Source organism: Anaerovibrio sp. RM50 (assembly GCF_000622005.1).
GTDB lineage: Bacteria > Bacillota > Negativicutes > Selenomonadales > Selenomonadaceae > Anaerovibrio.
In genome coordinates, this window is sequence record NZ_JHWV01000006.1 from 115,344 (window position 1) to 170,859 (window position 55,516).

General features: G+C 44.1%; 73 protein-coding genes and 3 tRNA genes (2 of these 76 only partly in view). 8 read left to right on the top strand and 68 right to left on the bottom strand.

The features are described 5' to 3' along the window. The 52 genes from T525_RS0104100 to T525_RS0104370 form a co-directional block, all read right to left on the bottom strand. Positions 1-336: the beginning of a LysM peptidoglycan-binding domain-containing protein gene (locus tag T525_RS0104100; protein WP_027406160.1), read on the bottom strand. 465 nt of this gene lie to the left of the window's left edge; the window shows 336 of its 801 coding nt (coding positions 1-336); it begins with the start codon at positions 334-336; its stop codon lies off the left edge, out of view. Positions 337-346: 10 nt separating this feature from the next. Further along, complete coding sequence (locus T525_RS16520; protein ID WP_051533391.1) at positions 347-3,856, bottom strand: phage tail tape measure protein; 3,510 nt, start codon at positions 3,854-3,856, stop codon at positions 347-349. Positions 3,857-4,013: 157 nt separating this feature from the next. After that, a complete protein-coding gene (locus T525_RS0104110; RefSeq protein WP_072031618.1) occupies positions 4,014-4,553 on the bottom strand; it encodes a hypothetical protein in 540 nt (179 codons plus the stop codon). A 22-nt stretch (positions 4,554-4,575) separates the two neighbouring features. Continuing rightward, positions 4,576-5,037, bottom strand: a complete 462-nt coding sequence (locus tag T525_RS0104115; protein WP_027406162.1) for a hypothetical protein — start codon at positions 5,035-5,037, stop codon at positions 4,576-4,578. A gap of 14 nt (positions 5,038-5,051) precedes the next feature. Beyond that, entirely contained in the window at positions 5,052-6,476 is a 1,425-nt protein-coding gene (locus T525_RS0104120; RefSeq protein ID WP_027406163.1) for a phage tail sheath subtilisin-like domain-containing protein, read from the bottom strand. Next, positions 6,477-6,695, bottom strand: a complete 219-nt coding sequence (locus tag T525_RS0104125) for a hypothetical protein (protein WP_027406164.1) — start codon at positions 6,693-6,695, stop codon at positions 6,477-6,479. Beyond that, positions 6,688-7,587, bottom strand: coding sequence for a hypothetical protein (locus T525_RS0104130; RefSeq protein ID WP_027406165.1), 900 nt, complete (start codon positions 7,585-7,587; stop codon positions 6,688-6,690). Before T525_RS0104130 ends, T525_RS0104125 begins: the two co-directional genes overlap by 8 nt. Then, positions 7,565-7,855: a DUF5026 domain-containing protein gene (locus T525_RS0104135; protein WP_027406166.1), complete on the bottom strand. Its 291-nt coding sequence runs from the start codon at positions 7,853-7,855 to the stop codon at positions 7,565-7,567. The genes T525_RS0104130 and T525_RS0104135 overlap by 23 nt, the downstream gene beginning before the upstream one ends. 8 nt (positions 7,856-7,863) lie before the next feature. Further along, complete coding sequence (locus T525_RS14150; protein ID WP_198022620.1) at positions 7,864-8,310, bottom strand: hypothetical protein; 447 nt, start codon at positions 8,308-8,310, stop codon at positions 7,864-7,866. Further along, positions 8,279-8,614 (bottom strand): hypothetical protein, encoded by a 336-nt coding sequence (locus T525_RS0104145; protein WP_156945556.1) that lies wholly within the window; start codon positions 8,612-8,614, stop codon positions 8,279-8,281. The genes T525_RS14150 and T525_RS0104145 overlap by 32 nt, the downstream gene beginning before the upstream one ends. After that, a complete protein-coding gene (locus tag T525_RS14155) occupies positions 8,601-9,047 on the bottom strand; it encodes a hypothetical protein (protein WP_051533393.1) in 447 nt (148 codons plus the stop codon). The genes T525_RS0104145 and T525_RS14155 overlap by 14 nt, the downstream gene beginning before the upstream one ends. Before the next feature lie 5 nt (positions 9,048-9,052). Then, positions 9,053-9,337, bottom strand: coding sequence for a hypothetical protein (locus T525_RS0104155; protein WP_027406168.1), 285 nt, complete (start codon positions 9,335-9,337; stop codon positions 9,053-9,055). Positions 9,338-9,350: 13 nt separating this feature from the next. Further along, positions 9,351-10,379 carry a hypothetical protein gene (locus tag T525_RS0104160; protein WP_051533394.1) on the bottom strand — a complete coding sequence of 343 codons (1,029 nt, stop codon included), beginning with the start codon at positions 10,377-10,379 and terminating at the stop codon, positions 9,351-9,353. 15 nt (positions 10,380-10,394) lie between these two features. Further along, positions 10,395-10,781 (bottom strand): capsid cement protein, encoded by a 387-nt coding sequence (locus T525_RS15490; RefSeq protein WP_051533395.1) that lies wholly within the window; start codon positions 10,779-10,781, stop codon positions 10,395-10,397. A 21-nt stretch (positions 10,782-10,802) separates the two neighbouring features. After that, positions 10,803-11,966 (bottom strand): hypothetical protein, encoded by a 1,164-nt coding sequence (locus T525_RS0104170; protein WP_027406170.1) that lies wholly within the window; start codon positions 11,964-11,966, stop codon positions 10,803-10,805. Between the two features lie 68 nt (positions 11,967-12,034). After that, positions 12,035-12,490, bottom strand: coding sequence for an XkdF-like putative serine protease domain-containing protein (locus T525_RS0104175; RefSeq protein ID WP_027406171.1), 456 nt, complete (start codon positions 12,488-12,490; stop codon positions 12,035-12,037). Next, positions 12,474-12,695 carry a hypothetical protein gene (locus T525_RS0104180; RefSeq protein WP_027406172.1) on the bottom strand — a complete coding sequence of 74 codons (222 nt, stop codon included), beginning with the start codon at positions 12,693-12,695 and terminating at the stop codon, positions 12,474-12,476. The genes T525_RS0104175 and T525_RS0104180 overlap by 17 nt, the downstream gene beginning before the upstream one ends. Further along, entirely contained in the window at positions 12,688-14,124 is a 1,437-nt protein-coding gene (locus T525_RS15495; protein WP_051533396.1) for a phage minor head protein, read from the bottom strand. Before T525_RS15495 ends, T525_RS0104180 begins: the two co-directional genes overlap by 8 nt. Before the next feature lie 14 nt (positions 14,125-14,138). Next, positions 14,139-15,452, bottom strand: a complete 1,314-nt coding sequence (locus T525_RS16220) for a hypothetical protein (RefSeq protein ID WP_051533397.1) — start codon at positions 15,450-15,452, stop codon at positions 14,139-14,141. 12 nt (positions 15,453-15,464) lie between these two features. Continuing rightward, positions 15,465-16,862, bottom strand: a complete 1,398-nt coding sequence (gene terL, locus T525_RS16225) for a phage terminase large subunit (protein WP_027406173.1) — start codon at positions 16,860-16,862, stop codon at positions 15,465-15,467. A gap of 2 nt (positions 16,863-16,864) precedes the next feature. Continuing rightward, positions 16,865-17,344, bottom strand: coding sequence for a helix-turn-helix domain-containing protein (locus T525_RS0104200; protein WP_027406174.1), 480 nt, complete (start codon positions 17,342-17,344; stop codon positions 16,865-16,867). Between the two features lie 5 nt (positions 17,345-17,349). After that, positions 17,350-18,270, bottom strand: a complete 921-nt coding sequence (locus T525_RS0104205; RefSeq protein ID WP_027406175.1) for a ParB N-terminal domain-containing protein — start codon at positions 18,268-18,270, stop codon at positions 17,350-17,352. Continuing rightward, positions 18,225-19,664 carry a hypothetical protein gene (locus tag T525_RS0104210; RefSeq protein WP_027406176.1) on the bottom strand — a complete coding sequence of 480 codons (1,440 nt, stop codon included), beginning with the start codon at positions 19,662-19,664 and terminating at the stop codon, positions 18,225-18,227. Before T525_RS0104210 ends, T525_RS0104205 begins: the two co-directional genes overlap by 46 nt. Positions 19,665-19,725: 61 nt before the next feature. Further along, positions 19,726-19,801, bottom strand: a tRNA-Lys gene (locus tag T525_RS0104215). A gap of 10 nt (positions 19,802-19,811) precedes the next feature. Continuing rightward, positions 19,812-20,174 (bottom strand): hypothetical protein, encoded by a 363-nt coding sequence (locus T525_RS15500; protein WP_156945558.1) that lies wholly within the window; start codon positions 20,172-20,174, stop codon positions 19,812-19,814. A gap of 710 nt (positions 20,175-20,884) precedes the next feature. Beyond that, entirely contained in the window at positions 20,885-21,211 is a 327-nt protein-coding gene (locus T525_RS0104225) for a hypothetical protein (protein WP_156945560.1), read from the bottom strand. Between the two features lie 21 nt (positions 21,212-21,232). Further along, positions 21,233-21,736, bottom strand: coding sequence for a hypothetical protein (locus tag T525_RS0104230; RefSeq protein ID WP_027406178.1), 504 nt, complete (start codon positions 21,734-21,736; stop codon positions 21,233-21,235). Positions 21,737-21,863: 127 nt separating this feature from the next. Further along, the gene (locus T525_RS0104235; protein ID WP_027406179.1) at positions 21,864-22,076 is read right to left on the bottom strand and encodes a Lar family restriction alleviation protein; all 213 of its coding nucleotides are present in this window, start codon (positions 22,074-22,076) and stop codon (positions 21,864-21,866) included. After that, positions 22,073-22,324 (bottom strand): hypothetical protein, encoded by a 252-nt coding sequence (locus T525_RS0104240; protein WP_027406180.1) that lies wholly within the window; start codon positions 22,322-22,324, stop codon positions 22,073-22,075. The genes T525_RS0104235 and T525_RS0104240 overlap by 4 nt, the downstream gene beginning before the upstream one ends. Further along, positions 22,325-22,474, bottom strand: a complete 150-nt coding sequence (locus T525_RS16230; RefSeq protein WP_156945562.1) for a hypothetical protein — start codon at positions 22,472-22,474, stop codon at positions 22,325-22,327. A 12-nt stretch (positions 22,475-22,486) separates the two neighbouring features. Beyond that, positions 22,487-22,963, bottom strand: a complete 477-nt coding sequence (locus T525_RS0104250) for a hypothetical protein (RefSeq protein ID WP_027406181.1) — start codon at positions 22,961-22,963, stop codon at positions 22,487-22,489. An 11-nt stretch (positions 22,964-22,974) separates the two neighbouring features. Then, on the bottom strand, positions 22,975-23,364 hold the full coding sequence (locus T525_RS0104255) for a hypothetical protein (RefSeq protein ID WP_027406182.1): 390 nt from the start codon (positions 23,362-23,364) through the stop codon (positions 22,975-22,977). 8 nt (positions 23,365-23,372) lie between these two features. After that, positions 23,373-23,561, bottom strand: a complete 189-nt coding sequence (locus T525_RS0104260; protein WP_027406183.1) for a hypothetical protein — start codon at positions 23,559-23,561, stop codon at positions 23,373-23,375. Continuing rightward, on the bottom strand, positions 23,558-23,752 hold the full coding sequence (locus tag T525_RS0104265) for a hypothetical protein (RefSeq protein ID WP_027406184.1): 195 nt from the start codon (positions 23,750-23,752) through the stop codon (positions 23,558-23,560). The genes T525_RS0104260 and T525_RS0104265 overlap by 4 nt, the downstream gene beginning before the upstream one ends. Next, a complete protein-coding gene (locus T525_RS0104270; RefSeq protein WP_027406185.1) occupies positions 23,749-23,949 on the bottom strand; it encodes a hypothetical protein in 201 nt (66 codons plus the stop codon). The genes T525_RS0104265 and T525_RS0104270 overlap by 4 nt, the downstream gene beginning before the upstream one ends. A gap of 33 nt (positions 23,950-23,982) precedes the next feature. Next, entirely contained in the window at positions 23,983-24,120 is a 138-nt protein-coding gene (locus T525_RS16235; RefSeq protein ID WP_156945563.1) for a hypothetical protein, read from the bottom strand. A 3-nt stretch (positions 24,121-24,123) separates the two neighbouring features. Beyond that, positions 24,124-24,339, bottom strand: coding sequence for a hypothetical protein (locus tag T525_RS14180; RefSeq protein ID WP_037325071.1), 216 nt, complete (start codon positions 24,337-24,339; stop codon positions 24,124-24,126). A gap of 128 nt (positions 24,340-24,467) precedes the next feature. After that, complete coding sequence (locus T525_RS0104290) at positions 24,468-24,881, bottom strand: single-stranded DNA-binding protein (protein ID WP_037325072.1); 414 nt, start codon at positions 24,879-24,881, stop codon at positions 24,468-24,470. 19 nt (positions 24,882-24,900) lie between these two features. Beyond that, complete coding sequence (locus tag T525_RS16525; protein WP_027406187.1) at positions 24,901-25,158, bottom strand: hypothetical protein; 258 nt, start codon at positions 25,156-25,158, stop codon at positions 24,901-24,903. A gap of 12 nt (positions 25,159-25,170) precedes the next feature. After that, a complete protein-coding gene (locus tag T525_RS0104300) occupies positions 25,171-25,617 on the bottom strand; it encodes a DUF1064 domain-containing protein (RefSeq protein WP_027406188.1) in 447 nt (148 codons plus the stop codon). Continuing rightward, entirely contained in the window at positions 25,610-26,224 is a 615-nt protein-coding gene (locus T525_RS0104305) for a hypothetical protein (protein WP_027406189.1), read from the bottom strand. Before T525_RS0104305 ends, T525_RS0104300 begins: the two co-directional genes overlap by 8 nt. Continuing rightward, positions 26,208-26,774, bottom strand: coding sequence for a hypothetical protein (locus tag T525_RS0104310; RefSeq protein ID WP_027406190.1), 567 nt, complete (start codon positions 26,772-26,774; stop codon positions 26,208-26,210). Before T525_RS0104310 ends, T525_RS0104305 begins: the two co-directional genes overlap by 17 nt. After that, entirely contained in the window at positions 26,767-27,519 is a 753-nt protein-coding gene (locus tag T525_RS16020; protein ID WP_084276881.1) for a DnaD domain protein, read from the bottom strand. The genes T525_RS0104310 and T525_RS16020 overlap by 8 nt, the downstream gene beginning before the upstream one ends. A gap of 39 nt (positions 27,520-27,558) precedes the next feature. Further along, on the bottom strand, positions 27,559-28,227 hold the full coding sequence (locus T525_RS0104320; protein ID WP_027406191.1) for a putative HNHc nuclease: 669 nt from the start codon (positions 28,225-28,227) through the stop codon (positions 27,559-27,561). Continuing rightward, positions 28,215-28,925 (bottom strand): MBL fold metallo-hydrolase, encoded by a 711-nt coding sequence (locus T525_RS0104325; RefSeq protein WP_027406192.1) that lies wholly within the window; start codon positions 28,923-28,925, stop codon positions 28,215-28,217. Before T525_RS0104325 ends, T525_RS0104320 begins: the two co-directional genes overlap by 13 nt. Further along, on the bottom strand, positions 28,922-29,884 hold the full coding sequence (locus T525_RS14190) for a recombinase RecT (protein WP_051533399.1): 963 nt from the start codon (positions 29,882-29,884) through the stop codon (positions 28,922-28,924). Before T525_RS14190 ends, T525_RS0104325 begins: the two co-directional genes overlap by 4 nt. Next, on the bottom strand, positions 29,874-31,808 hold the full coding sequence (locus T525_RS0104335; protein WP_027406193.1) for an AAA family ATPase: 1,935 nt from the start codon (positions 31,806-31,808) through the stop codon (positions 29,874-29,876). Before T525_RS0104335 ends, T525_RS14190 begins: the two co-directional genes overlap by 11 nt. Positions 31,809-31,936: 128 nt before the next feature. After that, complete coding sequence (locus tag T525_RS0104345; RefSeq protein ID WP_027406194.1) at positions 31,937-32,116, bottom strand: hypothetical protein; 180 nt, start codon at positions 32,114-32,116, stop codon at positions 31,937-31,939. A gap of 136 nt (positions 32,117-32,252) precedes the next feature. Continuing rightward, positions 32,253-32,606, bottom strand: coding sequence for a hypothetical protein (locus T525_RS0104355; protein WP_027406195.1), 354 nt, complete (start codon positions 32,604-32,606; stop codon positions 32,253-32,255). Beyond that, positions 32,603-33,079, bottom strand: coding sequence for a hypothetical protein (locus T525_RS0104360; RefSeq protein ID WP_027406196.1), 477 nt, complete (start codon positions 33,077-33,079; stop codon positions 32,603-32,605). The genes T525_RS0104355 and T525_RS0104360 overlap by 4 nt, the downstream gene beginning before the upstream one ends. Positions 33,080-33,150: 71 nt before the next feature. Further along, a complete protein-coding gene (locus tag T525_RS0104365) occupies positions 33,151-33,384 on the bottom strand; it encodes a helix-turn-helix transcriptional regulator (protein WP_156945569.1) in 234 nt (77 codons plus the stop codon). 2 nt (positions 33,385-33,386) lie between these two features. After that, positions 33,387-33,737, bottom strand: a complete 351-nt coding sequence (locus tag T525_RS0104370; RefSeq protein WP_027406198.1) for a hypothetical protein — start codon at positions 33,735-33,737, stop codon at positions 33,387-33,389. Positions 33,738-33,892: 155 nt separating this feature from the next. On the opposite strand from T525_RS0104370, the gene T525_RS15505 reads away from it, so the two are divergent. From T525_RS15505 to T525_RS14200, 4 genes are all read left to right on the top strand, one after another. Further along, a complete protein-coding gene (locus tag T525_RS15505) occupies positions 33,893-34,318 on the top strand; it encodes a helix-turn-helix domain-containing protein (RefSeq protein ID WP_051533400.1) in 426 nt (141 codons plus the stop codon). Positions 34,319-34,323: 5 nt separating this feature from the next. Next, positions 34,324-34,482, top strand: a complete 159-nt coding sequence (locus T525_RS16245) for a hypothetical protein (RefSeq protein ID WP_156945571.1) — start codon at positions 34,324-34,326, stop codon at positions 34,480-34,482. A gap of 170 nt (positions 34,483-34,652) precedes the next feature. Beyond that, the gene (locus tag T525_RS0104385; RefSeq protein WP_027406199.1) at positions 34,653-35,291 is read left to right on the top strand and encodes a hypothetical protein; all 639 of its coding nucleotides are present in this window, start codon (positions 34,653-34,655) and stop codon (positions 35,289-35,291) included. Between the two features lie 629 nt (positions 35,292-35,920). After that, a complete protein-coding gene (locus tag T525_RS14200) occupies positions 35,921-37,162 on the top strand; it encodes a site-specific integrase (protein WP_051533401.1) in 1,242 nt (413 codons plus the stop codon). 18 nt (positions 37,163-37,180) lie between these two features. On the opposite strand, the gene T525_RS0104395 is transcribed toward T525_RS14200, so the two are convergent. Next, positions 37,181-38,464 carry an amidohydrolase gene (locus T525_RS0104395; RefSeq protein WP_027406200.1) on the bottom strand — a complete coding sequence of 428 codons (1,284 nt, stop codon included), beginning with the start codon at positions 38,462-38,464 and terminating at the stop codon, positions 37,181-37,183. A gap of 48 nt (positions 38,465-38,512) precedes the next feature. Next, positions 38,513-39,133, bottom strand: a complete 621-nt coding sequence (locus tag T525_RS0104400) for a M15 family metallopeptidase (protein ID WP_027406201.1) — start codon at positions 39,131-39,133, stop codon at positions 38,513-38,515. 193 nt (positions 39,134-39,326) lie between these two features. On the opposite strand from T525_RS0104400, the gene T525_RS0104405 reads away from it, so the two are divergent. Beyond that, positions 39,327-40,898, top strand: coding sequence for a peptide ABC transporter substrate-binding protein (locus T525_RS0104405; protein WP_027406202.1), 1,572 nt, complete (start codon positions 39,327-39,329; stop codon positions 40,896-40,898). Positions 40,899-40,910: 12 nt separating this feature from the next. Beyond that, positions 40,911-42,041 carry an amidohydrolase gene (locus T525_RS0104410; RefSeq protein ID WP_027406203.1) on the top strand — a complete coding sequence of 377 codons (1,131 nt, stop codon included), beginning with the start codon at positions 40,911-40,913 and terminating at the stop codon, positions 42,039-42,041. A 92-nt stretch (positions 42,042-42,133) separates the two neighbouring features. Here T525_RS0104410 and T525_RS0104415 read toward each other — a convergent pair whose 3' ends face one another. The 11 genes from T525_RS0104415 to T525_RS0104465 all read right to left on the bottom strand — a co-directional run bounded on the left by T525_RS0104415 (position 42,134) and on the right by T525_RS0104465 (position 51,360). Then, on the bottom strand, positions 42,134-43,099 hold the full coding sequence (locus tag T525_RS0104415; protein WP_027406204.1) for an ABC transporter ATP-binding protein: 966 nt from the start codon (positions 43,097-43,099) through the stop codon (positions 42,134-42,136). Further along, a complete protein-coding gene (locus T525_RS0104420; protein WP_051533402.1) occupies positions 43,092-44,081 on the bottom strand; it encodes an ABC transporter ATP-binding protein in 990 nt (329 codons plus the stop codon). The genes T525_RS0104415 and T525_RS0104420 overlap by 8 nt, the downstream gene beginning before the upstream one ends. A gap of 18 nt (positions 44,082-44,099) precedes the next feature. Then, the gene (locus T525_RS0104425) at positions 44,100-44,939 is read right to left on the bottom strand and encodes an ABC transporter permease (protein WP_369751937.1); all 840 of its coding nucleotides are present in this window, start codon (positions 44,937-44,939) and stop codon (positions 44,100-44,102) included. A 79-nt stretch (positions 44,940-45,018) separates the two neighbouring features. After that, a complete protein-coding gene (locus tag T525_RS0104430; RefSeq protein ID WP_027406207.1) occupies positions 45,019-45,948 on the bottom strand; it encodes an ABC transporter permease in 930 nt (309 codons plus the stop codon). A gap of 25 nt (positions 45,949-45,973) precedes the next feature. Further along, the gene (locus tag T525_RS14205; RefSeq protein WP_051533403.1) at positions 45,974-47,251 is read right to left on the bottom strand and encodes a serine hydrolase; all 1,278 of its coding nucleotides are present in this window, start codon (positions 47,249-47,251) and stop codon (positions 45,974-45,976) included. 12 nt (positions 47,252-47,263) lie between these two features. Then, positions 47,264-47,938 carry a L,D-transpeptidase family protein gene (locus T525_RS14210; protein WP_051533404.1) on the bottom strand — a complete coding sequence of 225 codons (675 nt, stop codon included), beginning with the start codon at positions 47,936-47,938 and terminating at the stop codon, positions 47,264-47,266. A gap of 83 nt (positions 47,939-48,021) precedes the next feature. Further along, on the bottom strand, positions 48,022-49,263 hold the full coding sequence (locus T525_RS0104445; RefSeq protein ID WP_027406208.1) for an adenosylhomocysteinase: 1,242 nt from the start codon (positions 49,261-49,263) through the stop codon (positions 48,022-48,024). Positions 49,264-49,353: 90 nt separating this feature from the next. Continuing rightward, positions 49,354-50,127 carry a 5'/3'-nucleotidase SurE gene (gene surE / locus T525_RS0104450; protein ID WP_027406209.1) on the bottom strand — a complete coding sequence of 258 codons (774 nt, stop codon included), beginning with the start codon at positions 50,125-50,127 and terminating at the stop codon, positions 49,354-49,356. A 63-nt stretch (positions 50,128-50,190) separates the two neighbouring features. Then, positions 50,191-50,266, bottom strand: a tRNA-Lys gene (locus T525_RS0104455). Between the two features lie 39 nt (positions 50,267-50,305). Further along, positions 50,306-50,381 (bottom strand) — tRNA-Lys (locus tag T525_RS0104460). A gap of 88 nt (positions 50,382-50,469) precedes the next feature. Continuing rightward, positions 50,470-51,360 carry an AraC family transcriptional regulator gene (locus T525_RS0104465; RefSeq protein ID WP_027406210.1) on the bottom strand — a complete coding sequence of 297 codons (891 nt, stop codon included), beginning with the start codon at positions 51,358-51,360 and terminating at the stop codon, positions 50,470-50,472. Between the two features lie 126 nt (positions 51,361-51,486). On the opposite strand from T525_RS0104465, the gene T525_RS0104470 reads away from it, so the two are divergent. After that, on the top strand, positions 51,487-51,684 hold the full coding sequence (locus T525_RS0104470) for a hypothetical protein (protein ID WP_027406211.1): 198 nt from the start codon (positions 51,487-51,489) through the stop codon (positions 51,682-51,684). Between the two features lie 178 nt (positions 51,685-51,862). On the opposite strand, the gene T525_RS0104475 is transcribed toward T525_RS0104470, so the two are convergent. Next, a complete protein-coding gene (locus tag T525_RS0104475; RefSeq protein WP_037325076.1) occupies positions 51,863-52,891 on the bottom strand; it encodes an iron ABC transporter permease in 1,029 nt (342 codons plus the stop codon). After that, positions 52,888-53,745, bottom strand: a complete 858-nt coding sequence (locus T525_RS0104480) for an ABC transporter ATP-binding protein (RefSeq protein WP_027406213.1) — start codon at positions 53,743-53,745, stop codon at positions 52,888-52,890. The genes T525_RS0104475 and T525_RS0104480 overlap by 4 nt, the downstream gene beginning before the upstream one ends. Before the next feature lie 154 nt (positions 53,746-53,899). Between T525_RS0104480 and T525_RS0104485 the strand changes: the two genes are divergently transcribed. Continuing rightward, the gene (locus T525_RS0104485) at positions 53,900-54,409 is read left to right on the top strand and encodes an AAA family ATPase (RefSeq protein WP_027406214.1); all 510 of its coding nucleotides are present in this window, start codon (positions 53,900-53,902) and stop codon (positions 54,407-54,409) included. A 64-nt stretch (positions 54,410-54,473) separates the two neighbouring features. Here T525_RS0104485 and T525_RS14215 read toward each other — a convergent pair whose 3' ends face one another. Next, positions 54,474-55,516, bottom strand: partial view of a TonB-dependent siderophore receptor gene (locus T525_RS14215; RefSeq protein ID WP_051533405.1) — the 3' portion only. It continues 838 nt past the right edge of the window; only the last 1,043 of its 1,881 coding nucleotides appear in the window; its start codon lies off the right edge, out of view — the gene reads right to left on this strand; it ends in the stop codon at positions 54,474-54,476.

Below are 55,516 nucleotides of genomic sequence, written 5' to 3' on the forward strand. Positions count from 1 at the left end.
TGCTTCGCTTGGCAGTACAGATGACCAACTTACACCAGCCAAATTCTGCCCTCGTGGTATCTGGACTTCACCCTTTTCGATGATGTTGTAGGTCTGGAAACGTCCATCTTTCTTGACAGAAACCTTGTCTGGCGTCAGCGCAAGCGTAATACTTTGGTCGTTTTCAAGATTCGATATAGTCACCTTGGCAACAGTGAATCTCTGCACCTGCGACAACTGTAGCTTCATCAGCGCACTGCGTAATGGTCCTTTTATCTTAAAAAACTGGTTATTCAAAAGAGCAGAAGATATACTCCTGCCCTTCATGATGTTTCCTGATATGAAATTAAATGCCATAAAAACCACCTCATGCTCTCAAAGGCTGGTTATTTCGGATAGCACCAACATGTTCTGCAATTTTGGCAGCTACCCTGTCTGCGATTATGCTCATATTTTCATTTATCTGAGACATAATGCTCGCTGTATCAGCGTTTCCATCAGAATTTATAACGAAGCTAGGGGCGATACCGCCTATATCAACTGAAATGCTCATAGAAGCCATGTTATCAGTTCCTAATGTATTTGTATTAGGTACTAACGTATCATCGCTTGTGAGCCATTTTGGAGCATCGTTTATTCCGAGCATCGTTGCCGTTCTCTCGAATAAGTCAAAAGCTCTGTCTCTAGCACCTGCTCCGAGTGGAATAACTACCTCTGGACCGTTCTCACCTATCAGGGTGTGCTGTGGCGAGAATACAAAACCACCACCAGCTCTCTGAGTTTCACTTCCGCTACCCTTGCCAGTGATGCTTGCACCGATATTTCTTGCCTTGTCCAAAAATTCACCAATACCGCCAAACTTTTCTTTCAGCGGATTAATGACATTTTCTTCAAACCATGCAACAACACCATTCCAAGCATTCTTGACAGCATTAACAGCATTTTCAAAAGCAGCCTTTATGGTTTCGTATACCGAGTTCGCACGGTCACACAATGGCGACCATATTGTACTTTCAAACCAGCCAGTCAGTTGTCCCCATAATGAGCATACAAAGTCCCATGCAGACTGGAAATATCCAGTCATAGTCTCATAAAGAGCAGCAACCTCATCACACAATGGAGTCCAGACACTTTCTTCAAACCAGCTTGACGTAGAACTGAACAAACTACAGATGTAATCCCACGCCATCTGGAAATACTCAGACAGTGTCTCGTATACATCGTTGACACGGTCACAAAGAGGAGTCCAGACACTTTCTTCAAACCAAGCAGCAACAGGGGTAAATATTTCAACCAAGCACTCCCATGCAGCGTTGAATGCGTCTACCCAAGGCTGAACAAATACATCGTAATAAAGACCAGCAGCCATTACGAACAAGCCAATAACCGTATTGATTACATCCCACACGGCAGTAGATACTTCATCAAATACACCGCAGACATAATCAATTTCGTTTCCTATGGCGTTTCCTATTTCATCAATAGTGCCAGTAACAGTTTCATAAACCGAGTTGAAGGTTTCAGCTATAGAATTATATACAGAATCAAAAGCCTCTCCTATGGTGTTTCCTATGCTGTCAATAGTTTCAACTATCGTTCCATAGATAGCGTCAAAATTCTCACCTATAGCACTTCCTATGAAGTCACCAAGCAGTGAGCCTAGCATACCGCCTATCATTGTACCGACAGGACCACCAACCATAGTTCCTACAATACCGCCAGCGATACCACCAACAGTAGAGCCTATTGCTCCTCCAACTGCTCCATTTTCACTTGCTCTATTGGCAACTTGCTGGTCGTACTCAGCTTGCTTGGCTTCTGCAAGGTTCTGTTCGACCTCGGTCATATCCATACCGTTAGCCTTATGGAAGTCATACTGTTCCTGAGCCTTCTTGACAGCATCAGACATCTGTGCTTCCTGTGCTGCGTTTGCTTCCTTGGTCGAATAAACATCGTAAGCACCAAATCCAGCAGCCATTACGCCAGCTAAAATACCACCGCCATATTTACTGCCAAATTTGCCCAATTTTGCAAGCGCTCCTTTGCTTCCACCTTTGGTTGCAGCAGTTTCTGCGCCTTTAGCAGCTCCTCCTGCTCCAGCTTTTCCACCTTTACCGCCTTTACCACCTTCACCGCTACCGCCGCTGCCAGCATCAACGCCAGGCGGATAATAATCTGGACCGCCTTCAACCATGTTCTTGGCATTGACAATAACAGTATTGGCGCTTATAGCCATATCCTTTGGAGATGGAATATTCGGTATATCACCACCACCGCCAGCCTCTTTCATCTTTCCATATACGTCAGTGACAGCGTCTATAGCGTCTTTACTAAGACCAGCTATCTTGTACAGTCCTGCAGCCAATGCTCCACCAGCAAGGATGGAACCAACGCCATCCAGTTTCAGGAACTCATCTTTGAGCTGTTTGATAACATCCAGCACAATCCTTCCAATATCAGAGATGTCCAAACCATCCTCAAGGTACTTAGTCAGCTTTTCAATATCCTTGGTAAGACCCTGAACAAAATCACGCAGGAAATTACCACTGCCAGTGCCAGTCATAAGCTTTAGCTGGAATGTTTCCCAAGCAGAACCGAGCAAGGTAATATCACCTGCAAGGTTGTCGAGCTTCGCTTTCGACTGCCTGTCAGCAGCTCCAGTTGCATTATCAATAGCACCAGCAAGCTTGTTGTAATCATCTGCTGTAGCATTGACTATAGACTGCAAACCAGCCATAGATTCAAGACCAACCATATCAGCAGCCGCCTGAGCTTTCTCAGCATCAGTCAGTCCAGCAAAGCCTTTGCGTAACTGATCAAGAACTTCCTTAAACGGTTTCATCGTGCCATCAGCATTCTTGACGTTGATACCGAGTCTTTCAATCCAAGCAGCTCCTTCTTTGGTCGGTGAAATCATCTTTGCGATGATGTTTCTCAACTGACTACCAGACTGTTCGCCTTTAAGACCAGCATTAGCCATCAAGCCCAAAGCAAGGTTTACGTCCTCGATACTATATTTCAGGGAACCTGCCAACGGTGCAACATACTTGAATGAATAACCAAGCAAGCCTACATTCGTATTTGCGTTGGATGCTGTCTGAGCCAAAACATCAGCAAACTTAGCAGAGTCACTTGCCTGTAGTCCGAATGCAGTCAAGGCATCGGTTACAATATCAGATACTCTGCCCAAGTCTTCACCAGACGCAGCAGCCAACTTGATAATACCTTCAACACCGTTTACCATATCCTCTGTTTTCCAGCCAGCCATAGCCATATACTCAAACGCTTTCGCTGACTCAGTTGCAGAGAATACGGTTGTTCCACCCATTTCCATAGCCTTGTCTGTGAGCTTTTGTAACTCAGCTCCAGTAGCTCCTGAAATTGCACCAACAGCACTCATCTGCTTTTCAAAGCTTTTGTATGTCTGAACGGTGTCGTAGATACCATATCCAATACCAGCTCCAGCAAGCATCTGTGCAGAAAAGCCAGTCATGGACTGGAGTGCAGCATTCGCCTTTCCAGCCATGTTCTGCCTTACATTTACCGTTGCGCTCCATACTCTTGAAGTGAGAGACTTCAGTTCTCCATGAATTTTTTTGATCGAGGCACTGGCTCTGTCCAATGCTTTAATCGTCACGTTGTAACCCTTGCCTGTGATACTTCTCAACGCACCACGGATTTTACTGCCTTCTGGAGTAACACGGTCTATAGCACGAATTACAACATTATATTCACTTGCAGCCATCTTCTTCAGTCTGGCAGTGGTCCTGTCAACAGTACGGTCAAAGTTCTTGAGGTTCTTTTCAGCACTTCTCAGCCCTTGGCTAGTCTTATCATGTGTCTGTATATCAATGTCAATAACATGTGCTTTAGCCATAATAACTACTCCTTCGGTTTCTCAGCGTCCAACTGAGCTAACATACTGGCTCTAATAAAAGCCCTAACCTGTGGCGTTTTAGATGCGTATTCATCAGGCGTAATATGCAGTCTTTGTAAAATGAAATGGAGCAGGGTGGTTTCTCCTCCTGCTCCAATCAGTTTTTTACTGCTTCTTCCAAATCACTAAGGCTGAAGCCTGAAATCTTATCAATCTGGTCGATTATCTCGTCCTTCTCTCCGCCCTTCAGAACAACATCAACAAGGTCAATCCCTGAAGCAACATTGAGCTTGTTCCATGCGTCCTTGTTGTCCCATAACGTCTTACGGTCTGCCTCAACAGTAGCAGTGTAAATCAACTGACTGCGGAAACGAACCTGATTAGTCGTCTCTGGAACCTGAACACCAAGACGCTTGTTACGGACGTACTTGGTGTTCTTACGTCTGCACTTTTCGTATTCTTCCTCGGATAAAGGTCTGATACGGAATTTCAGCAACACCTTTTTATTTCTGATGATGCGAATGAGATAAGTCTCATCCTCACTGTCTTTGAAGCTGGCTGCGTCCAAAATAGCACTGAGAATATCTCCCTCGTACTCCTTCAGGTCGTCAGTCTTGTCTTTGCCATTAGTCTCCTCTACAGGTTCGATGATGTTGTCATCAATCTCATTCAGCTTAGCATCTTTCTGAATTGCCATAGTAATAACCCCCTATAATTACTTAATCAGAATAACTCAACAGGCTCTGAAGCTCAGGCGGTCTGTTGACGGTCAAGCTCCACTGACGTTTGATGATGTCACCAACAGTCATATTCTGGAGGTCAACATTGCCAGACGGAACGCAATCTCTGAAAATCATACGCTCCTCAGTACCGTCTCTGCCCTTCAGTACGCCTTGGAAAGTCCACATAGTACCCTGACCACTGGTCATCATCTCGAACAGGTCAGTGATAAACTGGTTGTCCTCGATAACGCACTCAGTAAAGGTAAGAGATACCTGATAAGCCTGAAACGCCTCATGCTGCTGAGCATCCCCCAACGGCTGATAGGTTGCGTTGGTGATGTTGGTCTGCACCTGATACGTTTCTACGGTGGCAAGCATCTCGCCATCAGCGTTAAATAATACACCATCTTTTCCAGTGAATACTCTGCGTACATCGCTGGGTCCTCTCTTGTTAATCATAACAGTTTACCTCCTTAGCTGTTCTGGCTGAATCTGAACCGATAAGTCATGTAAATCTTCTCAAGGCTATCAATATCATCAATAGCAAGAGTGAACCATGCACTGTCACCTTCTGCTGGATGTGCGGCATCCTCATAGATGGTGGAGCCATCAAATATCTTCTTCTCGCCAATCATTTCATTGATAACATTCTGAGCAGCCGCCATGACGGTCTGTCTGCCATCGGTATCGTTGTTAACCTTGGCAACGAGCTTTTCACAGGTAGAGTCAACTCTATCCATAAGCTCGAATCTGGTCTTGGTTCTGCGAATCTTCTTCCAGCCTTCGTCCTGATTGTCGTCTGGAGTAACAAGCGTATTGATAGCACTGTCAATCCAAATCTGATCACTGTCGTTTACGGACAGAACGAGACAACCACGCTGTTCAGCCTTAATCATCTCGCCATTGGTCATAGGCTCAATCAGCTCAACAGCATTCTTGATAACATCGTGAGTGATGGTCGTGTTGGTTTCAAAAGCAGCAATCATACCGCCAATTCTGGCAGCAGCATTCCAGCCTTCAAACTTCTTACCTTCACTGTCAACCCAACCATGAACAAGGTATACAACCTTTTCATCATTGATGGAAGCAGCCTTGGCAATACGTCTGTCCATATCCTCATAGCTGGTTCCAGCGATACAGGTCATTCCAAGATGACCAGTCTCATAGCTCTGCTCAACGAAGGACTCAAGAACAGCCTGTACGCCACTGTCGTCAGTATCAGCAACAATACAGTTCCACTTAAATCTCTCAAGAACGTCACTGCCCTTGGAATAACTGTTGATAGTAACAGTAGGATTCTTACCACCAGTCATTGGAGCCTGAGTGATGTTTGCCAGTGGAGATGCAACATAACCAGACGTCTTATCAAGCAAAACAGCATTGAAGTTCTTACTGAGACGCATAGCTTCAACAAGGTTTTCTGGCTCATTGTTGCCAGCCTCAAAGCTGTACTGCTCGAAAATCTCAGTGCCATCATAGATAACACACTGTCTCTCATTGGTAACAAGATTAGTGCGAACACTTACAGTGAACGCCCTGTCACCTGCATAAGCACCGTCAATCTGAACGATGTTCTGACCGCTGGAGTTGGTCAGCTTAATAGTAGGAGCAACACCATCATCACCGCCAACACGGACAGCACGGATTGTGGTTGCACCGCCCTTGAAGCCTTCCTTCAGGACTTCTGTGCCTTCCCCTGTACCGTAGTAATCTGGGATGTTGTTAATCATAGTAACATCCATCTCAAACTGCTTGTTGAGCGGTCCCCAGTTGGACTGGAACAGTGCTGCAAGGACGCCATTGGTTGCGCCTACAGTCGATACATTGCCAGCATTCTCATACCGATAGTAGACACCGGGCCTTACCTTCTTTTCTCCAATCGTAAAAGTACCAGACATTTAGTTTCCCACCTTTCTATCAGCAAAAGCAGTAACTTTTGCAATAGCCTCAGCCTTGGTTAAACGAGCATTCGCACATTCCTTCAAAGCCGCAGCTACCAAATATGGCTTATACTGACCATTAAACAAAGCGTTGCTTGCATTCACAATTTCATCAACGGAAAAAGTTTCTTCTGCAACCTTGTTTTTCTGAGGAGTATTCTTTGCTTCTTCACTCATTTTCTATCACCTCTTGTTTTACATGACCAAGGGTCTCAACATAAAAGACCTTCTTCAATCTTCCATACGAAAAAGAAATCTGGAGCTGACCGTTAATCTCGTCAGCCGCAAAATTCCAATCATCACTTTCGACCAGCATAGGCGAACCGTCCAACATGGTTACTTCGCCTTTCAGGTCTATAAACCGTTGTATCTGGTCTATCCATAATTGCCTGTCAACAATCTTTGGAGCAAAAACATGGACTGCGAGCCTCGATACAAGCCATTCACAGGCGTATGTCTCTCGGTCCATGCTCGTTGATATGCGTCTCACCCAGACAACAGGCTTTTCCCTTGTAGGAATAACATACCCTACCTCGTTGTGAATACCAATAACAACGATGTCAGGCATAGCAGTGTCCAAAAAATTATTCAGAGCTGCTACTGGATCTGGTTCAGCAATCTGCATTGACGGAAACGTGTTTACATCAAATGTCAGTGATAAGCCATACCGCATCGTTCCTATAGCTTCATCGTGGTTGTCATTAAAAGCAACAGTATTCTTCCAAATGAGGTTTATTGGGTAGCCTTCTTCTGGGAAATAAAACACTCCAGTCAGAGACTGCCTCACAAGAGGCTCAATTTCTTCTGGAGTGGGTCCAATCTGGGAACAGACAATATCTATTGACAGACTGCCTGACTGTTCTCTTTCAGGAGCATAGGCTGTACTAAGGTTAAATTCTATCCTCGGATATTGCCTTTCCTTGTCCCAGCCATTGTCCTTATCAGGTGGCGCCTGTTGCAGAAAAACAGCAGGTTCCTTGTTGTATCTGCCCAAAGCTTTCGCAATGCTTTCATCATTGATGAGCTTCAGCTTAATCAAGGCTTCCTTAGTCAGTGCTTTCTTCGTCACCAACAATCACCTCTTTAACTTCAGTCAGATCATGTGAATATCTCAGCTTCCAGTCACCATTGGCAACATCTACAGCCTTGATTTTGATATAGCATGTCGTAGCGTGTATCTTCGGCAGATAGACAGCTTGGATATAATTCTCTTTAACGTCTAAAACCAGTATGTTCATGCTTTCATCCCAACACTTGTACTGTGCGTTTATCACATCACCTTTTGAGACTTCATCAAGAACAAATACTGGAACGTTAGCATCAACTATCAGTGGCATAATGTACCTCACAAAAGATTTTCATAAATAATTTCAACTTTTGGCGTGGCATCATCAATTATTTTCTGGGTAAACGGTCTGTTCTTCTTCTCCTCAAGGATAGAAGCATACTTCATATCACTCGTAAGACGGTGAGTGACTTTTATGCCATCAGCAGTGGTAACTCCGATTACTGACTTGCGCCAGTTTCTTCTCAAATTACCAGTCCTTACGGCAGGAGGCTCACCTTTGGCAGAAGCGGTGTAGTACGCATTCTTGTGCGGAATTTTATACACCCTACCTGAACGCTTGCCAGACAGTACCTTCTGAGCCGAATTGTACATAACATTCAGGGTTCTGAACGCTCTGCTTTTCGCCTCAGCATTGACTTCCTCCATGATGCCCTTAAACTCTACATTCAATGCTTTTGCAACATCGGTGCCGTTAGCCATCAGTCTCAAACCTTTCTTCAGCATAGTACAAGGTAAACATGCCTAAAGCAGACAGCTCATTCCTGCCGACAATATAAAAACTCCTGTCTTCAAGAACGAGCTTATCTCCTTCCAGCAGCACTGGCTTTACACCATACTGTACCAGTGTATGGCTAATTGGATGTTCCAATTTCTGCCATCTGGTTATTTCCTTTTCAGAAGCATCAGCAAGGACGCAGTATATCGTTTCATCTAATTTCTTGAACTCAACAACCTGTCTGCCTTCGGCATTGATGGTCGTCGCCTTCCTGAAAATCAGAAACTCTTTGAATAAATTACCTACCCTCAAATACACTGTGTCCACCCCTCAATCCTATGCAATCATGGTTATCGTGCATTCCCTCGTAAAAATACGGTGGTCTTGGCTTACGATTAGTCATGTCAACAGAAATTGCTGGAGCTGCATCTGCGTTGTCAGCTTCCTTCTTTAAGTCATCATACAGGTCTTTCCATTTTGCGTACCGCTGGTGCAGATCAAGCTCCAACGGTCCAGTTTTGGTATCAACCTCGTATGCAAAACGCATAAGGACGCTTTCTACAAGCTTGAACTTAGCCAAATTCCATGAGTTGTACTTGGCAATCATGGCAGTTATTTCCTCATCACTGAGGTATGCTGTCATCTTACCGCCTTCAACCATAGTGTCGCCAAGCTCAAAACGCATAGTGTCTTTGCCAGCTTCTAACAAACACTCAGGATTGTAGGTATAAGTCTCTGCCATCATATCACCTACTTTTTAGCAGTTGACTTTCTGGTACTTTTCCGAGCAGCTTTCTTGCCTTCTGTGGCTGCCTGAGCCTCCGCAGGAGCCTCTTTAGCCTCATCTATGGGTTCTTGTATAGGCTGGTCGCTTTTCTGCGTCTTACGCTTAGCCTGTGGCATCTCAGCAACAATTCCTATATCAATCAGAGCATGGATTCTTTTCGGAAGGATAGCTTTCTCAGGAATAGTGTCCCCTATGGCATAAGCAGTACCAGCAAAACGGCAAGCCCTTAAAGCTATATAGTCTGCCATCTGCTAATCCTCCTTAGTCTGCACTTACGCAGTCAGACATGTAAATAGCCAAATCATCACAGCACTTGTGCATATCGGTGGAAATCAAGCCCTCAATGAACTGAGTATGAGTACCACCCTCGCCCTCGAACTGATCAGTAGCGATGTAATTACCGTTGCCAAGCATATCCCAAGCAAAGATGTAACCAGCAGAAGGTTCATCAATCTGAGGTGCGTTGGTAGTGTAGCAAAGCAGTGCGCCCTTGCTGTCACAGATAAACTGCATGTCTTCCTGCTCACCCAAGCCAGCAGCGTTATAAGTGCTGTCAAGAACAACAACAGCATCCAAGCCGAAGAGCTGTGCAAGAGTGTTCTCGTTTACAACAGCAGGAGTAACACTGTTACCAGTGTACTTAATGCGCTCCATGATGTAAGGGTTAATCTTCAGTGCGTTGAAGGTATCAACACCGAGAGCCAGCTTGTTTGGCTTTCTGCGACCAATCTTCTTGATGTCAGTAATACGCTGGTCAAAGAAGTCTACTGGGTCACAGTTTGCGTCATCAAAACGCAGGAACTTCTTCTGTGCAGAGTTGGCGGTGGTAGCACCAGTCCACTCATTCTTCCAAGCACCAGAGCGGAAGAAATTCTTTGCAAAGATGATGTCCTGATGCAGATTCATCTGCTCGGTAACGAAACGAACACGACCACGTCTAGGGTCAGACGCCCCAGGAGTCCCACTGCGCTGGAAATTCAGAACATTAATCTCATCAATACCAGTGATAATCTGATCAACCTTACAGCTATAGGTGTCCTCGGTGGTACCCATAACTGCTGGAGTTACCTTACCGTACAGAGGCTTACGCTGAACATTGTCACGAGCCAAATCCTCACGACTGAAAGTATAGAAGTAGGAGCTGGACAGTGCTACAGGACAAACAGGGAACAACTGGCGAGCAGCGTATTCACCCTCCTGAAAGAATGCCATACTCATGTTGGTCAAATACTGGTTTGGCTGCCAGCCTTTTGCAATCGCAATTTCAAGGTTTTTTACATTCATGCCCATTGTACTTATCCTCCCTTATTTCTCGTAGCCAGACTTGGTAATCTGAACTCGTACTGCCTGACCAGCACTATCAGCACTGCTCAGTGCAAAGCCTAAGATAAACTTGCCAGTAGTTGCCTTTACAGCACAACCGTTGGCATCGCAAGCAAGTGCATCACCCTTGGCAATCTCACCGCCAGCAGTCCAAAGAGCAATGTCCTTAACAACTGCGGTAACATCATCGCCAGCCTCAACGACATCATCAGTCTCTGCAACCATAATGCCTACTGGGATGCTCTTATCATCACAAGCAACAAATCCACCCTCACTGAATGCAACAGCAGTGAATGGACCGTTCTCAATCTTTGCTCCAGCAACCTCAACGATGGTGGAGCTGGTGTTAATAATAGAACCGTTAAACATATCGCTTACCTCCATTTTTTGTTACGCATTCTCATACTCACGGACAAGCTCAGGATGCTGCTGGCAAGCCATATCAACAGCCTTGTGATAGTCCATGTCTGGATGAGACTTGATAATCTCCTCAGCGTGTTTCTCAATCTTGTTCCATGCATCGTCAGTAGACTCAGCTTTTCCTCGCTTGCCTACCTCGGCAAAAATGCCAGAGCTTTCGATTGCAGCAACAGCATCATCAAAACGCTTAATCACTGCATCATACACAGCCTTGTTGTCCTTGATGGACTTGAGCATAGGAACCATATCCTCGGTCTTTACACCAAGAATTTCATACTTCTTGGCAAGCTCGGTCAGCTCCTTGTCCTCAAACTGAGACATCTTCTCCTCGATGCCTTTCAGTACGTTGCTGAGCTTTTCAGGCAGACTCTTGAAGATGTCATCAGCAGTTACAGAAACCTCTACGGTCTGTACCTTCTTCTCAACGCTCTCCTCAGTCTTTTCCTCTGGAGTTGGGTTATCAGCAACCTGTTCCTTCTTCTCAACTTCATCTGCTTTATCGGTAGCAGGTTTCATAGCCTTCTTCTCGATTTCCTCAAGGAAAGCAAGCTCTGCTGGAGTCAGCAAACTCTTGTCAATTTCCATAACATTATCCTCCTTGTTCTTTTCAACTTCTGACGTATTTTCTACGTCTTTATTTTCGGGAGCTGGGTCCTCAGCAGGTGCTTCAGGATTTTTCTTACTTATACCTGCTGGCTTCTTGGCTCCCCATGAATCAGCACAGCCTTTTACGGATGCACTGAACTCATCAACACTTTGCTTCATCATGCTTATTTTGTCTGCAACGTCATCATCTTCGAGAATGGAACGCAAGCTGTTCTGCAATGCCCAGCATACATCATCAATCTCTCCGTAGACTCTGTAAATGTCCTGCTTAGCTTTGGCATCGTTGAATGTCATAGCTTCGCCCTTGGCAATTTCAGCAATGGAATCAGCAACATCCTTTTCTGAGAAACCTAGCTTTTTCGCTATGCTGCTCAAAAACTTTGTTACAGGGTTCTTGTTTTCTGGGGTCATATCTTGTTCACCCCCTTCCTGAGCCTTTTTCGTGATGAGGATGTTAGCCCTTTGGTTAGCACCAGCATCAACAAAATCGACATTTGTGATAAGCAAATTCTTTAGCTTGTAAGCCATCAAAACATCTCCCTTCGCTGTTTTTGGCATCAAAAAAGACACCTGCGAAGGTGCCTTGATAAACTTTATTATTCTACTTCTTCTCTTACAGCCTTACCCTCTATGCTGAACATAGGGTATTCGCCTGACTTGACTTTCTCCCAAACTTCATCGTCATAAACATAGAAGCCTATCCACCAGCCAGTAGGAAGTGCATCATCAGGTATGCCTAATGCCTTCTTCTTGTCTGGAGTAAAGACGATGCTCTCAACAAGGGTAGCAACATCGCCACGCTCGTGCATTTCGCCGCCTTCTCTGTAAAGGCGTACATACTTGTAGGCAGCCTGTTCCAATTCCTCTGGGTCAATCATATCTCCAGACAGATCCACAAGCTGCTCTCCATCTTCCTCAACTGAAATAGATGCCCAGCCGAAAGCCAAACGCTTATCATCGTCAGATTTGGTAATTTTCAGCCTACCCTTAATCACAGCCTCTGCTGGACTATCATTCTTCTTAATTTCGAGCAAATCATTTATCGTCTGCATTTTCGTCACCGCTTTTCTTATTTGAGTATTCGTTTTCAAGGGATTCAAGCCTCATTCTATACTTTTCTTCGTCAATGATACCTTGACTTAAAAAGAAGTCTAGCCCCTTAATTCTTTCTTCTTTTGTAACTTCAACCTTGCCAATAACTTTAAAATCTATCGGCTCGGTCCATCTTCGGTCAGAAAACAGCTTCTTTTTACTCATCTTCTACCTCTTCAAACAAAAACCAATATACTCCATCATCGGTCTGTGCTTTTTCACATACTCTAAACTTTGCGCCCCTAGAATATAAAACCTCGCCTTCTGCTGGGTTATATTTTCTAAGGTCAGCGCCGTGCTTAGATTGTACTATTACGATTTGAATTTGTCCATTCTCGTTATAAATCTCATCGTTTGCAGTAGTAGATGTATAGGCTGGATTTGTTACTAAAGCGCCAACTTCATGTTCTTTTAGGAATGTATCTACTTCTTCTTCATATCTAAAGCACATACTCCTTGTAAGTCTGCCTTCATATCTAGGCATCTTGTTTAGTGCGCTATCTAAATCACGAATGAACGCTTTATCATCTTCCGTCAGAGCAATACCTTTCCTCAGCTTTTCATTGATGAAATACGCGTCACTTCCTATATATCGCAAAACAGCTCTTTCTTCATCAAGAGTCAGCTCCTGAGTAACTGGTTCGTTCACGCCAGCCTTAGGAGTAACTGTTTCCTCGTACATAATTGTACATCTGCACTGAGGGTGTGCTGGTGGTACAACATCAACACCTTTATAACCAGTAGCTTTCTTCAGCACGTTTTCAAAGCTATCATCAAAACCTATAACCTTACCGTGCAATGCTCCGCAGGTAACGCAAGTGCGCTCATCATAAGATGTACTCCACACCTTGTTTACATTGCCAATCAGGCCAGCCTTCATAGCCTGTCTCATATTTTCGTGATACCCACGATTATAAGCATACGCCAATTCAGTGTTGGCTATTACCTCAGCCCTGTACCTCATCTGCTTGCCAGCGTATTTCATAGCTGCTTCTTCAGCTTTCTTTGCAGCAACGCTTGGCTTCATTTTCGTGTGAGCTTCCAGCAGAGTTTCATATACATTTTTCTGATACCTCGCATTGGCTACAGCCTGTTCCTTGGTTAATCCAATGACAGGACGGATCACTTTAGCCATTTCATCAGCAGAATAGGCATTCTCATAGCCATACATAAGCAAGGTCTTTACTGCCTGACGTGTCTGTTCATTGATGTTCGTAATCAACGCTCCAGTGTGTTCGTCAAGCCATTTAACAACATCCTTGTCGGTGCTATCAAATTTCACATGGTCGGTGTTGGTAGCACCAACCTGCATAGCCTTCAGAAGTTCTGGTCTGATGTAATCAACAATGTACTTGGTATACGCATTCTGCCACTCAGTAATCTGCTCATTATATCCACTTAAATAGGCTTCTCGTAACTGCTTGTAGGTAACAGCGTTAATCTGTTCCTCCCTTGCAGAGACTAGAAGCCTGACTATTATGGGTCCTTCTTTATCAATCAGCCTGTTCAGCTTATTAACAATAGCATCGTTGGCAGGATTGCTCTTATATAAATTTCTCCGCACAACCTTTGGCGGTTTCTTAAAAACAAACATGCCATCATTCCCTTTTACTCTGCTACGTTTTCTTCTTCGCTTTCATTGCTGTTGGTTTCAATGTCTGGAGTTATTCTCTGTTCAGCATTTTCTACCCTTTCAGGCAGGTTTGCCTGTTGCCGTACAAAGTCCTCCAAGGCATCATCAGGAACAAGAACACCAATGCCTGTCATATCCTTAATGTAAGCACTCAGCTTAGCAATATCCTGAGTCTCAATGTCACCATGAACAAGCTTAGGATAATCTGTGATGTTGGCAAAATGCGAGCCATTAACATCTATCAGGGCAGGTATCGCCTTGTTGTTAAACACTTCAGCAATGGCATTCAGGAAAGTGCCTATAGCAACTGCAAACAGCTCAGTCTTATCACTGCTTAATGCAAAACTTCCTGTTGTCTGATGTCCCAAAAATATGAAATCAGCAAGAACAGTCATAGCTATTCTCGTATCATATCTCTCAATGATTTTGTTGGTATCAAACTCACGCTTACTACCAGAGCCAAGAAGTTCCAGCTTCCAGTCGAACGGTATAACAAGTCCTTCCATACTGTCACGCCTGATATTCTTAACCATCGTCTCAGCCATGCTTCTGACACGCACCATATTCGGATCTTCTGTTGACCAAATATTTACACCTTCAGGAGCAATCAAAACAGGGAAACCAGCCAAGTCTCTTTCAATGCCTATGCCTTCAATCTCCTGAATACGTTTCTTGAAGAACCACGAGCGGTATGCGTTTCTCAGGATGCTTCTGCCTTCTGGATTGTCCTTGTGGCTCTTTGTCCTGAACAGCAACAGCTTTTCTATCGGGATGGTAATAAGCTGGTACTCTGGAGCTGGCATCTGAGTCATACCAGTCAAATTGTCTTTAGAGTCGTACTCCCACTGATACAGGGTGTCCTGTCCACGAATAGGCAGCTTCATCCACCCGATGAGACCATCATCATATTTTGACGTTAGTGCAGGATTCTTTGACTTCCTTCCCATACGCCTCTTATAAACAATCTCGTGTGCGCTCCAACCATATATCAGGAAAGACAGTATCTCAGATACGGTGTCCTGCCAGCTATTCTGCATGTCGTGGAGGCAGCTTTCAACAAAGTCAGCAGCTTCTTCATCTATGCTCTCGCTTCCTGCTGGCTGTACATTCCAGTCAACCTGACGTATAAGCATCTCTATGGCAAAGATGATTGAACCGACAACATCGTCATTCTCGCTCATCTCTTTGTATGCCTGTATTCCTCTTTTTCCCTGAAGCTCTTTCAGAAATTCCTCATAGAATATGCCGCCATATCTTTTCTGACCTATTCTTCCAATTTCTGCTGGCATATAATCACCTCATCAAATCCAATAGCTGTGCTTCATCAACATTTCTGGCGGTGCCGAATAATTACCAGCGTTTGCCACCAATGCAAATGCGTCACTCGAAGCATCAACTTGGTCGTCATGCACTGCGTCTGGAAATCCTTCCAGCTCAGTTATATAGGCATCATTCCACTCACCTTTGAGAAGTAAAACATTACCTCTCTGCCACTGAGCAGCAAACGGCTCAGCTCTTACTATTTTGTTCTTATCTACAGGCTTGCTCTTGACCTTAAATCCTGCAAGCTCTTTGACATAGCTCTGTGCCTGTTCCTTACCAGCCTGCCCAGGGTCCTGCGGTATGCTGACCGTTTCACTCTGGTACTCAGCCTTATCGGTAACTGCTGTGTTTTTTACAATATCTCTTACGGTAGAAGCGTTTGACGCTGTCCTTCTTACATGCAGAACAATATACTGACCATTCCGCATCCTTGCCATAAGAACTCCTGCCGTTCTGTCTGGGTCTTTTACATCCGAAGTAATCTCAGTTGCAGCCAAGTCCCAAGCTCTGGCAACGGAAACAATCTTGTCTGGAACAGAATCAACAATCCTTGTCTGATCTCGTCTGAAATACAGTCCAGCGGCTGGTCTTATCTTCCAATTCCCTTTGAGTAGTCGTTCCCTTTCAACCAACGCCAAGGCGTTTAGTGAAGCAAGGTATTCTGGGTTTATCTTCAACAGCTCTTTATTGTCGTAGATACTTGATGCAATGAACGTAACGCTCTTACACATATACGGTGCTACATTGTACTTTTCAATGAGAGCTTCCATTGTGTCTTCCCACATAACTTCTTCATTTACTCTGTAGAAGTATCTGACGACTCCGCTTCTTTCAGGAATAGCATACCCAGTGTCTTGATCAATCCACCACTCAATAAACTTGGCTACCCAGCTATCAACATCAGGATTGCAGGTTGCCCGTACATAAGGTTTGACACCGCATGTACTACGGTTACGAGACAGCATATAAAAAAACTGCTTCTCAGTGAAGTGCGTAAGCTCATCAAATCCAATCAGGCAAATCTGGGAGCCTTGCCATTTCGGCAAGTCAGCGTCACCGTCTATGTGCATGAAAGCAACTCTGCCTTTGCCATTGAATGTCCAGTTAGGACGAGGGCTGGCTTTATACTCAGCACCTTCAATGTTCGAGTATATCTCTCTGCTTTCATCCAGCAGCCCACCTTCAATAGTTATCTGAGTAGCATTTTTACGAAAGATGGTAGCACCAAATCCATCAACATTCATGTGACGTAGAGGCTCAAGCAACAATCCAAATGTTTTACCGCCCCCAGCAGCACCGCCATAAATCGCTATATCAGCGTTAGTGCCTAAGAAACTCTCCTGTGGTCCATCCTGCGGTTTCAATAGTCTAGGCATTTCTAATCACTCTGTTTCTCGTTATCCCTTCCATTATCAGGCAAATAAACAACAACCTGCTCTTGCTTTTCTTCCTCGTCCTGCTTAATGAAGTTTTCAGGATTTTTCCTGTAATGCTTCGGCTTCCTGTTGTTCAGCCAATACATACACGCCAAAACGTCTGGTGGATAAACCCTCGTAAACTTTCTGATTTTGGCAGGTTTGGGAGCGCCATCCTTGTCCATTTCTTGTATTATCTCTGATTCGGTACAAGAATACCCTGTCGCTCGATTGTATAGGCTTCTTTCAACATTGGCATCAGCCGCTTCTTTGCCTTCATCAATCTTCTCTTTTAGCGATGGATTCTGCTTTTTCCACCTGTTAAGAGTCCTTTCGGAAATCTCAAAAGCATCTGCAATCTCCTTGTCTGTAGCACCCTTGATAGCCAATGACCAAGCCCAGTTATCGTGGTAATTTTCATTGTACTTGGAGGGTACTGACATTCAGGCTACCCCCTTCCCAGATAATCTGTTGCCCACAATTCAATAGCTTTCCACTTCTCTTTGTTTCCAATCTCACAATCTGACATAACCTTTGCCAACGCTTCCTTGATGGTTTCGGCTGACTCAGCAGGTATAGCGCTTCCACCAAAGATAGCGGTCAACTGTACCCACTCCTTGTCATCAGTAAAACCAACATCTCCAACAAGGTCTTCTGTACTTTTTATCATTGCATGAATTGCGGCTCCAGTGTTCTTTACATTAGCCATGTTCTGGAACTTCGCAATAGCTTCAATGAATTCTTTATACTCTCCTACATCGCTGTAACCAATGAAATCTGGCTTAACGCTTTGCAGTGTATCAATCAACTTGTTTAAATCCTTGACCTGATGTGGCAGGAACGTAAACACAATATTTTTCCAATCAAACTCAACTGTCGGTGACAGGAACTTGTCAAGCTCTGCATCTGGCTCCTGCAAAAACTCCTTGCCAGCGTAGCTTTCAATCATATCGTCTACATCTTCCAGCATTTTTGCCAATTCCTTCAATGTAGACTTGTCGTCAAACCCAGCAATCGCATTATGAGCAATCTGTTTGGCAACAATGTTGGAGCGGTTCAATCCGCTTATATCCAAAATAACAAAGAACTCTTTTATGCCAGCGTCTTTACCACTTTGGATGCGGTGATGACCAGAGATGATCTCAATCTTTGTACCGTTGCACGTCAACGCACAAAATGGCAAGCTCTCAAGCTGACCACGTTTCTTGATGTTGTCAGTGAGCTGTTTCTGCATCTCATTCTTCATTACACGAGCGTTTACATCCTGCTCCCTTATGCACTCAGCAGGAACTTTGGCAATGATGAGTCCACTGCCCATTTCTGCTATTTTTTCATAGTGGATTTTGCTTTCGCTCTTTCCTTCTGCCATTTATTCTCCCTCCGCAGCCATTCTACCAGTGTTTCTTTTTCGTCTCGGTCTTTCAGCTCAGCCTTGTACGTCAGCCTGAATCCCATTCTGTCATCTGGTTTCCTTACTTCCAGTTTCATAATGCCACGCATTTCTTTCGCTTCTGGGTACTTGGTCATCTGAACTGTCTTTAACGAGCCAACCTTTTCTTTTTCAAGGTCGTTGCATATTCCCATTACAAACTTCTTGTTCTGTGCAAGCATCGTAATCAATCTTCCAAGCCTGTACGTTTTGTGCGGTACTGTCATACCATACATAAGGAACAGTGAATCAGACACCCTTGTTCCGAATGCTCCCATCGTCAACGCTGACTTGTCTACGCCAAAAACTCCTGCAATCTTTCCATCAATCAGAACACCCATGTTAATCGGTGCAGAAGAACCAACAAAATTATGAGTCCATAGCTTGCGGTAATACTGTGCGTTCATTCTTTCCATCGGAAATACTTTGACTTCAGACTTTTCGGTTATGACGTAATCTCTTGGCAGCATACTGCATTCCAAAGGCTCCATCTTACCCTCATTCGGTCTTGCTATCTTCTTTCCGTTGGCAAGCATAGCAGCTTCATCTGGTCTGTTGGATGTCAGGTATACGTTGATACCATTCCTTACGCCATACCTTGCAAAAACAGGGCTGCCAGCAGTAAGCCCAGGCGAATTTTCTTCGTAACACAGGACTAAGCATTTTGCGTTTTTACACAAATCCATGAACTCTTGGAGACCAGTAGCAGGATTGAATATACCGTACTCTGGCTCTTTCCATGTCATATTCCCAGATGTGTCGTAATACTTTTCAAATCCAGCAGTATACGTTGGTGGATTAGCAATTACAATACAGTGTTCATCGTCAAGAACCTCGTCCATGTGCTTCCACATATCCAACGCCCTGTAACTCATACCGCCAAGAATAGACTTTGCCCTGTCCAGTTGCTCCCTGATGGTGGCAATGTGTTCTTCCCTACGTTCTTTCAAGTCAATCATAAAATTGTAGAAGTAGGCTTTTCCAGCGTCCTTTACTGTACTTAGATACTTCCAAGCATACAGTGCTGTCGCTGGATCGCACATTTCCTCGTCAGTAAAACCAGTTGCTTTAATCTGAAGCTCGCTCAGGTCCTTTCCAGTGATTGCATATCCCATAATGGACGTGAACATAGAAACATCAGACGCTTCAATCTGTGCAGGCTTGTACCCAGACTGAACAGCCAAATGTGACATTGCAAAAGCTCCTGCACACGGCTCGACAAACTTCGTATATCCATTTTTCCTTGCATTCTCCAACAGTACCTTCAAAAACTTTTGCTCTGAAGGAACCAGCGTACCCAAAAAGAATGCTGCTGGATTCTGAAACATTGGCATATAGCTCCACCTTTTCTATGCAATATAAAAGCCTCACCATTTCTGGCAAGGCTGTTTGTGCTGGTCCGCTGAGCAGGAATCGAACACTGCGTCTCCGACATAAAGAGTGTCGTACTCTAACATTGAGTTATCAGCGGAATATTAAATTTAAAACAGCGGAAATTCCTCGATTGTCCGCTCTGGTTTAGCTGGCTTCCTTGGGTCTGGCGAAGGGTCTTTCAATTCTTCAATCCTTATCCCAGCTCTGCTTTCAAGCCACTCAGCAAAAACCAATCTGTGGCACCACTCGCCTTCCTTCCTAACATCTTCATAGCAGCACAGCACAATATCTTTGCCATAACCGCTGAATCTGTTTATCAGGCTGACGACTTTCTGTACCCCAAGCTTATCTACGTGCTTGAAATACTTTCCTGTAAATCTTTCCCTGTCATACTCGTTGAACAGGTAGCTAGGCGGTGCAAGCTCGATTATGTTTCCAGCTATCGTATATCGTACTGGAAACTTCGGCATCCCCCTGACTATGCCCACAACGGTATAGTTGCCTGACTGCAATTCCTTGTTGCTGAATCGGCTAGTCCAGACTTTACATTTGACCATTATACCTCATTCCTCTTTCAATATAACACATGCTACTCCGCAATGTCAAACACGCCTTCGATTATAAAACATTATTTTTATGGTCTGACACCTACGTTTCACCAACGACCAAACATTCTTTCGCTTACATTGCCTCCTTCCTGATGAATTGGGTTTGGTTGTCCCATCTTCATTCTATCAAAGGACTGGCAAATTGTACATCGTTTTGCGTTATATTTGGTGGCATTTCGTATAGGTTTGTACAAAACTTTTCTTGACTAACTACATCAAAACGCCTACTCTATATCAAACAAAAAGGACCCAAACTTTCAGGTCCCGATGACGTATATCGTTTTCCGAATTTTCTGACAGTACCATTATAGCACACTTTAAAGCGAAAAAAAGGAACAAAAACGCCGTAAAAAAGTACACTAAAATGCCGTTAAAAAGTACAGTAAAATGTAGTCTAAGAGACACCAACGCTTGGTAAAATGTCACTTATCAGCACCTTTCTGTCATTCGCATTATATGCGTAATTGACCAGATCCATTCCAATGGAGTGCGCTTCATTGGCAGTCAGTGGGATGATTCTTTCTTTACCAGTATATCCGTTGACAACTCTCAGGATTATTCTCCCAGTCTTATCAATACGCACTTCGCAGCTCACTGTCTTCACCAATCCTTATACCGTGCTTAATAGCAAAGCTTCTTATAGCAGACCTGAGCCTGATTGCCTCAGTCATCGCTCCGTTGTGGAAACACCTGTCAGCAGATATTGTAGAACACGCCTCCAAGTCAGCCTGACACTGTGCCTCTATGTTGATCATTTCCATAAGCTCATCAAGGATGGTACGCTTGACTGGCTCACAATCAATAGTCTCCGCATCTTCTGGAACAAGTCTCTTTACAATCTTGGTTCCAGCAATAGTAACACCATCCACAACAAGTTTAACATCGTTATAATTCATCATTTACCTCGTTTCTATATCTGTTTAATCAGCAAATACAAAGTTTGCCATGTACGGCTTTACTTTCATTCCAAACATCATAAACGCAATCTGCTTTACGGCTTCGCCTCCGCAGTCTCTTGCCCATTTAGCAGTGCAGCAGTGCTTGTCGCCAATCTGCTCCCATGAGCAACCGTAAAAATAACGCTCATTGATGATCTCAGCGTCTCTTTTCTTCAGACCACTCAACGCCCTGTCAATCTTGAGTATTCTCTTGGACAGCTCATTCATGTCAGTCTTGATGACACATAGTCTGTTCTTCATCTGAACAAGCTGGTCGGCAGCTCTTTCCACAGAATTAAGCTCACCTGTGCCGCCAGACGGTTCATCTCCATACTTTGCTATAGGTGCCGATACATTCAAACTTTTCTCAATGGATTCTTCCAGAGAGCGTATATCTTCCTTCATATTTTCCACGGACACCTTGAACTGGTTATAATTCTTCAAATATCGCTTCGTCAGCGAAACATAGTCATTATATTCACGCATTCCACAATCTCCATTAAAATCTGCTTCTAGGATAGCCATATACGCCATCAAACGATTGAGAAGGTATAAATATATACACCTTCTCTTTTTCTCTGCTTATTCAAGCTCTGGGATGTCAGAGTCAACATCATTGTGTTCTTCTGTTCCATTCAGCTATAGCTTTTTCAGGTGTATCTCCTGCTACCATAGCTGTACATCCTGTACATTCTACAAATGCTTCGCCTTCGCAGTCTGGCAGGTCTGGTATCTGTTTCCTCAGCCATTCAGAATGTCTGTGGGCAGGAATAATATCTATAAGAGCCTTCGCTCCGCAGAACGGACACGGTTTTAATTCTGTCATTCGCTCACCTCATCCTTTAGGGCTATTTTTTCTATGCAGTCTGAACAAACATCCTTTTTAATAACTTTTACGTAAATAGAACCGTCTCTGTCATCATCATCTTTACGTAGAGTAATAAAAGGAACATCGGAAAAAAGCCTTTTAGCACCAGAGCCAAATTTTTCATCATCGTATAGCGATGGGCAAAGGTCTAAAGACAGTGCATTTCTAAATTCGGCACCGCAATAATCACACTTACAAATTATCATTTAATCACCATCTTTCTCGGACTCAATCTTACATGCTTTATGCACGCCAGTTAAAATTGTTATCATCTTCAAAAAACCAAATGCAAGCTCTATCAGCATAACGATTATAAGTGTCGTTAAATATGGGTTTTCTCTACACCATTCTTCCATTCCTTTGTCTCCTTATAGCAGCTTCCATTCATTGCCAATTCTGAACGGTGCAACAAGTGCTACAACTTCACCATTCTCCATGATTACAACAGGACCTTGCTCATCCTCACTAAACATCTCAACATTAAGCAAATCCCCACAATACTTAAACCACTTAGGGTCTGCATGTACAAACAACTTATTACTTTCATCTGCTAACTTGTACATCGCATGTTCAAAATAATATGGCTTCACACTGCCGAGGATATTCAGCTTTTTCATTTTGCCAATAGTCTCTTGGTCACATGCAAGCTTGTAATATTTGTACATTTTTTCATTCCTGATAGCAACTCTTTCAAGGACAAGTTTTGCCTCTTGATGAGGAACAACAAAAAGTGCGAACGGATGCTTAGGAGAAAGTACTACTTTTCCATCTTCGCACCAGTATTGCCACCTATTGCCAGCAATAGCGTCCTTCAATATGTCGATTTGCAACTTGTCAAAATCCATCAAACATCACCTCAATATTCAATTACCGCTTTAACAATTTCATAAACCACTTTATGTTGCCTAAAGTTTAAATCATGGTTGTAAAACGGCTCTCTACCACGTTCTACACAATTTGCTATGAAATATTCGTCTGCAATGTCTGACCATTCTGGCCATTCTCCGTCATTATCAAGGCAACTATCCACCAAGTCATGAATACTATCTCTTACAACATCACATGCTTGTTTTCTGCCACACGCAGCATGCTTAATCATATCCAAGTACCGAAGTTTATCTTCATAGCAAAAATCTTTTGCAGTCCCTTTGGTAAAATTTCCAAAGTCATCCTTGACTAACTCGGTCAAATTTTCTGGCGGATTGTCTAAATCAACGGTGAAATCACACCTTATATTTATTTTCATATTTCACCTCATAACCACAAATCATAGTTATCTATCTCATGCTTTGACTTGCCATCGAAAAAGCTATGCAAGTCTTTTATCATCTTCTCTACTTTCTCAAGGGTCTTGGCTTCATCTGTCTGGCGTAATGCGTTCCTGATGGCGTATAAATCAGCCAAGGAAAATCTTACCCAGTGTTTTTTCTTTTTACTGCTCATTCTTCCACATACAATTTTCCCACATCATCTGATTTCGCACAGTGGTCCATAATGCTGCAATATGCCCTATCACGAACATCATACGCTAGTGACTTTTCAAATCTTAGTTCATCGCCATCAAGCACAACCTTATACGGATATACTGACATTTTATAAACCTTCACTATCTGCCGTTTCCTGTAGCTTCTCATACACACTCACCTACAAACTTATTGAGCATTTGGGTTTTCCATTTATTCTTTTCCTTGGCAATTTCTTCTGGGCATATATCAATTTCTGCTACCCATTTTCCCTTGTAAGGAGGGAACGTGCATCCTAAAAATTTAAAATTATTGCCAGCGTAAACGGTCCTTCGATGCTCGCAATTCATGCAATAGCCTGTGTCCATTAAGAGCCACCTCCTACAGTAATTCATGTAATCTCAATCTTCTTTCCAAAGGTCGTCAGAGGCATCTTCTTTCCCATCTTCATACCCAAGAGCGTAGGCTTTTGAGTAAAGATACACACACGCTCCTACAACCATTGTTCCTATTATCAGCCCAGCAATAAAATCAAACATCCATTATTCCTCCTCGGTCTTTTCTGGCTTAAAATGCTTCCACCATTTTCCTGTTTTCTTTCCATTCGGTAGACCTATGTTCAACCAAAAATACTTACACGGTTCTTCTGGTCGTTCAGCGAAAACAGCTTGGGCATATTCATTTATTGGGGCTGTATGCCTGTAACAGTCATCTTTTAACGTGCATCTTTCGCCAAAACACATCGTTATGTCTGCCATTACCTTTCCCTCCAGTGCCTTGGCTCAGTTCCTACGAGACATATAGCTATGAAAAAAAGCAATCCGATGCTCCCGAACACCATGCCAGCAACGAAAGTTACAACGTAATCCATCAACTCAATTCCTCCTTAAAACGGAATGTCGTCATCAGACACTGGCTTGCCACCGAACGGCTCATTTACATTGTTTCCAGTGCTGTTGTCATGACTGCTGTTATTTTGGCTTCCAGCGTCATTCTTTGTACCGCAGAACTCCATCTCATTCACGACAACCTCAGTGACGTACTTTTTGCTTCCATCCTGTGCATCATAGCTCCGTACCTGAATACGCCCTTCAACAAGAAGCTCTTTCCCTTTACCACAGAAATTTCCAACATTCTCTGCCAGCTTATCCCAAAAAATCAACGGAATAAAATCTGCCTTGTCGTGTTCCTTGCCACGCCTGTTGACAGCTATAGATACAGACGCTACTGCTTTTCCGCTGGTCGTATATCTTACCTCTGGGTCTCTCGCCAGTCTTCCATGCAAAGTAACCTTATTCATTATCAGAAGCTCCTTTCCATCAGCTTTTCTTACTAATCTCATTCAATTCTTCAATGGAATTTTTGTCTGAGTCCCACAGCCGTTCAGTCTTGTCTGGGATGGACATTCTCACCTTTCTCTCAGACTTGTAAAACGCCCTGAATAGCAATAGCTTACTATACAGCTTGCTTTTGAACATATACCTCGTTGCTGTAACAGCCATACTTAGTTTCAAATAATGCTTGTGGGTCTTTTCCCCACTGCCTTTCTTAGCTATCACAACATAAGACTCAATCATTCAAATAGCACCTCACATCTTGATATATTTCTTGGCTTCCTTTCGTCTCTCTCGCTCTCGCTTTCGAATCATAGCCTTTTTTTCAAAGTAGTCCATCCACAACGGAAGTCCGAGCCTGTCGCCTTTGGCTACCCACTTAATAGGGATGCCGTCTTGGTACTTGAACATAAACATTTTCAGTTTCAGCTCTCCATCCTTGGTTGATACGCCTTTGACATCAACATACTCTTTATGACCGTCTGTGTATTCAACAAGAAAATCAGGGATGTAGGTAATAGCCCTAACTGTTTTACCTGCATATACGAACTTTGGTTGCAGCTCAACTACTGGTTGAAGCTCTATGCTTTTTACCTTTCCATTCTTTTGCAGCCCAAGCAGGTACACATAATATTCGCCCTCAGCCCTGCTATCAAACGTATTCCCACAAATTCTGAACTTACTGTTTCTGTACTTACTCATTTTCTTGGTCAGCTCCATCAGCATCTTCGTCTTTGTCCCAGCGTGGAATATGGTAACGTCTCAGCTTGTTCTTTAGGTGGATGCCTTCACATACATCAGTAATTTCATCAGAGGAAGCTCCAAGAGCTACAGCAACTCCAGTCATAGCTGTAACTGTATCGCCAATTTCATGAAGAACGTGGTGCCTGTTCTTCCAAGTCTTTTCATGCATAAATTCATCTAAAGCTGTCATAAACTCGCAGAACTCGCTTACCGCCTTATATTTCAAATTTACAATATCTTCATCAGTCGGATGCTTAGGAATCTGGAACCAAGCAGGAGTTACATCGTAGGTATACGATGTGTCAAATCCCTGATTCACGGCTACTGTAGCAGGATTACACTCTGAACCATCAAATGCACGACCATCAAAGATAAACTCAGGGTCAAATTCATCCGTTTCCTCGCATTCTTCTTTGTCATCGTCCAAGTCGTTCATTAATTTGCCTAAGACTCTTTTCATAAACTGATCATAGGCAGACTCAGCATTGCCAAAACATTGTTTAAGCATATCAGTCAATTCTTCTTCACTCATCTTCCGTTTAACATTCTTATTCTGGTTTTCCAATTTGCTTTACCTCCGCTATCTTGCCAATCAATTTATTCACATCATCATTCCTCATACCGCCAAGCACAAGCTTGTTATATTCGTTGTCGTTATCCTCGTTCATAATCTCACGGTAAAACCTTGTAAACTGTCCACGAGCAATATTGACTTCATCGGTCCTGAGAAGACTCAGCTCCTTCAAGCCAAACCTTCTGGCAGCCTTGGCAACCTTTTCATTCGCAAAATTCCAAGGCTCGCTGTTCAGCAGTCCATGTTCCTTGACCACCTGCATTGCGTTGTCCCACGCCTCAGATTCAGTCAGATCACGAACTCCGCTAGACTCTGCAACAGCATACTGTCTTACCAGTCTTGCCTGTTCGTATATCTCGGCTACAGAAGGGAAAAACTTGCTTGTCAGTATCAGCTTGTTCATGGCAGCCTCTATCTCAACAAGCTCCAGTCCTGAAAGTGCCTTGCTGTATACCAGCAGACTGCCTTCATTCATTTTGCTGTTCGGGAACGCCATGAGGTACGGTGTCAGCAGTTTTATAATCTCGGCTCTCTTATTCATCAGCGTTCTCCTGAGCTTCCAGTGTGGCAATAGCCTTGGCAGCTATATCCATCTGCGGAATATCGCTTACCTGCTTGCCTTTCTGCTTCTTGTCTGGATGGTTCCAAGGGTCCTGAACGCCTCTGGTCTGCCAGTTATTCAAAACCTTGGCAACATACCTTACATTCCTGCCACCATTTCTGGCTGACTCCTTGATAGCCTCATAGAGCCATTCTGCTCCATACTGCTCATACAGGTCCTGCAGGTCATCAGCAACGACCATGTTAGGCACAGGCTGGATGCAGTTTTGGTACAGCTCAAAGATTTTTCCAAACCGCTCATCGTATTTTTCTGAATTGTCAACGTCACAGATTTTCGCAATGCTTTCAGGCTCATTTTTCAACTGCAATTTATTCACTTCTTCATCGCAGACATCATACACACCATCATTAAGCTCAATCAGATTTTTCTCAGCAACATGCTTTGTGGGGTGATACATATCCTTCCTGATGTAGTTGTGTATTTTCCAGTGTCTTATGACGATAACTCCGCTCTCGAACGGAATAATGTACTTCTTGGCTATAAGCATCTTCATTTCGTCATCTGAACAGCCAATCATTCTCTGAATTCGCTTGCAGTTGTTTACGAAACCGTCATCATCGGCTCGCATAGCCAAATGAAAATACAACGCCTGAGTAGTCAGCGACATATCCAAAAAATTGTCACTGTCAATAACATCCTTGGCAAACATCCTACGCTCTGCCATTACGCTCCCACCACCATTTCAAAATCTCTTTCATAAACCTCATTCCTTTAGCTTGTATTTCTTGCAAATAACCTTATCAGCCTGTATCGGGTAAATATGGTACTTGTCCATGAACTCTGTCTCAGCCATACGGTGCAGCTCATCGTGATGCTTCCAGCAAAGACAAGCTACATCACGACCAAGATGATGGACTTCCTTGCGGTCACCGCCCATTCCTATCCTGCTACCTTCGCAGTGATGGAGCTGACCTGCCTGTCCACATATACAGCACCGCTTGTTTACAAGACAGGCATACATGTACTTGCCAATATCATCTGCAAGCTGGTACATCGGTTTTCTTGTCGGAATGTCGTTCTCAACAACAAAATCAACAAGATAGCTAATGAACTCGCTGGCAGTATTCATGTCGCAGTTGCTTAGACTGAACATCTTTGTTTCAAGCGATTCAAGGCGATTTACCTTAAATTCAACCTTCATAATCTGCTTAGTAAGTGCTGGCAGCTCTGCCATCCAGTCAGCTATCTCAGCTATCAGACAGTGTGCCTTGGCTCTCTGCTTTGCAGATATTCTCCTGCCATCGTTAAAGCCTATCAGCACTGTGCTGTACTTCCTGTTCACTGCTCTGTCTATATCTGGGACACTGGCTACAATGTGAACACTGCCATCTGGTTCCATGTCAACAATCTTGCCTGTAACTATGTCCTGCATGTTACACCACCGTACTTTTCGCAGATATACACCTTTGCTTCGGTGACTTTCTCAATCTCATGTCTGAACATCTCTGCATCGCTGTCCTCATCTGACAGATGGCAAAGATACACTTCCTTCAGCTTAGACTTATCCATTTCATTGACACACTCACTTGCCTGTTCAATGCTTAAATGGCTGTTGATTATTCTGTGCTTCAGACTGGAAGGCTTGTACGCATTCGCCAAAAGAAGACGATGATCGTAATTAGCTTCGATTATGAGCTGGGTGACATCATGGAACTTGTAATGAACCGACTTTGTATCGGTGATGTATAACAATATGTCTCCTGTTGCCAAGCTCCTCAGATAGAAGCATGAACACGGTATATCATGCTCCATGCCTTTCGCTATCACATCAAAGGTGCCTATGCCAACCTTCCTGCCTTCAGGAATATGATTAATACCATCGTTCCTGCTGGCTACATCAGCGTTGCCATATACATTTACGCCACGCTTTATTAGCTCATCAACACACAGCGAATGGTCATTGTGATTATGGGTAATCAATGCTCCACTAATGCTCCCAACATCAAAACCTACTGCCTGTTGAATCTTACTGAGCTTAACACCAGCATCCAACAGTAACCTTGTCTTTCCGTCATCAATCAGATAACAGTTTCCACTACTGCTGGATGCCAGTACCTTAACCTCTATCAAAACGCTGGCTCATCATCAGAAGGAGCCATCTGACGATTTACAGGAGCTTCTGCTACTGGAGGAGCACTTTGCTGTACTGGTGGCGGTGTCTGTACCTGCTCTACTGGATGTACATTCTGTACTGGCTGTACAGGTACGGAAGGCTCATCACCAAAAGACACATCCTCAACAGCTCCACTCGGTCTGTTGTCTATGTAGTCATAGCTTGGAGTACCACAGGCATCTGATACAACAGCTTGGTCGCTTGCAAGTGCCATTGCCATATCACTGCTCTGCATGTCGATACTCATAATTCCGTACTTGCTTATTAACTGCTTTAATACAGTCTTCTGAGCCATTGCATCAAAGTTGTCCTTCCATGGTCCAAAACCTTTCTGGAAAGACTGGCTGTACTTCTTGGCGTGTGCTGTCATGTCCTCCTTGGTCATATACAGGGTCTTTTCAAACCCATTGACGAACTTGATGTATGCAGCATAACCAACAACCTTGTCGCTTTTCCTCTTTCCACGCTTGATTTCTCCAGTGATGATATCAATATCCTCTATCTCACCTTCACGGATGACAGTGGCGTTGATAGTACGATACTGCCCTGTACGCTCCGCAAGCTGTACAAATCCCTTGTACCCCATCTGGAATTGGGCATCTACTACATAGTTACCGTTCTTATCCTTGTGGCGGTATGGAATGATGTATGCCAGTCCCAAGCTTGGGTTAATCGGCAGTTTCAATGTTGCCGCAGTCATGGCGGCAGACATGATGGTTTTCGGATTGGCTTGTGCCAGCATATTGTCGCTCTTTACAAGACTGGTCAAAGAAACAATAAATCCGTTGGCTCCCTTGTCCAATACCTGCTCAAACTTCTCTCTCGCCAAGCTGTTGGTCAAATAATTGTCAATAGTCTTAATTGGCTCTACCTGCTGAACAGCTCCAGTGTTTACGTTTGCAACCTCATTCTTCATTTTTCTCATTCTCCTTTACAGCTTTCTCTATTCTCAAAACCTTGTCATCGGCACTTACTACCAGCGACACTGTCTGACAATCCATGTCACGGATATTCGTGATACTCTCAGCCCTGTCAATGATGATTGGAAGGTTTACACCATAAGCCTTGGCATATACATCCATGATTTCAAGGTTGGCATTAATCTGGGATGCAGTATTAGCCATCTTGTAATCAACCATTACGCCATCAGCATTAGGTATCATTGGCACACATACTTCACGCAATCCACCATTGATCTGGGTCTCAAAGAGCTTCCACTTGATGCAGCTAAACTTGTCATTGATGTTGGCAGTTATCATCTCAGCCTTGGCTATCATAAACTGCTCACACAGATAGATTGCTTTTTCCTGCTTCTCAAGCTCTGCCGATACAGTCTTGACACTTGCCTTCAGCTCAGCAATCTTTTCATCCATCTTTGCCTTGGCTCCGATATCAACCAGCTTCTGCTCATCTTCTTCAATCAGCTTCTCATAGTCTGCCTTGTCGGTAGGGTTGAACGCTACAGATGCGGTGCCAGCTTCCAGCTCGTCAAGGGTCTTCTTTAATTCCTTGTACTCATCAGTCTCCTCGTATGGAGTATCAACAGGCTTGGACTCACGCCACTTAGCAAGTGCTTCATTCTGCTTCTTCAGTACAGCTTCCAGCATCTCAATGTCAGCAACTGTTGCCTTCAGCGTTTCCTTGTGCTTCTCCAGCTCAACACCGTTGGCTTTTCCCTTGGCATTGATATACGCCTTGTTGGCTTCACGCTCAGCAGAGAACTTGGAAAACAGCTCATTTATTTTGTCCTCTGGCATCTTCTGACCGCAGGTCGGACATATCGTGGAATTCTCATCCCACACCATAGCCTTTACCTTGACCTCGAACTCACCAAGAAGCTCCTCACGAACCTTGGTCTTTCGTTCAATCTCAGCTTCAAGCCACTTCTGCTCAGTCTTTGCTCTGTTCAGTGATGTCTCATACTTGGCAACATCATTCATCATGGTCTGCTCGGTCTCAGAAAAAGCACTCAACGCCTTATATTTGCTTTCGCCAAACTTTTGTCTGCCTTCTGCAATCTTTTCTTTGACATCACGAATAATTTCTTCGTTGCCGTTTACTGCATCAGCAGGTGCCAGGAGCTTCTGGAGCTTTGCCCTGTTCTCAGCCAGCCTTGCCTTTACATCAGCTTCATCCTCATACTCACCTGCCATGGCAGATTCAAGGGTGGCTATGCTTTCAGGAATGCTGTCCAGCTTCTTGTTCAGCTCCCTACGCTTGCTCTCGCACTTCTTCTTGAAATCTGGGATTTCATACCGCTGGTCCTTGGTGCCTTCAATCACAAGCAGCTTGGAAAGCTCATCAAACTCTGGCTTGGCTAGTATGTCATCATCAGTGACCTCACCACACAACGAAAACAGAACCTTTCTCCTTTCGTTGTCGTTCATCTTCTCAACCATGTGACCCATGACTGTCAGAAACTCAATGTCATCAACATGACCGTTTGTCAGCTCACTGATAACCTTGTCATACTCCTTGGTCTTTACTGGCAGGTCGTTGATCGAAAGCTCACACACATGACCAGTGAAGGTCGGTGACTGGCTCCCACGCTTTTTAGTCCACTTCTCGTAAAACTCTTTTTTCAGGACAACTACTTCTCCGTCATCCTTGCAGACAGTCAGCTCTGCTACATGGTGGACATTATGAACGCCTACGGTTTTTGGAGAAAAATCCTTCTCCCCAGTAGCTGACTTTCCACTAAGCACATAGCTTATTGCGTTGGCTACTGTGGTCTTGCCAGTGCCGTTGGCTCCGTATATAACAGTGTCGTCACCGTTGAAATCTATGGTCAAACTCTTTATTCCACGAAAATTCTCAAGAAATAACTTAATCAGTCTCATTGCTGTTGACTCTACCCCTTTCCATGGTTTACAATACAAGTGGATTTGGCAAACGGCTTTTTCTTAGCTCCATTTGCTGTAATCTCATTCTTCATGGGCTTCGCCATCTCATCTGGCGTAGCCCTTCTTCATTTTCCAGCAGCTTGTGATACAATTTCATTTTGCCAGTCACCTACCAAAAATCCGAAGGCAAAACCGATAATCATAAAAACTGCAAATATTATCATCCAGCCATCAGTTGTGAAATACGGCAACTGGTGGCTTTTTTGTGGTACGCTCAACTTTACCAGTTCAAGATGCTGTACCATTTTGCTCACCTCCTACAAACCTGTTGTCCTGTCCATCTCTCCGACAAAGCCAAGCAGAAGCAATGCTGTAACGGCTATGGTAACTACCTTAAAAAACTTCATAGTCCTGTCGTACCATATCACCTTTCTCTTTATCTCAACACGCTCTTGTGTTGTCAGCTCCGACATCATCTTTCTCACCACCTTTGTTTGATCTGCACTTCTGTATAAGCCTGTTCACAGACTGAACCGTGATTTTCATGTGGCTAACAGGTGGAGTGTAGATGCACTCCAACAAACCTTGATTGACATACTCACGGATTCTGTTCTGGTTCACACACAACGCTTCTGCAGCTTGTGATACAGTCATAAGTCTGTAACAGTGTTCTGGGACAAATGCACTCATTTCGCCATTCAAGAACTGGGCTATCTCAGGTGTCTCCGTCAATATTGCTTTCAGCTCCTTTGCCAGCTCTACTGCTTCTTTCAGCTCTGCTATTTCCATTCTCACACCAACTTCCTCATGTAAACTGCTATCTCGTTCTTGATCCTTGACAGCTCTTTCAATTTAGCCAGTATCTCATTCATCTTGGGTATCTCATCTACCGATACTTTGCCATCGCTGGCAATACGCAAAATGGCTCGTTCAATGTCTGCTATGTCTGCCGTGGCGTTCAGGAACTTAACAGTTATCCTGTCGATGTCTATGCCCTCAACAGGCTCAACATCAAGCATCCCTATAGGGCAACACCTTGTACAACAGTAATTCAGCAACTCTGGAGCCTTGTACTGTTCTGCCATTGATATACACTCGTCTGGATGAGGAATAACATTCTGTAGCTCTATCTGGGCTATCCTCGTTCTCTCAATCCCTACAAGCATTGATGTAATCTCTCTTGAGCAGAACCGACTGTCCTTCTCTGCCATCCTCATCCGTGCCTTGTACCAGACACTGTTGGCAGCTTTCGTTGCCTTTCCACTCATGTTCATCACCTTCCGTTCTGTTTTCTCTGCTCTACACTGAGCTATCTTCTGGTACGATTAAATAAACTCGTTTAAAGAGTATTGTCATTCAAAAAAAATGCTGGGTCGACTCGTATGAACTCACATACACTAACAAGAGTATTTACCTTCAGGGTTATTCTACCATTTAGAATTCCATTCAGCGTTCTTTCGTTCATCCCGATTGCATTAGCTATTACACTTTGCTTAATACCTCGCTTCTGGATATAAGCCTTCAGCTTTTCGTTTACAGTCATTTCATCACCACCTCTCACTGGGCATTCCAAAATTATATTTCTCCAACGGCATCATGTATATAATCAACAATGCTGTTCAAACCAAATTCCATCAAACTCTCGACAAGAATTTCAAGCCAAATTTTATCCAGCTCATGCCGAATTTTTGGGCATTTAGTGTCTCCAGCATCAGCAATACAATCAAGACCAAGCTCATAGCCAAGGTATGATGGTACGCCACCCATTTTATAATTCAGGCAAATCTCATAAGCATGAATTTCGCAGATTGTCTTGTACATAAACATGTTTTCCAGCGAAGGGTCTTCAATCGTCATATTGTAGATTTCAACGCACTGGTCACGGATAGGAGCAAAAATCTTTTCCATTTCTTCTACCGTCTTCATGGTTGCCATCCTCCTTTATATACTCGTTAGAATAGTAATTATACTTTATTCTATGCTATTTAAAAGAGTATGTCAAGCTCCAATCCTATTATTATGAGTATTTTTTCTATTTATTCGAGTTTAATGCTATACTATACATCAGGAAGGTGGATAAGATGAGCATTGGAGCTAGGCTAAAAAGTGCAAGAGAAAAATGCCGTCTCATGCAAAAAGATGTCAGTGAACGCACTGGAATAGGCTATAGAAACATTTCACATTGGGAAAACGACAGGACTCAACCATCACCAAGCGACTTGCGGACATTAGCTGATCTTTATGGTGTCAGTACGGACTGGATATTGGGCATTGACTCAAAACCTTCAGCTTCTCAGGGAATTATGGGTATGCTATTCAAAGACGACCCCAAAATGCGAGCTGTCATAAAAGACATAAAATTTGACGGTTCAATCAACCACATGGGCAAAAACTACAAACCTTCTGAGCAGGACATTGCTTTTATCGAGAACGCCATTCGTCTGGTATACGAAAAAGCTCTGGCTACTGAGCAGGAGGTTGTGGAAATAAAACCTAAAGAGGGGTGAATGCCATGGCTGAGGAGTTATCATTCACCGAGAAGCAAAAAGAGCTTTTCGGCAAGATAACCGTTGTCTTTGACCTGAAGGCAGCTAAGCTTGAAAACACCAAGCAAGCTGATGACAGCGAAAAAGGCAAGCCTGAAAATCATGCCAAGGCAAGTGACGATTAAAGCCGCTAATAGCCTTCGTGGTGATTTTCCAGCCATGTAAAATCATGGCGGACTTACTACTATGTGCATACATAGTCCTAAGTCTGCCCTCGACACGCACAAACGGTCATATTCATAAGCTTTTCTTCTCTTTTTCGATAATTCAAAAACTTGAAATAGGGGGATTCTTTATGGAAAATATCAACTTCACGATTCTCGACAAGGGGATTGACGAATTTGCAGACAACATGCGTAAAAGTGGCATAGTAAGCTTTGCCGCAAATCCATATTATCTGGAACTCGAAGGGTACAAGCTGAGCATGGCAGCTACATTCCGCATGAAGTGGCTTGCCAAAAAATTCACTCCTGAAGATATCGGCTCTGGCAAGATTGCAAAATTTATTGACGAAAATTTTCAAAAGACCGTAAACAATCTCGCATTCTGGATTAACATAGACAATCTCAAGCAATATCTGGTGTCAAAGCCAGACGAAGCTGAAAAGCTGGTCTATGATGTCTTCACTTCGACTGATGCTGAAATGGCATTCAACAACCTTGCAGAAAAGGTACGAAACTATGATGTGGTCGCTGCTCTATTTTTCCTGCGAGACCGCAATCAATTTATGCCACTTGCTCCAAGTCATTTCGACAAAATCTTTGATGATCTAGGCATTGATTTCAAAACATCAGGGAACATCACATACGAAAACTACACGGAATACAACAGCATCCTCCAGCAGATAAGAAAACATATATCAGAACGACTTGGCATTGAGACATCACTGCTTGATACTCATTCACTGCTATGGACAATCCTGGGTCCCAAATAGCCTACTGCGACTACTGCTACTCCTTAAATACAGTACAGTATGTACACAGTATGATATGTACTAACATATTTACTCTCTACTAGTAGTAGTAGAACTAGTAGTAGACTCTATCCTATACTAACCTATACTAACCTATCCTAACCTAACCTATAGAGACGAAATCGTAACGGATTCGTTACAGACTCGTAACGAACCTGTTACAGACCTGTAACAGACTTGTAACGGATTTGTAACAGTCGTATTTCGTATAGCAAAATAACCATAAAAAATGCCGATGTAACGGTTTCGTAACGGACTTGTAACGGGTCTGGTACAATGTCGTAACGAACCTGTAACGGATTCGTAACGGACTCGTTACAGACCTGTAACAGACTTGGTACAAAGTCGTATCGGAACTGTATCGGTTGGCGTAACGAAATTGTAACAGACTCGTACCAATACTGTATCGAAGTTGTACCAACATCGTCACGGAACTGTTACAGATTTGTTACGGAAGTATGTTTTATTGTAGGAAATGTCGAAAATTTGCAAAAAAATAAACCTATTTTTACAACAGGTTTACTGGATAAACATATCAATTTTTCATTCATTTTGGGTCAAAATTCTGATGATCGGGAGCGAAAAATATCATGGCGAAGGTCAGAACACGGAAACGAGGTCAGACATTTTCATACATTTTTGAGGCTGGCAAGACTCCTGAAGGCAAGCGGAAGGTTATCGAAAAAGGTGGCTTTGCCACCGAGGAGGAAGCCTACGATGCTGGCATTGAAGCCTATGCAGACTGGAAGCATGGCGGTATCGGTATCAGGTCTGAAAACCCTACTGTTGCAGAGCTTCTTGATATCTGGTTTGAAAAGCATAAGGCTGGACTGGCAATGGCGACACGTAAGCTGTACTCAGACAAAATCAAAAAAGTCAGCTCCATGCTAGGTTCGATACACATTCAGGAGCTGAAGCCAAGAGACGTGGATGAAGCACTTATAGAGCTGGCAGACGAGGGATATTCAGAAAGCTATATCAAGCAATTCAAGTCTGTACTTTCGCTTGCTCTTGCTTATGCAGTATATCCAGCAGAGCTTATACGCTACAATCCAGCAGCAGAAATACACATACCGAAGAATGCCAAAAAGGGCGTTATAAAAAGACAGATTATAACACAAGAAAAATTCGCTGAAGCTATGAAAAAATATCCTTTTGGTCATTGCATGCACATGACTCTTTTCATTGCTTATCATACTGGTATGCGTATCGGTGAAGTATGCGGTCTAACATGGGATTCAGTAGACTTTGAAAATCGTATCATCGAGGTAACTAAACAGCTTGTCTGGGTGGATGGCGTTCACTACATCAAGAAGCCAAAAACATCGTCAAGCATAAGGAAAATCTATATCGATTCAGAGCTTATGGAAGAACTTAAACACTGGAAGGAACAGCAGGAACATAATGCTTTGGAGTATGGTAAAGGGTACAAGAGAAGCTACTGTGATAATGACGGTATTCTGACTGTAGCTTCATCCAGTTTGGACATGAGCCATCTGAACGAACTCCACTTTATAACAACGTACAACGATGGCAGACCTATGACACATTTACGTTCATATTCGTATCTGAGGACCTTGGGGCTGAACTCTCACTCTTTCAGGCACACTCACGCAACCATGCTGGCAGAAGCAAATGTAAATCCAAAAGAGGTGGCAGCTAGACTGGGTCATAAAAAGATAAACATAACCATGGAGCTATACACAAAAGCAACAGACAAAATGCTCAAACATACTTCTGACGAGTTTGAGAAAATGCTGTCAAAAAATGCAGACAAGACACCTAACGCAGACAAAATGCAGACAAATCAAAAAAGCGATACAGTCAAATAAAGGCTGTACCGCTCTTTTTTATCTATTCACCAAATCCATGGCTGTTTCCTGGGCCTCATGGAGAATTCTCTCCTCGTCCATGGTGAGAACAGTGCCCTTTTCCATAATAACCTTACCATCGCAGATTACTGCGTCCACGGAGCTTGAGCTTGCAGAATATACCAGCAGTGATACCAGATCATGGCGAGGACACCAGTCAGCACGGTTCATATCATAAAGCACAATATCAGCCTTGTAGCCAGGAGCCAGCTTGCCCACCTTATCCAGAAGAAGGGCCTTGGCACCGTTTTCAGTACCCAGCTGGAGAGCCACCTTGGCCGGAACTGCCAATGGATCCAATTCATTCACCTTGTGAAGCATTGCTGCCAGACGAACCTCCTCCAGCATATCAAGATTGTTATTGGAAGAAGCGCCGTCAGTACCCAGAGCCACATTTATCCCCTCTTTCAGGAGGCGTGGAACTGGGGAAACGCCGCTGGCCAGCTTCATATTGGAGCCCGGATTATGAATTGCAGAAATATTGTGCTTCTTCATAATGGCAATATCCTCGTCATCCAGCCATACACAATGGGCAGCAATGGAAGGGAAATCGAAAAGGCCAGTGTCCTCAATGTACTTAAATGGACGCTTGCCATACTGCTCCTGTATCTGCTTAATTTCCGCCTGGGTCTCGTTCATGTGAATGTGAATAGGAATCTGATGCTTTGCAGCCAGCTCCCTTGCGTACTCACAGAACTCAGGAGGGCAGGTGTATGGGGCATGAACACCCATCATAATGGTAATAAGCCCATTTCCGGCCCCATGATAATTTTCAAATAAATTAACATTATCCTCCAAAATCTGACGGCCGGCAGGGAAAAGACCGATGGCACCACGGGCAATTACACCACGGATACCAGCCTTGATGGTAGCCTCGATAACGGACTCCATGTGAGGACCATACATATCTGCGTAGGTGGTAGTACCAGTTTTAATCATCTCCAAAAGGGCCAGCTCGCCACCTACACGAATATCCTTTTCCACCATTTTGGCTTCAGTTGGCCAGATGCGGTTGTTGAGCCAGTCCATGAGCTCCATATCGTCGCCGTAGCTTCTAAGCATGGTCATGGAGGCATGGGTATGGCCGTTTACAAAGCCCGGGGCGGCAAAATGGTTACTTCCATCAACCGTTCTATCTGCCTTAAAAGCAGCAGGAATATCGCCAATGGCCAGAATCTCAGTGTCCTTAACGGCAATATCAGCCTCTTTAACGGTATAATCATCCAACAAAACATGGGCGCCCTTAATCAGTAAATTGCTCATTTATTACCCTCCATACAAAACATTTTGTTCTACGCTTAAAAATCAACATCAATAGTCAGGATACCATTTTTCTATCTGCTCCCGGGGAATCTCAAAGTGCTGGTAGTCCTTCTCCTCATCCCAGTCACCGCCCCAGTCGAAGCCATTTTCCTCAAAGAGCCTGCAGCAAGGGTCCCCCTTAACAACCTTGTAGGGATAATCCTTTTCCCTGTCGCAATACTCCTTTCCGTTTTCCGGCACGATGTAGATACTGCCGTCATCCAGTGGCTTTATATAAGGGTTGTACCGTGGATTTATATCCACCGCCAGCCCCAGGCCATGCTTGGAAATACGGTTTGTATGGGCCACAAGACGGAAATTGAAGCAGGAGCCGTTATTATCCGCCATGGATTTGTCATCATCTGCATCGTATTCATCAATAAGACGGAACTTCTCCATGGGATAGCTGCACTCATACAGCTTTTCAAAAATGTCCAACAGACGCTCTGCAATATGGAAATTGCAAACCATCTCCCCCTCAAGGGTCTCCCCCTCCAAATTCTTATGAAGGAAATGAATATACCTCAGATCCACCACCGGCAAGGTGCAATGCTTGGCAAAGGATTTGCCCTCCATTTTGGCAAAAAGCTCCGGGGAAATCTCATCAATATAAAAATCCTTATCTGTCATTATATTTTCGCTCTCCCTATTAAATCACTACATTTTATGATATTTCATTAACCAAAAGAAGTCAATTAAAGGCCTGATTGATAATTTTACATTTTTGATATTTTTGTTTTCTAAATAATATTGAAAGATGTTATAATGAACGCAATGTTGTTTAAATCAACAAAATATAAACCAAAAGGAGCAAGAATAAGCTATGAGAAAAAGAACTTTATTGGCGATTTTCGCCGTATTTATGTTTCTCTTGATGGCCGGAGGTTGTGGTTCAAACAGCGCCTCTGACTCCAAGACTATTTCCATGGCCCTGTCCAATGAGCCATCCTCCCTTGACCCGGCCATAACCTACGGGCTTTCTGAAAGCGATGTGGAGCTGGCTATTTTTGAGGGCCTTACCCGTATTGACGAAAAGGGTGTGGCTCAGCCTGCTTTGGCTGAAAAATGGGATGTGTCTGCCGACGGACTTACCTATACCTTCCATCTGCGCAAGGATTTAAAGTGGTCTGACGGCACTCCTATCACTGCCAAGGATTTTGAATATTCCTGGAAGCGTGTACTGGATCCTCAGCTTGCCTCCGGCAATGCATATATGCTTTTCATAATTGAAGGTGCAGAGGATTATAACAGCGAAAAGGGAAGTGCTAATAAGGTAGGCATTAAGGCTGTGGACGATAATACTCTGCAGGTTAAGCTCGCAGAGCCAGCAGCATATTTCCTTGACCTCACCGCATTCCATGCTTTCTATCCAGTACCAAAGCACGCAGTTGAGGCAAACAAGGATGGCTGGGCAGGCAATGCTGAAACTATCGTGGGCAATGGACCATTCAAGATTACCAAATGGGCTCATTCCGGTGAAATCGTCCTTGAAAAGAATGAAAATTACTGGAATCCTTCTGTAGTTGCTTCCAACACTATTAAGATGCCTATCAGCGAGTCCAAGAGCACCCGTCTTACCATGCTGGAAAGCAACCAGACTGACCTTATTTTGGATCCACCACCTGCTGATGAGGATCGCCTGAAGGAAAAGGGTCTCTACAAGGTTGAGCCACAGATTGGTACCACTTATTATGTGTTCAATGTAACCAAGGCTCCTTTTGACAAGGTTGAGGTTCGTAAGGCCTTTGCCATGGCTGTAAGCCGCACAGATATGATTGAAAAGGTAGTCAGAAATGGCAAAAAGGCTGCAATAACCTTTATTCCACCAGATATTCTGGTTAATGGCAAGGACTTTGCCAGTGAAAGCGGTTCCCTTGTCGTTGAAGATCCGGCAAAGGCCAAGAAGGTGCTGGAAGCATCTGGATATAACGGTGAGCCTGTAACCATTCTTTACAACACCAATGAAATGAACAAGGCTATTGCTGAATCCATCCAGGCCATGTGGAAATCTGCCCTGGGCGTTAATGTTGAGCTTACAAATCAGGAAACAAAGGTATTCTACGCCTCCCGTGAAAATGGCGAATATCAGGTGGCTACTGCCAACTGGATTGCTGATTTTGCTGATCCTGTGAACTTCCTTGATGTATTTACAGCCAAGGATAATGATGCCCAGTATCACAATGCTGAATACAATGCCATCATGAAGGCTGTTCATAAAGAAGTGGACCCTGCAAAGCGTGCCCAGCTCATGCATCAGGCCGAAAAGAAGCTCTTTGATGACTGTGTAATTATTCCGCTGTACTACACCTCCCAGGTTATTGCTGTAAATCCTAAGCTTACAGGCTATTACTGCTCCCCTATGGGTGTAATTGACCTCATCAAGGCTCACAAGTAATAAGGATTCAATATGTCCGACATAAAGGAAGTTCTCTGCTCACTGGCAGAAAAAAATAAAGAAACATTAAATAATATAGCTGATTACATTCATGCAAACCCGGAGCTGGGCTGTGAGGAGGTAAAAGCCTCCGCTTATCTCCGGGAGCTGCTAAAAAACGAAGGCTTCACTGTAGATGATGTGCTGAAGGACCAGTTCCCCACTGCCTTTAAGGCTTCCTATGGGAATGGTGATATTCACATTGGCTTCTTGGCAGAATACGATGCCCTGCCGGAAATAGGCCACGGCTGCGGCCATAATCTTATTGCCGCCATGAGCACTACCGCCGCCATAATCTGTGGAAAATTACTCAAGGATAAAATCACCGTTCATCTCTTTGGATGTCCCGCCGAAGAAACTATTGGCAGCAAGGTAATGATGAGTGAAGCGGGAGTATTTGATGGACTGACAGCCGCTCTTATCTGTCATCCTGGAAGTGATACCACCTTCGGGGGCACTTCATACGCCACCCATCCCCTGCAGATAACCTTCAAGGGAAAGCCTGCCCATGTGGCGGACCCGGATTATCATGGCATAAATGCCCTGGATGCTTTGGTGGATTTTTACACTGAGCTGAAGGAGCTGGAAAAAACCTTCACTGAGCCTTATATTCTGGGAAAGATAATCACTGAGGGGGGCACTGCTCCCAATATAATTCCCGACAGGGCCGTTATGAGGGCCACTATCCGCTCCCTTAACACCACATATCTTGAGGAAACAATGCTGCCAAAAATCAGGGATTTGGCCAAAAGGGTTTCCGATGATCACGGCACTAAGGTGGATTTATACCACTATGAGCCTCTGTTCAAAAACATGATAAATCATAAAAAGCTGGAAAACTATGCCAAGGACAATTTCTCCAGCCTTGGGATTAAGGATATTAAGACCTTCCCAGATGATTATGCCGACGGCTCCACGGATGTGGGAAATGTTAGCCATGTGGTTCCAACCATTCAGCCGGAAATAAAAATCGGTGATAATATAGCGGCCCACACCCCAGAATTTACTGCCGCCGCCAAAGGTGACTACGGCAGGGAAATGGCACTGAAGGCAGTAAAGGGCATGTGTATGACTGTGGCTGATATTGTTGAAATGGGATTATAATTCAAGACATTTAAAAAGCGCGATGTGGCAGAATCGTCACCTCGCGCTTTTATATTGCTTATGTGGCTATTGCATTTTTTGCAGGAACATATTTACAACAAATGACAGGCGATTTTATGTCCCTCAACATCCTTGATAACAGGTTTTTCCTTAAAACATCTGTCACTGGCCTGGCTGCAACGGAGAGCAAACGGACAGCCCACCACATCAGCGGCACCTATTTCTCCCTTAATGATAGATATATCCTGATGCACATCAGGGTCAGGTACCGGAATAGCCGCCAGCAATGACTTTGTATAAGGGTGCATAGGGTTGGCATAAAGGGCTTCCGCCTCCGCCAGCTCCATAATCTCTCCCATATACATAACTGCCACCCTGTCACTTATGTATTTAACCATGGCCAGATCGTGGGCAATAAAGAGATACGTGAGCCCCAGCTCCTTTTGAAGCCGTCTCATAAGATTAACCACCTGGGCCTGAATGGAAACGTCCAAAGCTGAAATTGGCTCATCGCAGATAATAATATCAGGATTTACCGCCAAAGCTCTGGCAATGCCGATACGCTGTCTCTGGCCGCCACTGAACTCATGGGGAAAGCGGTTGGCCTGCTCCTTGCTAAGTCCCACCAGCTCCAGCAGCTCATATATACGATTCTGCTTTGCCTTTTTATCCTCATAGACATGGTTGATTTCCAGTGGCTCACCGATGATTTCCCCTACAGTCATGCGGGGATTAAGACAGGCATATGGGTCCTGAAAAATCATCTGAATACGTTTTTCCGGTCCCTTGGTCAAATCCAGCCTTTCACCGTGAAGGTATACCTCACCATCCGTAGGCTTGTATATACCCATAATGGTTCTCCCAGCCGTGGTCTTGCCACAGCCGGACTCACCAACCAGTCCAAGAGTCTCTCCCTTGTTAATATCAAAGGAAATACCATTTAATGAATAGGCGTATTCCTTGGGATGACCAAAGAAATTCTTCTTGGTAACAAAATGCTTCTTTAAATTTTTAACGGAAAGCAAGGGCTTGATATTTGGACTTTCTGTATTATTCATGGTGCCCCTCCTCTCTGTCACGGGCTGGGAGCCAACATTCCACACAATGCTCCTTACCCATATTTTCATTATTTGGGCAACAAGCTGCACAAACCTTCATAGCATCGCCACATCTAGGAGCAAAGCTGCACCCCTTAATATCATAAAGCAAATCAGGAGGATGGCCCTCAATAACCGGCAGCTCCACATCATCTGCCCTGTCTACACGGGGCAGTGAATTTAAAAGGCCCTTTGTATAGGGGTGCTGTGGGTTATGGAAAATTTCCCCCACTGTTCCCGACTCCACAATACGGCCCGCATACATAACGTTAACCCTGTCACAAATACGGGCAATAACCCCCAGATCATGGGAAACAAGCACAATTGACATTTTCATTTCACGGCGCAGCTCATCCAAAAGCTCCAATATCTGGGCCTGAATTGTTACATCCAGGGCCGTGGTAGGCTCATCTGCAAATAACAGCTTTGGCTTGCAAATAAGGGCCATGGCAATCATAACACGCTGGCGCATACCGCCGCTGAATTCATGGGGATAGGCCTTCATGCGTTCCTCCGCCTTGGGAATCCCCACCCGCTTTAAAAGGGCCAGGGCTTCCTCATGGGCATCTTTTTTGTTTAAGCCCTTGGACTTAATAATACCCTCTGTCATCTGCTGGCCAATGGTCAGCACAGGATTAAGTGAAGTCATGGGATCCTGAAAAATCATGGCCATGGAGGTGCCCCGCAGCTTCACCATTTCCTTATCAGTTTTATTGGTAATATCCTCGCCTAATAATTTAATGTTGCCTTGATTTATAAAGGAATTTTCCTCCGGCAGAAGCCCCATTACTGCATGGGCAGTAACACTTTTGCCACAGCCGGATTCCCCCACAATGCCTACAACTTCCCCTTCATCAACATTGAAGGTTACTCCCCGTACTGCCTTTACATCGCCGCGATAGGTGTGAAAGCCCACTGATAAATCATTAATTTCCAAAATCATCTTCAAGCTCCTCCCCTCTTAACGGCGCATTTTCGGATCCAGGGCATCCCGCAGTCCGTCACTGAAGAAATTAAAGGCCAGCATGGTTAAGCTGATGGCCACTGCAGGGAAAAACAGCTGGAAGGGATATGCACCCAGAGTATTAATACCATCGGAGCAAAGGACTCCCCAGCTGGCCATTGGCGCAGATACGCCAAGGCCGATGAAGCTCAAAAAGGCCTCAGTAAAGATGGCATCGGGAATGGAAAGGCTCAATGACACGATAATAACACCCAAGGAATTTGGAATAAGATGCTTCAAAAGAATGCGGGCGGGACTTGCTCCCATGCTGCGGGAAGCCAGTACGAATTCCTGCTCCTTTATTTTCAGCACCTCACCGCGGACAATTCGGGCCATCTGCAGCCAGTAGCTGATACCAAGGGCAATGTAAATATTCATTAGTCCCGGCTTAAAAACCACCATCAGCAAAATTACGTACAAAAGGGTTGGCACGCTGTAGAGAATATCCACAATATTCATCATAATGCGGTCAGTGCGTCCTCCCACAAATCCGGAGATGCCCCCGTAAAGGACCCCGATAAATAGATTTATCAGAGAAGCCACCACACCGATGGACAAAGAAATACGGGCACCGTAGAGAACACGGATAAACATATCACGGCCAAGATTGTCGGTGCCAAAAATATGCTCCATAGTAGGTGCCATATTGGTGCTGGCAAAGTCCTGATCCTCATAGGAGATGCCGGAAAACATGGGAATGAAAATAGCAGCCACCATCATCAGCCCAATAAAAATCATTCCCGCCATGGCGGCCTTGTCCTTCTTCAGCCGAATCCAGGCATCCTGCCAGTAGCCCATGGAAGGGGCCTGTTCTGCCTCCAGTGCCAAAGCTGCCTCAGTCCTGGCAAGAGGAGAAAAATCATATTCCTTATTCATATTAATCCTCCCTCTCCCCAATTTTAATCCTTGGATCCAGCACCGGATAAATAATATCCACAATCATATTCATGAGAATAATAATGGCACTGTAAAATATGGTAACGCCCAAAATAACGGTATAATCACGATTGTAAATGGAGGTTACAAAATAGCTGCCCAGCCCGGGAATGGCAAAAATGGTTTCAATGACGAAGGAGCCCGTCAAAATGCTTGCCACCATAGGCCCAATATAGGTAACAACGGGAATAAGGGCATTTGGCAAGGCGTGTTTAAAGAGAATATAGCTTGTGCCCAGTCCCTTGGCCTTGGCAGTTTTAATATAATCCTGGCCCAAAACCTCCAGCATGCTGGAACGGGTCAGTCTGGTAATAAAGGCCATAGGCATAGCCGCCAAAGCAAAAGCAGGAAGTATGCGGCTCTTCCAGTCAAGCCACATGGCAGCTGGCAACAGCCCCAGCTTCATGGCAAATATCTCCACCAAAAGGGCCGCCAGCACGAACCCCGGCACCGCAATACCGATGGTGGTCAGCAAATTAACGGTTCGGTCCTGCCAGTTGTTGCGCCGATATGCCGCCAGCACTCCCGCAGGAATCCCCAGCACTAAAGAGATGATAATGGCCTCCATGCCCAGCTCAAAGGACACGGGAAAGCTCTCCCCAATAATATCATTTACAGAACGGCCCACATATTTAAAGGAAGGTCCCAGATCTCCCTTAAGAATGTTTTCCACGTAATCCATATACTGGGTGGAAAGAGGGTCATTCAGCTTGTAGCGAGCCTCTATATTGGCCTGAACAGCAGGAGGCAGGTTCTTTTCCGCCGTAAATGGACCACCCGGAATAGCGTGCATAAGCAAAAAGGTCACCGTCATTACTATCCACAGCACAACTATTGAATTTATTAATCGTTTTCCCAGATAATTAAGCACTTTGGCTTCCTCCCCAAAATGTTAGTTACAGCGCATGACAAAGGGCGTCCATAACCTTTTCTTCCCAGATAAAGTTATTGCTGAACTCTCCACGGCTCCGCCCGTCTTCCTCAGCCATGCCTTCACCATTCATTATATAAACAAATCCGTCTTTGGTGCCCGGCACATAAAACATGCCGGAATAAAGGCCAAAGGCCTGGCCCGTATGCCCCACAAGGAAAATATCATTCTCCTGGCATACTCTGGCAGGGGAATCCCCCCTTATCTGATACAGTCCCAACCCATAAGACAGAATGGTGTCATCACATGTATCACCATTATTTCCGTCATAGTACCATTGGGCCCTTGTCATTTCATTAATTGAGGTTTCCGACAGAATTGTTTTTCCCCTGAACTCCCCTTTGTTCATGAGCATAATAAGGGTATTGTACATGCCCTCAAGGGAAAGCCGCAGTCCCCCCTGAGGCGCAAAAAATGTGGCATTTGTGCCAATCTCGTAATTCTCCAATGAATACACCCTTGGATCATCGTGAAGGGCGTAGGGATTCTGCATAGTCACGGTGTCCCTGGCGGGCCTGATGCCCCTGAAATCGTCCATTACAGGGCGCCATGGCATATCATCACGCCATACCCCCTCAATATCCTTTTTCTGGTAAAGGGTTCCCAGACTGGCAAACACAGTATCGGAGAAATTTCCCGGCAGATAGCCCCCAATAATATCCAAATCCTTCAAAATATTGTTTTGCAAATAAAGGTCAAAGCGTTCCCCCGTTACAGCCTCAATAATTGTGCCCAAAAGGCCATAGTTTAGATTGCAGTAACAGAAATATTCTCCCACTGGCTCATCAGCGGGAGAAAAATGGGCCCCATCCTCATAAAATTTCCCCTCGGGATCAAAAAAGGTCCTTACGGAATACCCCGGGGGAATACAGTAAACTACCCCGTCACGAAGTCCGGAGGTGTGATTGGCCAGCATTCGCACCGTAATTTTCTCATCAGGAAACTCCGGGTGACGGAGCTGAAAGCCAAGATAATCACTGACATCATCATCAAGGCCTATTTGCTCCGCCTCCACCAGCTGCATAAGAGCATAAATAGTAAACTGCTTGGAAACGGAGGCAATGCGGAAAAGGGAATCTGCCTTAAAGAGCTTTTGTTCCCTGCCAAAGGCAGCATATCCGCCACAAAAGCTGAAAACAGGCTTGCCATTCTTTATTAAAACGGCTCCCAGCCCAGGAACCTGGGTATAGTGGTTTCCCACCATCCCCCTTAAATTGTCTTCCAATAAATCAAACTCATCCATTAAAATGCCTCTTTATGCGGGATAAATGCATACACGCACGTTATTGTCCACGTGCTGCAAAATCTTTATCATATTTTCCTCGCTGACAGCGATACAGCCCATGGTATAATCATATTCTCCCATGCAGTGAATAAAAATATAAGAACCCAGTCCTGGTACGCATTCCCTGTTATATGTTAAAAATAAGCCGTAATTAAACTGTGGCGCCCCATTGTTCATAGGGTCCAGATCCAGCTTGGCCAGTACCTCCTTGGGGATTTTCCGGTCATCAATGAGCTTATTGTAATAAGGCCCGTCAGCACAGAAAATATGCTCATCGAAAAGGAGATAATCCGCCTTGGTGCCAGGATTTGGCTCAATACCCCCGGCGGTAAAGATTCCAAAGTCCCCCTTTGGGGTCTTCTTGTCACCTTCACTTTTCTTGCCAAGACCGTTCTTTCCCGTATAGCCATCACAGGCCAATACCAGATTCCACTTTTGTGCATCGTCCTTTTCATATAACTTTACAAGGGCTTTGCTACCCCCCTTGTACTGGACGAAAATCACCTGCTTGACACAGGAAATCTCACTGTAGTGGTCAAGTCTTTCCTGCCAGAAGGGATTTGCTTCAGCAGCAGCGGCCTGTGCCGAATGGGGACATCTGTTAATAATTAAAAGGCATAAAATGGTTAATAAAAAAAGCTTCATAATTCCATGCCATCCTTTCAATACAAAAATAGGCTCCTAAAAATATTAGAAGCCTATTAATAATTTTAAATTACGCTTTTAAATTAGCACTGATGCAGATAAGCGTACTGTTCAGGAGTCAGTTCATCAATCTCGATGCCCATGGCTGCCAGCTTGATCTTGGCAATCTTCTGGTCAACTTCCTCTGGCAGAACGTAAACCTTGTTCTCCAGCTTATCATGGTTCTCCAGAATGTACAGGGCGGAGAAGAACTGAACGCCCCAGGAAAGGTCCATAATCTCAGCAGGGTGACCATCACCACAAGCCAAGTTTACGAGACGGCCCTCACCCAGGAGGTAGAGCTTCTTGCCATCAGCAAACTTAAATTCCTCAATACCTTCCTTCACCTGCTTGCGGGACTCAGTCATGGCCTCCAGCTCAGGAATATTTATCTCCACATCAAAGTGGCCGGAATTACACATTACAGCACCGTTCTTCATGGAAGCAAAATGGCGCTCACGAATAACGTCCTTGTCACCAGTGAGGGTAAGGAAAATATCGCCAATCTTGGCAGCCTCATCCATAGGCATTACACGGAAGCCGTCAAATACAGCCTCAATAGCCTTTACTGGATCAACCTCGGTGATGATAACATTGGCACCAAGGCCCTTGGCACGCATGGCACCACCCTTGCCACACCAGCCATAGCCAGCAATAACAACGGTCTTTCCGGAAATTACCAGATTGGTGGCACGCATGATGCCTTCCCAAGTGGACTGGCCAGTACCATAACGGTTATCAAAGAGATACTTGCAATATGCATCGTTGGCAGCCATCATAGGGAACTCCAGCTTGCCAGCGGCCTCCAGAGCCTTGTCACGGAGAACGCCTGTGGTGGTTTCCTCGGAACCGCCAATAATCTTTGGCAGCAGCTCACGACGGTCATTGTGGAGACGATAAATCAGATCGCCGCCATCATCCATAATAATATCTGGCTCTGTGTCCAGTGCCATATCAATATACTTGTCGTACTCCTCCATGGTGCAGCCATGGTGAGCCAATACAGTTACGCCGTCCTCAACCAAAGCAGCGCAAACATCGTCCTGGGTGGACAATGGATTTGATGCAGTGGCAATAACCTCAGCACCGGCATTCTTCAGAACCAGTGCCAGATATGCAGTCTTTGCCTCCAGATGCATGGTCATAACCATACGCTTGCCGGCAAATGGCTTGGACTTGGAATATTCCTTATTTACAGCTTCCATAACTGGCATAAAATTCTTTACCCAGTTGATTTTATCATGTCCAGAAGGTGCTAACTTAATGTCTTTGATTTTGGATTCCATAATACGCCTCCTATAATATCTGTTTCAAACGCTAACAATTAATTATAACATAACTTATATATAGTAATAAAGATTTTCCCGATACAACCTTTACAAAACTGTTCCAGCCCTGTCAGAAAGGTATTTATGGTCCGCCACCTTTAGGCGGATTGGGGTTACAGTAACATTGCCCTTATTGCAGAGAACAACATCGGAAACAGGGCTGTTGCCCTCATCCACAATGTCCCCCTCCACAATATAATAGATGCGGTCACTTTCATCAGTCCGCGGAATATAGGCATTTTCGTAGTTTCTGATGCCCTGATATGCCCACAGCCACTGATAATCCTTGGCCAGCTTAACTGGGAAGTTAATATTGAGAAGATATTCCTTCTCCTCCCTTTCCATATTCATTATAACCGGCAGCTTCTTCACCAGCTCCCTGGCCACATCGTCAAAGGTCATTATTGGGTGGTAGCTGAGGGAAACCGCAATGGAACGGATATTGTGGATAAAGCCCTCCTTGGCAGCCCCCACGGTGCCGGAATAAATCAAATCCGTGCCCAGATTGGAGCCGTCATTGATACCAGAAATAACCAGATCTGGAAATTCCTCCTCATTATTCTGCAAAATTCCCTCAAGATAAAGCTTAACGCTGTCTGCAGGGGTTCCACCGATACCATAGGCCTCAATACCATATTTTTCCATAAGAGGCACATATTTATCAACATAAATCCGCTGTCCCACAGTAATGGCGTGGGCCTTGGCACTCTGCTGGCTGGCCGGGGCCGCCACAATGACCTGGTGGTCCTTATGCAAATGCTTCACCAAAGCCTCAATGCCCGGGGACATAACCCCGTCATCGTTGGTAATCAGAATCTTCATAGCAATCACCCTTCATAGTATAAAAAAAAGGCTGGAAGATATCCAACCTGCAATGATTCATAATGGTGACCCACCGGGGACTCGAACCCCGAACCTGCTGATTAAGAGTCAGATGCTCTACCAGTTGAGCTAGTGAGTCATAAAAAACAGGCTGTAAAACAACCTGTAATACTATCAATGGTGACCCACCGGGGACTCGAACCCCGAACCTGCTGATTAAGAGTCAGATGCTCTACCAGTTGAGCTAGTGAGTCATGTGCTTTACGCAACAATTGATATTATAGTCATTTCATATATCCCTGTCAACAAAAAATATGAAAAATAACAGTAATTCCTTACAGACTAACTATTCTGCTGTCTGAAGGTGTGGGGACTGCAGCCCCTATATAGCCGAAATGCCTTGCTGAAATGGCTGGGGTTATAATACCCGCAGGCCACCCCTATGTCAAGAATTGATTCATTGGACTCCAAAAGCATTTCCTCTGCCACCTGAAGGCGGTAATTCTGAATATATTGCCGTGGGGACATATTGAATATGGACTGGAAGCAGCGCTGGGCCTCCCTCTCGCTGATGCCAGCCTGAGCTGCCAAATCCTCCACAGATATCTGATCACCATAATGACCATGAATATAGTCCACCATCAGCTTTATTCGTTCCATTTGCGGCGTTGTATAGCCTATCCTTGAAGCTGTTGGATGGTCACTTAGTATAGCCAAGGCTTTGCCTATATTATACCTAAGATCAAGCTCAAAGCCGAAAATTTCTTTTTGGGCAGCTATAAATGCTCTTCTGATATTGATTATGACATCCCGTTCCCTTTTTACATCAGTGTGTAAATATTTTCCTGAAAACATTTCATCGGTAACAATTGGCTTAACATATTTTTTATAAATAACATTTGCAATGCCACCGCTTATGAATTTCTCATCAAACAAGATGCAATATAGCTGACAGCGTTCCCCATCCAGCGCATATCTGTGCAATACCCTGGAATTGCAAAAAAAGCCATTTCCGGCTTCTACTATTGCCCGTTTACCTGCATATTCAACTACAGCGCGGCCGGAAGAAACATACATAAATTCCAGCTCACGATGCCAATGCCATGGCAATGATTGAATACCTCCTCTATTCCATTCAATGCAATAACTGCTACAAGGAAAAAGGGGATTGTCATGCATTTGCTCTTTTTCCTTGTCCGCCATTATACGGATTGTAGTCATTTTCTTAATCATAAAAATCTCCCTTTTCTGTCGCATAGAGAACATTTTTTGTCGTATAAAAGGCAGAAGGCTCAGATTTTACAATATATAATGTATTCAACTTAAAGAACTAATGAATTTCCAAAGGAGGAATCAGTTATGAAAGCAGCAGTTAGACTTTCCGGTATGGAGCGTTTATTGATGAATGTAAATACACACCACTACAGCTTCCTGGAGGGTAAAAAGTTCGAGAGTGCAAAGGACAAGGATCTGGCTTATCGTCTCAGCATCCATGAGCTCCGCATTGGCACCTTCGCAGCATTGGTTGTAGCAACCGCTTTGGCAATCTGCCTCTAATTCCCATTTGCCCTCTCTCATATTATAGAGCGATTGACAAGATAATACTACCCCCATTTATCAAATAGTGTTCTAAAAACGACGGGATTGTTTTGTGCCCCTTTCGGCAGAAAACAACCCCGTTTTTTTAGTGTGCATACGTGAAGAAAGCGCAGGCTATTAAAGCCTGCGCTTTTATTTATCTTATATCCATATTCTTTCTTAACAGGTACAGGAAATATGGAGTGCCCAGTAAGGCAGTCATAATTCCCACATTTATTTCACTGTTTGGAAGAAGCATTCTGCCCATGGCATCACAAAATACCAAAAATACTGCTCCCCCCACTATACTGGCCGGCAACAAATAACGATGATTTGGCCCCACCAGCATACGCATCATGTGGGGAATAATCAGCCCTACAAAGCCAATACTGCCTGTAATACATACGCTGCTGGCAGTGGTCATGGTGGCAACTGCAAGCAATATAAGTCTGAATTTTGTAACATTCATGCCCACAGCCTTGGCTTCTGCCTCTCCCAGGGCCAGAATATTTAGATGTCTGGCCAGCAATATCATAATTATAATTCCAAGACTTATAGGAACAGCCCCCATAAGCACATGCTCCCAACGGCGGTAATCAAGGCTGCCAATAGTCCAGAAAAGGTATTGCTGCACCTTATGATCTTCCATTATTGTCAGCATGGCTGCCGTCAGGGCACTAAAGAGCATCCCTACCACCACACCGGCCAAAAGCAGTGTCAGCACAGGAATCCGCCCATGTCTTGTGGCCAAACCAATGGTCAATGATACTGCCACAACGGCTCCTATAAAGGCACATACAGGAAGTCCCATAAGGCTTGTGCTGTTAATTCCAATAATAATAGCTATTACAGCACCAAAGGTAGCTCCGCTGGATACTCCAATAATTCCCGGGTCTGCCAAGGGATTACTGAACACCCCCTGAAGCACCGCCCCAGATGCAGCCAACCCGGCTCCCACAAGAAGTCCAACCACAGTACGGGGAGAACGAATAAACATCAATACAGCCTCCTGCTGCTCAGTTATATCAACATTCTCCAGCAACGGAATCCCCATTTTATGGAAAAACCAGGCCACCACCTGCGTAAAGCTTAGATCATATTGCCCCGCAGACAAAGAGATACAAATTACCAGCAATAGGGCCACAAACAAAATTATGGATATGAGCTTGCGGTGATAATTGTTCATACATCATCACCCCTCCCATTATGATGTTTGTCACCAATAATTGTATTAATAAGCTCTTTTTTTCTGCCGTCATCAGGGGCAGGAACCGTAAATATGTCCACATGCCCCGTCTCCTTGTTTATTAAAGAGCGTATGTCCACCCCATAGGCATCTGTAAGAAGGCTGTCCGTCAACACTTCCCCCGGATTACCATCCGCGATAATATTTCCATCTTTTAAAAGCATCAGTCGGGAACAGTATCGTGCCGCCAAATTAAGCTCATGAACTACCATAATAACCGTCTTGCCGTATTTGCACATTTCCTGGCAAAAGCGGAATATCTCCTCCTGGTAGAATAAATCCAGTCCCGAGGCCGGTTCATCCAAAAACAACACATGGGTCTGCTGGGCCAGCACCTTGGCAAGATAAACACGCTGCCTTTGACCTCCGGACATGGCTCTGATGGGGGTATCGACCAGCTCCATAACCCCGGTGTATTTCATGCAGGCATCAACAATTTCAATGTCATCGTCGCTGCTCTGCTCCCACCATTTCTTATATGGGTATCGTCCTGCCATTACCATATCCCTTGCAGTATAATCAAATGTCATTTCCACCTGCTGCTGAAGATAGGCAATCTGAATTGCCAATTCCCGTTGTGAATAGCTTTTCAGTTCCCTTTCAAACAATGTTATGCTTCCATTTTCCAGGGGCAAAAATCCCCTGAGAGATTTGAGCAAAGTACTCTTACCAGCACCATTTTTGCCAATAATTCCAATAAACTCCCCATAATTAACATCAAAGGTCGCATTGGTTATTACTATATTATTATCATAACCGGCAGTTATGTTTTTAACACTTAATATTTTTTCCATTAATGGCTCCATAACCGATAATATTGTTATTTATAACAATTTCAAATTAAAACATCCAACAATTTTAAGTATACTGTTTAGGTAATAATTGTCAAATTCATTGTGCCCTTTTCGATATGGAATATAGTATAATCGAAGCAGGGAGGGCTTGAATATGCAAATAAACATGAAAGACAATATCGTTGCTATTCTTCGTGGGGTGCCGGGCTCCGGAAAAAGTACATGGATAAAGGAGCATGGTGTTGAAGACTATTCCATTTCCCTTGATAAGCTTCGTCTGATGCTTTCAAATCCAATTAAATCCCCAAATGGGTATTTCGAAATAAATCAGGCCGTATCTGAAACTGCCTGGAAGCTGGCTTACGAATTCTTAAAAAGCCGTATGCGAAACGGCGGTGTAACATTTGTGGATGCCACCTTTATGAATGAATATCTCATAAATTTTATGAATGATTTAGTATGTGAATATAAATACAAGCTATTAGTAATCGATTTTTCTTCTGTTGGGCTTGAGGAAGCAAAAAGGAGAAATCATCTTAGGCGAGACACTATCCGCTACGTTCCGGAATCAGTATTGGATAAATTATGGCAGGAAGGTGCCACAACCAACTTTGGAGACATAACAAAAGTAGACTATTATGATGTGGAAATAATTCCATTCTAAAAAAATGGGGGTATCACCCTTGATGTTTTTCATCAGGTGATATCCCCGCTTTTTTAATTAATTTTTAGAAACGAATATTTGCACCTACAAGGAAGGTACGGCCCTGGAGTGGATACTGAGGACTCGTAGCCCATGCAGACTGTGGATAAATATAATACATCTGATTAGTTAAGTTGTTTACCTTAAAGTAAATATCCACATTTTCTGTTGCCGCGTAGGATGTATTAAAATCCCAAATTGCATAACAGTTACGACTATAACGTGTTTCATCAAGGCCACTACCAAAGCGTCCCAGAAGGTTAGCCTTCCAACGATCACAGTTATAATGAATTCCCAGGCGATAACCATTTGGTTCATAATATGGTATATCATTAGCATTTGTAGCAGAATACGCTGAACTATTTATATAGGAATATCCCATATCATATGACCAACGATCAGATAATGCACCACTTAAGGAAATATTAATGCCATCCTTCTTTTCATTATTTATATTTTGAGCAATTATGCCAATTATTTCAGTACTAGGAAGCCATTTAATTGCGTTATCCAAATTACTCCAAAAATAATTTACATCCAAAATAGCCTTGTCGGAGAATTCATGAGTTATACCAATAGTTTCCACGTGACCTGACTCAGGCTGCAAATTTGGATCGCCAACATATTTATAACCGCCCCAATCATTATTATAGAACAAGTCATCAAGGGTTGGTGCCTTAAATACACGTCCCCAGGAAGCATACATCTTGGTCTGGACATCAGGCTGGTAATTTAGGGCAGCCTTTGGAGACCAGTGGGTACCAAACATACTGTGATGGTCCATACGAATACCAGGTACAAAGGTCCACTTACTATCAAAGCTTATAGTATCCTGTAAGAATAATGCCTGAGTAGTAATCTGTTTATTCTCGTAAGAGCCACCTAGTAAATTAGAAGCAACACCCTGATGCCATTCTGCCCCGGCTACAACCTTGTGATTTTTACCTAACTGCCAACCATTCTGGTACTCTAAATCGTGGCTGTGAGTATCATATTTGCCCTGAAAATCAGTAGATTTATAATTTACCGAATAGCGTAAAAATCCCTGCACTGGTTGGTCTTCCTTAA

Coding starts and splice junctions, on each gene's coding strand:
- T525_RS16520 (WP_051533391.1), bottom strand. CDS start 3,856: ATGGCTAAAGCACATGTTATTGACATTGATATACAGACACATGATAAG.
- T525_RS0104110 (WP_072031618.1), bottom strand. CDS start 4,553: ATGGCAATTCAGAAAGATGCTAAGCTGAATGAGATTGATGACAACATC.
- T525_RS0104115 (WP_027406162.1), bottom strand. CDS start 5,037: ATGATTAACAAGAGAGGACCCAGCGATGTACGCAGAGTATTCACTGGA.
- T525_RS0104120 (WP_027406163.1), bottom strand. CDS start 6,476: ATGTCTGGTACTTTTACGATTGGAGAAAAGAAGGTAAGGCCCGGTGTC.
- T525_RS0104125 (WP_027406164.1), bottom strand. CDS start 6,695: ATGAGTGAAGAAGCAAAGAATACTCCTCAGAAAAACAAGGTTGCAGAA.
- T525_RS0104135 (WP_027406166.1), bottom strand. CDS start 7,855: ATGCCACTGATAGTTGATGCTAACGTTCCAGTATTTGTTCTTGATGAA.
- T525_RS14150 (WP_198022620.1), bottom strand. CDS start 8,310: ATGCTGAAGAAAGGTTTGAGACTGATGGCTAACGGCACCGATGTTGCA.
- T525_RS14155 (WP_051533393.1), bottom strand. CDS start 9,047: ATGATGGCAGAGACTTATACCTACAATCCTGAGTGTTTGTTAGAAGCT.
- T525_RS0104155 (WP_027406168.1), bottom strand. CDS start 9,337: ATGGCAGACTATATAGCTTTAAGGGCTTGCCGTTTTGCTGGTACTGCT.
- T525_RS0104160 (WP_051533394.1), bottom strand. CDS start 10,379: ATGGGCATGAATGTAAAAAACCTTGAAATTGCGATTGCAAAAGGCTGG.
- T525_RS15490 (WP_051533395.1), bottom strand. CDS start 10,781: ATGTTTAACGGTTCTATTATTAACACCAGCTCCACCATCGTTGAGGTT.
- T525_RS0104170 (WP_027406170.1), bottom strand. CDS start 11,966: ATGGCTTACAAGCTAAAGAATTTGCTTATCACAAATGTCGATTTTGTT.
- T525_RS0104175 (WP_027406171.1), bottom strand. CDS start 12,490: ATGCAGACGATAAATGATTTGCTCGAAATTAAGAAGAATGATAGTCCA.
- T525_RS0104180 (WP_027406172.1), bottom strand. CDS start 12,695: ATGAGTAAAAAGAAGCTGTTTTCTGACCGAAGATGGACCGAGCCGATA.
- T525_RS15495 (WP_051533396.1), bottom strand. CDS start 14,124: ATGTTTGTTTTTAAGAAACCGCCAAAGGTTGTGCGGAGAAATTTATAT.
- T525_RS16220 (WP_051533397.1), bottom strand. CDS start 15,452: ATGCCAGCAGAAATTGGAAGAATAGGTCAGAAAAGATATGGCGGCATA.
- terL (WP_027406173.1), bottom strand. CDS start 16,862: ATGCCTAGACTATTGAAACCGCAGGATGGACCACAGGAGAGTTTCTTA.
- T525_RS0104200 (WP_027406174.1), bottom strand. CDS start 17,344: ATGTCAGTACCCTCCAAGTACAATGAAAATTACCACGATAACTGGGCT.
- T525_RS0104205 (WP_027406175.1), bottom strand. CDS start 18,270: ATGGCAGAAGGAAAGAGCGAAAGCAAAATCCACTATGAAAAAATAGCA.
- T525_RS0104210 (WP_027406176.1), bottom strand. CDS start 19,664: ATGCCAATGTTTCAGAATCCAGCAGCATTCTTTTTGGGTACGCTGGTT.
- T525_RS15500 (WP_156945558.1), bottom strand. CDS start 20,174: ATGCCGAAGTTTCCAGTACGATATACGATAGCTGGAAACATAATCGAG.
- T525_RS0104225 (WP_156945560.1), bottom strand. CDS start 21,211: ATGATGAATTATAACGATGTTAAACTTGTTGTGGATGGTGTTACTATT.
- T525_RS0104230 (WP_027406178.1), bottom strand. CDS start 21,736: ATGCGTGAATATAATGACTATGTTTCGCTGACGAAGCGATATTTGAAG.
- T525_RS0104235 (WP_027406179.1), bottom strand. CDS start 22,076: ATGACAGAATTAAAACCGTGTCCGTTCTGCGGAGCGAAGGCTCTTATA.
- T525_RS0104240 (WP_027406180.1), bottom strand. CDS start 22,324: ATGATAATTTGTAAGTGTGATTATTGCGGTGCCGAATTTAGAAATGCA.
- T525_RS16230 (WP_156945562.1), bottom strand. CDS start 22,474: ATGGAAGAATGGTGTAGAGAAAACCCATATTTAACGACACTTATAATC.
- T525_RS0104250 (WP_027406181.1), bottom strand. CDS start 22,963: ATGGATTTTGACAAGTTGCAAATCGACATATTGAAGGACGCTATTGCT.
- T525_RS0104255 (WP_027406182.1), bottom strand. CDS start 23,364: ATGAAAATAAATATAAGGTGTGATTTCACCGTTGATTTAGACAATCCG.
- T525_RS0104260 (WP_027406183.1), bottom strand. CDS start 23,561: ATGAGCAGTAAAAAGAAAAAACACTGGGTAAGATTTTCCTTGGCTGAT.
- T525_RS0104265 (WP_027406184.1), bottom strand. CDS start 23,752: ATGAGAAGCTACAGGAAACGGCAGATAGTGAAGGTTTATAAAATGTCA.
- T525_RS0104270 (WP_027406185.1), bottom strand. CDS start 23,949: ATGGACACAGGCTATTGCATGAATTGCGAGCATCGAAGGACCGTTTAC.
- T525_RS16235 (WP_156945563.1), bottom strand. CDS start 24,120: ATGTTTGATTTTATTGCTGGGCTGATAATAGGAACAATGGTTGTAGGA.
- T525_RS14180 (WP_037325071.1), bottom strand. CDS start 24,339: ATGGCAGACATAACGATGTGTTTTGGCGAAAGATGCACGTTAAAAGAT.
- T525_RS0104290 (WP_037325072.1), bottom strand. CDS start 24,881: ATGAATAAGGTTACTTTGCATGGAAGACTGGCGAGAGACCCAGAGGTA.
- T525_RS16525 (WP_027406187.1), bottom strand. CDS start 25,158: ATGATTGAGTCTTATGTTGTGATAGCTAAGAAAGGCAGTGGGGAAAAG.
- T525_RS0104300 (WP_027406188.1), bottom strand. CDS start 25,617: ATGAGTAAGTACAGAAACAGTAAGTTCAGAATTTGTGGGAATACGTTT.
- T525_RS0104310 (WP_027406190.1), bottom strand. CDS start 26,774: ATGAATAAGAGAGCCGAGATTATAAAACTGCTGACACCGTACCTCATG.
- T525_RS16020 (WP_084276881.1), bottom strand. CDS start 27,519: ATGGCAGAGCGTAGGATGTTTGCCAAGGATGTTATTGACAGTGACAAT.
- T525_RS0104320 (WP_027406191.1), bottom strand. CDS start 28,227: ATGCAGGACATAGTTACAGGCAAGATTGTTGACATGGAACCAGATGGC.
- T525_RS14190 (WP_051533399.1), bottom strand. CDS start 29,884: ATGAAGAATGAGGTTGCAAACGTAAACACTGGAGCTGTTCAGCAGGTA.
- T525_RS0104335 (WP_027406193.1), bottom strand. CDS start 31,808: ATGAGACTGATTAAGTTATTTCTTGAGAATTTTCGTGGAATAAAGAGT.
- T525_RS0104345 (WP_027406194.1), bottom strand. CDS start 32,116: ATGGTACAGCATCTTGAACTGGTAAAGTTGAGCGTACCACAAAAAAGC.
- T525_RS0104360 (WP_027406196.1), bottom strand. CDS start 33,079: ATGAGTGGAAAGGCAACGAAAGCTGCCAACAGTGTCTGGTACAAGGCA.
- T525_RS0104370 (WP_027406198.1), bottom strand. CDS start 33,737: ATGAAGACGGTAGAAGAAATGGAAAAGATTTTTGCTCCTATCCGTGAC.
- T525_RS15505 (WP_051533400.1), top strand. CDS start 33,893: ATGAGCATTGGAGCTAGGCTAAAAAGTGCAAGAGAAAAATGCCGTCTC.
- T525_RS16245 (WP_156945571.1), top strand. CDS start 34,324: ATGGCTGAGGAGTTATCATTCACCGAGAAGCAAAAAGAGCTTTTCGGC.
- T525_RS0104385 (WP_027406199.1), top strand. CDS start 34,653: ATGGAAAATATCAACTTCACGATTCTCGACAAGGGGATTGACGAATTT.
- T525_RS14200 (WP_051533401.1), top strand. CDS start 35,921: ATGGCGAAGGTCAGAACACGGAAACGAGGTCAGACATTTTCATACATT.
- T525_RS0104395 (WP_027406200.1), bottom strand. CDS start 38,464: ATGAGCAATTTACTGATTAAGGGCGCCCATGTTTTGTTGGATGATTAT.
- T525_RS0104400 (WP_027406201.1), bottom strand. CDS start 39,133: ATGACAGATAAGGATTTTTATATTGATGAGATTTCCCCGGAGCTTTTT.
- T525_RS0104405 (WP_027406202.1), top strand. CDS start 39,327: ATGAGAAAAAGAACTTTATTGGCGATTTTCGCCGTATTTATGTTTCTC.
- T525_RS0104410 (WP_027406203.1), top strand. CDS start 40,911: ATGTCCGACATAAAGGAAGTTCTCTGCTCACTGGCAGAAAAAAATAAA.
- T525_RS0104415 (WP_027406204.1), bottom strand. CDS start 43,099: ATGAATAATACAGAAAGTCCAAATATCAAGCCCTTGCTTTCCGTTAAA.
- T525_RS0104420 (WP_051533402.1), bottom strand. CDS start 44,081: ATGATTTTGGAAATTAATGATTTATCAGTGGGCTTTCACACCTATCGC.
- T525_RS0104425 (WP_369751937.1), bottom strand. CDS start 44,939: ATGGGCTACTGGCAGGATGCCTGGATTCGGCTGAAGAAGGACAAGGCC.
- T525_RS14205 (WP_051533403.1), bottom strand. CDS start 47,251: ATGGATGAGTTTGATTTATTGGAAGACAATTTAAGGGGGATGGTGGGA.
- T525_RS14210 (WP_051533404.1), bottom strand. CDS start 47,938: ATGAAGCTTTTTTTATTAACCATTTTATGCCTTTTAATTATTAACAGA.
- T525_RS0104445 (WP_027406208.1), bottom strand. CDS start 49,263: ATGGAATCCAAAATCAAAGACATTAAGTTAGCACCTTCTGGACATGAT.
- surE (WP_027406209.1), bottom strand. CDS start 50,127: ATGAAGATTCTGATTACCAACGATGACGGGGTTATGTCCCCGGGCATT.
- T525_RS0104465 (WP_027406210.1), bottom strand. CDS start 51,360: ATGATTAAGAAAATGACTACAATCCGTATAATGGCGGACAAGGAAAAA.
- T525_RS0104470 (WP_027406211.1), top strand. CDS start 51,487: ATGAAAGCAGCAGTTAGACTTTCCGGTATGGAGCGTTTATTGATGAAT.
- T525_RS0104475 (WP_037325076.1), bottom strand. CDS start 52,891: ATGAACAATTATCACCGCAAGCTCATATCCATAATTTTGTTTGTGGCC.
- T525_RS0104480 (WP_027406213.1), bottom strand. CDS start 53,745: ATGGAAAAAATATTAAGTGTTAAAAACATAACTGCCGGTTATGATAAT.
- T525_RS0104485 (WP_027406214.1), top strand. CDS start 53,900: ATGCAAATAAACATGAAAGACAATATCGTTGCTATTCTTCGTGGGGTG.